This is a genomic window from Polynucleobacter sp. Nonnen-W13 (genome assembly GCF_018881735.1).
Lineage (GTDB): Bacteria > Pseudomonadota > Gammaproteobacteria > Burkholderiales > Burkholderiaceae > Polynucleobacter.
On sequence record NZ_JACVPU010000001.1, the window covers coordinates 170027 to 227697 of the forward strand.

A 57671-nucleotide genomic window follows, 5' to 3' on the forward strand; every position below is an offset into this window, starting at 1 on the left:
TTTTCTTCAAAACGCAATTCTGGGTGCGCATGAATATTGCGGCGAATCTCTTGAATAGCTGATGCGGAGTCGATAATTTCTGGAAGTAATCGCATAGAACGATCTTATCTGAATTTACGTAGGTAGTTTTATATGTTCTGCAGCAAACCCTAAGGCCTCAATGGAATAGGGGGCATTCTCTGATTTCTGAAGCTGCTGAGGAAGGGTCGGAACAAGACCTAAAAAAGGTGCAAAAATGCGGTCTTTCAAGGTTTGAATATTTTCAGATAATAGAGGCATTTCCTCTGCTAGCGTGTTGGCTACCCAGCCCGCAATCTTTAGCTGACGTGACGCAATGGCTTCGCAAGTGAGTAGGGCATGATTAATACAGCCCAAGCGCATTCCTACTACAAGAATGACTGGCAAGTCCATCGCCTGAGCTACATCCCCCAAATCCTCTTGCTCATTTAGCGGCACTAAAAACCCTCCCGCACCTTCCACTACAACCGAATCGAATACTGAGGTCAATGCATTGAACTCATCTAAGATCAGCGTAGCATCTAAATGCACCTTATTTTTCTGGGCAACCAGATGGGGTGCTGCCGCCACATCTAGAACAAATGGACAAAGACTTTGCTCGCCGGACTTTAATCCTGAAGCAATCCGTAATGTCTCTAAGTCTTCATTGAGTGTTTGGCCACTAGCATCAATATAAGTGCCTGCAACCACAGGTTTGAAGGCTATTGTACGAATACCAGCTTTTCTTAGTTTAAGAATGAGTGCACCGCTGACTAAAGTTTTGCCAACTTCAGTATCGGTGCCTGTGACAAAAAAACCACTAGATGTACTCAGTGTCATAAATTGCTTTTTACTTCTTGCTCAATCACTTGCAATGTCTTTATCAGTTCGCGCAAGTCATCAACACTATGGTTTGCAGAAAAAGTAATACGTAGACGAGAGCTACCAACTGGAACGGTAGGCGGTCTAATTGCTGGGATCCAATAACCTGCTTCATCTAAGAGCTTAGCGGCTAGCAATGCGCTAGCATTGCTTCCTAAGATCACAGGCTGTATTGGAGTGGATGAAGGTGTTTTCCCCCAGCCTTGGAAAGTCATTTCATCACGCCAAATTTGAATCAGTTGATTTAATTGTTTGCGACGCTCAATACCTTCCTTGCCCTCGATTAGTTCCAAACTGGTAAGCAGGGTATGCGCAATTGCAGGCGGCGTAGCGGTGCTATAAATATAGGGACGCCCTTTTTGGATGAGCCATTCAATAAAGGGCGAGGCTGCACAAATAAATGCACCACTAACGCCAGCTGCTTTACCAAGCGTGCCAACGTAAATAATTCTTTCTGAATAAACTCCCGATTGCTCCAAAATGCCATGGCCATGCTCGCCAAGCACGCCAAAACCATGCGCATCATCTACCATGAGTAGCGCATCATATTGTTCGGCAAGATTAAGCAGATCTCTAACGGGCGCGATATCCCCATCCATGCTGAAGACGCCATCGATCACAATCAATTTGAGTGGGTATGCATCTTGCTTTAATGCCTCTTTTAAAAAATCGAGATTTTGGTGATCAAACAAAGTCACTTTGGCTTTGGTTTGTGAGCTCGCTAGACGGACACCATCAATCAAAGAGGCATGATTAAGTTTGGCCGAATAAATGCTTACTTCACCTTGATTAGCAAGTCTACTGAGACCGGTAATTGCATTGATGTTGGCAAGATAGCCAGTACTGAAGAACAATGCTCTTGTATTAGGAATATATTTACTCTCACAGGCCGCTAATTTTTTTTCAAGCAAGTCATGCGCAACGCTATGGCCACTGATTAAGTGTGATGCTCCGCTACCAACCCCATATCGTTTTCCACCTTCCGCAAGCGCAAAAACTAATTCAGGGTGATTAGCTAGGCCTAAGTAGTCGTTACTACAAAACGCTTTGAGTTCTCGTTGGTCAACCCGAGCCTTGGTATCGCAGGGTGACGTGGTGGTACGCAATGCACGTCTGAGCAACTGCGTATCTAAATCGGCAATCTGATGTACTGCCATATCGCGAGCTTTAAAGTGGGCGCTCATAGAAGTACCTGATTTAGGGCACGCCGTACAGAAGCACCCATTTGCATCGTTTCTTCGGCAGATAGAATGTACGGCGGCATGACGTAAATCGTATTGCCAATGGGCCTAATGAGAATGCCTTCTGCCATCCCTGCTGAAAACATCTCTCGTGAAAAAGTATTTTTACGCTGGAGTGATTCAGGTTTGACATCAAATGCCAGGATCATGCCCTGATGTCGCCAATGTTCGATGCGAGGATCTACTTTTGCCCAAGCAAATGCACTAGCAAGATCTTTGCTACGTCCAATATTTTTTTCTAGAACAGATTCAGTTTTGAAGATTTCTAAGCAGGCGAGGGCAGCTGCGCATGCTAATGGGTTGCCCGTGTAGGAATGCGAGTGCAAGAATCCTTGTTGCAGTTGATCGCCATAGAAGGCCTGATAAATTTTGTCAGTTGTCATAGAGAGTGACAACGGCAGGTATCCACCACTGATACCCTTAGAGAGCGTCAAGAAGTCCGGCCAAATTTCTGCATACTCACAAGCAAAAAACTTTCCTGATCGACCACAGCCTACTGCGATCTCATCGGCGATGAGGTGAATGTTGTAGCGATCACAGAGTGATCTTACAAGGCGCAAATATTCAGGAGAGTACATTGCCATTTGCCCAGCGCACTGAACGAGTGGCTCAACAATGATCGCAGCAATATTCTGATGCTCTACCTTCAGTAACTCTTCTAATTTTTCTGCTGCTTGCATGGCGACATCGTCAGCACTTTCACCAGGCTGCGCTTTTCGTGCATCAGGTGAAGGCACGGTAAAGACATCTTGTAATAGCGATCCATATGCTTCTCGAAAGATCGCAACATCAGTGACTGCTAATGCACCCAAAGTTTCACCGTGGTAACCATTTTCTAGACAGATAAATTTTTTCTTTTGGGGCTGATTATTCAGTTGCCAAAAGTGGTGGCTCATCTTCAAAGCAATCTCTACTGCAGATGCACCATCGGATGCAAAAAACACGTGACCTAAATGGCCTTGAGTTAAAGCAGATAGTTTTTCGGATAGCTCCACAACAGGAGGGTGGGTAAATCCTGCAAGCATGACATGCTCAATTTTTTCAAGCTGACTCGTAATGGCTTGGTTGATGCGTGGATTGGAGTGGCCAAATAGATTAGTCCACCAAGAGCTAATGCAATCTAGGAGGCCATTGCCCTGGTCATCAAAGAGCCAAGCACCCTTACCTTTAGTAATGGCAATTAATGGCAATGACTCGTGATGCTTCATCTGAGTGCAGGGATGCCAAACGGCATCTAGGCTGCGATCAACCAGAGAGCTTTGATTTGGGTCGGAAATAAGCTTCATGTTTGGTATTTGACCACTAGTTTTTCCTAATTAAAGCCTGTATCTGTTATGTTTATGCCTTGAATTGATCTATTTTCTGGAATTCGACCATGCAGGCCACCCAAACTATTGAAAAACCCCTCACCCAAGTCAAGTCTCAAAAGGATTTGCATAAAGAGCTTGGCGCTTTGGGTGCTTGGTCGGTAGCCCAGGTTGAGGCTCTATTTGCCCTTCCATTTAGCGATTTGATGTTCAGGGCACAAGAGACTCATCGTGCCAACTTCCCTGATGGTGACGTGGAATTGGCTACGCTTCTGTCAATTAAGACTGGTGGCTGCCCGGAGGATTGTGGGTATTGTCCTCAGGCTGCCCGATATGACACTGACGTTAAGGCGAACAAGTTAATGGATTTAGACGAGGTACTTGAGGCTGCCAAAGCTGCCAAAGCTGCCGGATCTAACCGCTTTTGCATGGGTGCTGCTTGGCGGGAGCCTAAGGATCGCGATATTGAAAAAGTCGCCGCCATGATTAAGGGCGTAAAGGCCTTGGGCCTAGAAACCTGCGCTACGCTGGGTATGCTAGAAGCAAGTCAGGCACAAGCCCTCCAAGAGGCAGGTTTAGACTTCTACAACCACAACTTAGATACTAGCGAGGACTTTTATCGCTCAGTTATCTCTACTCGGGGCTATCAAGACCGCTTGGACACGATTTCTAATGTGCGTGCTGTCGGCATGTCAGTGTGTTGTGGCGGTATTGTAGGTATGGGTGAATCCCGCGAACAACGCGCAGCCTTCTTGACACGTTTGGCTAATTTAAGTCCGTATCCAGAGTCAGTTCCCATTAACCATTTGGTTCCTGTAGCAGGAACTCCTCTGGCAGATCAGAAGCCCTTGGATCCACTTGAATTTGTGAGAACTATTGCTGTAGCTCGCATTACTATGCCGCGTGCACGAGTGCGCCTCTCGGCTGGACGTCAGGAGCTGGGTAGGGCAGTTCAGGCCATGTGCTTCCAGGCTGGCGCCAATTCGATTTTCTATGGTGAGCAACTACTTACTACCGGCAATCCCGAGGCAGAACAAGACCGTGAGCTATTGGCTGAGTTAGGTTTGAAGACTAAGCAGAGCAGCAAAACAGAGGTTTTAGTCTAATTTCTAAAAGCCTATGGCCTTAATCGATCGCTTCATTATCGAGTTTGACTCAGCCCTACGTTCGGTAGTCGGGGGTGCTCATGCCCATCGTCCAATACCGGGTTCCAATACCTCGTCAAGCGGATTATTGGATGCCAAAGAGAGGGAGCACGCGGCTGGATTAATGCGTGTAAACCACGTAGGCGAGGTCTGCGCCCAAGCGCTTTACCAAGCTCAAAAATTAGTAGCCCGCAACCCTGAAATTCGGCAGATGTTAGATGACTCTGGCCAAGAAGAAATGGATCATTTGGCTTGGTGTGAAACACGCCTCCAAGAGTTGGGCTCGCATACCAGTTATCTCAATCCAATTTGGTATGCAGGATCCTTTGCAATCGGCTTGGCTGCTGGCTTAGCGGGCGATAAATGGAGTCTGGGATTTGTTGCCGAAACAGAAAAGCAGGTAGAAAATCACCTCGAAAGTCATCTCGAAAAATTACCTGCAGAAGATGAGCGTTCTCGCGCAATTGTTGACCAAATGCGCATCGATGAAATTGAGCATGGACAGGCGGCAATTTTGGCTGGTGGAGCGGTCTTGCCGAAGTCCATTCAGAGCCTCATGCAGGCAATGTCTAAAGTGATGACAAGCACTGCTTACAAAATCTAGTTCTAAATTAATTATTTCGTATATTTTCCTTTAGAGTACTGTTCATTAATACAGTATATTTACCTATTATTAGGCTAAATAGCTAAGACCTATTCTTAAGTATATTTTCCAAGCCATTGTTTCAAGTAGCATTTTTATAAGCACCATTTTATCAACATATCACGCTAAGTGTTTGTAATCACTAGGAAATTTCCTAAAAAATAAGCCAAAAACACTTGACCCCCTTATTACGATCCTCTAAAGTGGGAGGAAGTGTGAAAAAGTGGGGTAAATGGTGTTTCAAGGTGCGTCAGCTCTCAATTTAGATGCAAAAGGCCGCATGTCTGTGCCGGCAAAGCATCGTGACGCCTTGTTAGTTCAAGGTGAGGGCCGAATTACGCTCACAAAACACCCCGACGGATGCCTATTGCTGTTCCCTCGACCTGAGTGGGAAACCTTTCGCTCACGTGTAGCGCAATTACCGATGGATGCGCATTGGTGGCGCCGCATTTTTCTTGGCAATGCTGCGGAGATTGATTTGGACAGCGCCGGAAGAATATTGGTGAGCCCGGAGTTACGATCAGCCGCTGGTATTGAAAAAGAAGTGATGTTGCTCGGCATGGGTAGTCATCTAGAGTTGTGGGACGCCGCTACTTACGCTGCAAAAGAACAGGCTGCCATTGCACAAGGTATGCCTGAAGCCCTGAAGCAATTTAATTTTTGATGACAGGGTGCCATGAACATAACTCATCGCCCAGTATTGCTGGCCGAGGCGGTGACAGCTCTGGTCAATGGACCACTCATCACCTCTTCTGCAGCTTCAAAAAATCTACTCTTGATCGATGGAACCTTTGGGCGCGGTGGTCATACTCAAGCCCTGTTGGCGCAACTACCTGCAAATGCGCGAATGATTTCTTTCGACAAGGATCTGGATGCGATCGCAGTAGCGGAAAAAATCAAGGACTCGCGTTTACGCATCGTGCACGACAGTTTTGCGCAGATGGATCAGTACGCGGACCCAGAATCAGTCGATGGAATTCTGTTGGATCTCGGTATCAGCTCTCCACAGGTGGACGAAGCACACCGTGGGTTCTCCTTTCGCAAGGATGGTCCACTCGATATGCGCATGAACACAGACCAAGGCTTAACGGCAGCGGAGTGGTTGGAGCACGCATCACAAGAGGACATCACCAGCGTGATTAAGACTTACGGTGAGGAACGTTTTGCATTTCAGATTGCTAAAGCCATTGTGGCAAAGCGAGAAGAAGGCTTATCTCCAAAAACAACCTTGCAATTAGCAACTCTAGTAGCCAGCGTAGTTCGCACAAGAGAGCTTGGTCAAGATCCTGCGACTCGTACTTTCCAAGCACTCCGTATTTTTATTAATCGTGAGTTAGAAGATTTGGAAATCGGATTAAAGGCAGCACTCAATTTATTAAAGCCCGGCGCACGCTTAGCAGTGATTAGCTTTCATTCTCTCGAAGATCGGATTGTGAAGCAGTTTTTGCAGTCACACGCCAAGGTCGAAGTACCTCGAGGTTTGCCCGTCCGCGATCGAGATTTACCGCAAAGCGACTTAGAAATTATTGGGCGCGTGAAGCCAAGCGACGAGGAAGTTCGAGAGAACCCTCGCGCTCGTTCCGCCATTATGCGTATTGCTGAAAAACGCGCAGGAGTGACAGCTTGAATCGCGCTACGCTTACCTTGCTGGTATTGCTATTGGTTTGCGCACTATCTTTAGTAGCGGCGCAGCAGCGTGCGCGTAAATTATTTATTTCGCTAGACCGCGCACAAATCGAGGAGCGCAAACTCAATCAAGACTGGCTACGCTTAGAGTATGAGCAGCGCAATCTATCGAAGTCCGCACGAATTCGCGATGTTGCTCGTAATCAGTTGCACATGGCCCCTATATCTCCAGAGCGTACTTTGTATTTAAAGGAGGCTAGATGAGGACTGTAGGTTTCTCAACTACGCCTAATCTAGTATTGCGTCTGCCAATGTGGCGGTCACGCCTAATGCTGTTCATGTTGTTCTTCGTGTTCATGCTATTGCTAATCCGCGCTTTCTGGATTCAGGGTCCGGGAAATGCTTTTTATGAAGCAAAAGGTGTGCGTGGTACACAGCGTGAATTGGAATTACCTGCTTCCCGTGGAAAGATATTGGATCGAAATGGCCAGGTGATTGCTACGAGCTTAGAGGCAAAGTCAGTGATTGCCTATAACGATACTGTGCCCGATGATTTAGCTGCGGATAAGGTTCAGAAGTTAGCGAAATTATTGCAGTTAAGCGAATCTGAGCTGCGTAAAAAGTTAAAAGAGGATCGTAAGCAGATTTTTTTGAAGCGCCAAGTGGATCCAGTAGTTGCGCAACAGATTAAGGAATTAGAAATTCCGGGCATTGGTTTGAATAATGAATACCGTCGCTTTTACCCAGAAGGTGAAGCGATGGCGCACGTTGTTGGCTTTACAAATGTGGAAGATCGTGGCCAAGAGGGCATGGAACTTTCAAGAGAAAAAGAATTGGCTGGGCACCCAGGCGCTCGTCGTGTAGTAGTTGATCGCCTCGGTCGTGTTGTTGAAGATGTTGCAATTTTGCAGTTACCGCAAAATGGTAAAGATCTGCAACTTTCTATTGACAGCAAGATTCAGTTTCTAGCTTATAACGCTGTTAAAAATGCAGTTGAGCAGCACCGTGCGAGCGCTGGTGGTGCAGTCGTCTTGGACACTCAGACTGGCGAGATCTTGGCTTTAGCAAATTATCCAAGCTATAACCCAAATGATCGTAAAAAGCTAACGGGTGAGCAGTTACGTAATCGTGTTTTGACCGACACCTTTGAGCCTGGCTCAACAATCAAACCATTAACTGTGGCAATTGCTTTGGAGAAGGGTGTTATCACCCCCAATACCAATATGGTGATTGGGGCTAAATACCTGGTGGGTCCAAAACCGATCACGGATACCCACCCTTACAGCAACCTAACTATTTCTCAAATTATTCAAAAATCTAGCAACATTGGTACGGCCAAAATTGCGATGAATAATTTATCTGCCGAAGAAATGTGGAATTTCTATACATCCGTTGGTTTGGGTCAGGCGCCGAAGATTGGCTTCCCTGGTGCCGTAGCTGGTACGGTCCATCCTTATAAAAAATGGATGCCAACAGATCAGGCGCGAATCGCATTTGGTTATGGTATTTCAGGTTCACTCTTCCAAGTTGCTCGCGCATACACTATCTTTGCACGTGATGGCGAGTTAGTGCCCCTCACGATTGAGCGAAGTCCAGAATTTAAGCCTGGCACCCATATTATTTCTGCCAAGACAGCCATTGAGATGCGCAGCATGATGGAGTCTGTAACTGAGCCTGGGGGAACTGCCATTAAAGCGCAGGCCGAAGGTTATCGAGTTGGTGGAAAAACAGGAACAGCGCATAAATTAGTGGGTAAGGGTTATGGCAATAAATACCGTGCTTACTTTGCAGGTCTAGCGCCGATTAGTGCTCCTCGCATTGTGGTTGCTGTAATGATTGATGAGCCAACTGGTGGCAGTCATTATGGTGGTGATGTTGCTGCACCAGTCTTTTCCACTATTGTGAGTGAGACTCTGCGTACCTTGAATGTAGTACCAGATAGCAATATTAAGCAAATGACGCTGCAGGATAAAAATCCTACAGAAATTCAGATTGCTGCAGTCAAAACAAATGCAGCGGTTCTAAAAAGATGATGACAATGGTCTACATAGAACCCCATCTCTTAATCTCACATTTACGTGATCTCACTGCAGGTAATGCAAAAGTAACTGCAGATAGCCGTCAAATTCATTCTGGCGACATCTTTTTTGCATACGCTGTTGGTCATGGTAATGCCCTACGAGATGGTCGCGATTACATTGCGGCCGCCTTAGCAAATGGGGCTGCGGCAGTGGTATTCGATCCTGCTGATGGTATTGCGAATGAGTACTTAGACCACCCAGAATGTTTTGCTGTCGAGAATTTAGCGGCCTTGGCTGGAGAGCTCTGCTCGGAGTGGTACGGCTACCCAAGCAAAAATCTCAATGTCATCGGCGTCACAGGTACTAATGGAAAAACGAGTATTACTCAGTGGCTGGCGCAGGCAATGGATGAACCGAATCATCGCACTGCAGTATTAGGCACATTGGGGACTGGGTTTCAGGGTGCACTCGTTCAAACTGGTTACACCACGCCAGATGCACCGCAATTGCAAACCCAATTAAAAGAATTATCTGATGCAGGCGCTCAAAATCTTGCTATAGAGATTTCTTCTCATGCATTAGATCAAGGCCGTGTTACTGGCTTACATATACGAAGTGCGGTATTTACCAATTTGACGCAAGATCACTTGGATTACCACGGCACGATGGGAGAGTACGCCGCAGCAAAAGCAAAATTATTTAAGTTTCCACAACTTGAAAATGCCATCATTAATTTTGATGATGCATTCGGGCGAGAATTGGCAATGAAGCTCCTCGCTAGCGATGGTCCTCAGGTGTGGGGCTATGCATTGAGTAGCAAGGCGTTTGCTGGATTCGAAAAGTTTGATGATCGTTTGAAACGCGTTTACGCAGAAAACACCGTATTGACGACCTCGGGCTATGAGTCTCAATTCAGCTGTGATGCCTTAGGTTCGGGTACTACTCAGCTTGCAGTTTTAGGTGAATTTAATCTCAGCAATTGCCTTGCTGTTTGGACCGTCCTGCTAGCTCAAGGTATGAGTCCAAATCATGCCTCTAAAAATATGAACAAGCTAAGTGCTGTTCCAGGACGCATGGAACTGATTCACTTGAATAAAACACAAAGAACTGAGGGTCCATTGATTGTGGTGGATTACGCACACACACCTGATGCCCTCACTAAAGCGTTGAACGCATTACGCCCCATTGCAAATCAGCGTAATGGAAAAGTGTGGTGTGTCTTTGGTTGCGGTGGTAATCGAGACTTAGGTAAGCGCCCTCAAATGGGTCGTGCAGCACAAGTCTCGGCTGATCATATTGTGATTACAAGTGATAACCCTAGATCTGAAGATCCAGTCTCTATTATTACCATGATTCAAGCTGGTATGTCAGGTGACCTTTCGAATGTACAAGCGCTGCCTGATAGGGCGGCCGCTATTATGGCTGCGGTACGACATGCCGATATCCGGGATATTGTCTTGGTTGCTGGTAAAGGGCATGAGTCTAGTCAAGAAATCAATGGCAAGAAATTTGATTTTTCTGATCAAGAACACATTCGTTTGGCAGCAGGGGGCAGCGTATGAGTACGCCTATGACTAATCTTGCTCAAGTTCATGCGATGTTGCCGGGCAGTCAGTTGATTCACGCGGATAAAGAATCTGCGCAAGCAATCACTATTTCTCGTATTGGTAGTGATAGTCGTCAGATTGAGTCTGGTGAATTATTCATCGCTTTGGCGGGCGAACGTTTTGATGCGCATGATTTTTTGGATGATGTCATCAAGGCAGGCGCCAGTGCAGCACTCATTAGTCAAAAAGAAAAGTGCCCTACAAATTTAGCTGCAGTATGTGTCCAAGATGTTAAGCAAGGCTTGGGTGAATTAGCAAAGGCATGGCGTGCACAGTTTTCTATTCCAGTGGCTTTAGTAACTGGATCTAATGGCAAGACCACAGTAAAAGAGATGATTGCTTCGATCTTTAAGGTGGCTGCAGGTGAAGAACGCACTCTGGTCACTAAAGGCAATCTCAATAACGATATTGGTTTACCTTTAACCTTGCTACGGATGCGATCAACTGATCGCCTAGCAGTGATTGAGTTGGGTATGAATCATCCTGGTGAAACGGCAGAGTTAGCAGTCATTACTCAGGCCAATATAGCCCTCATTAATAATGCTCAACGTGAGCATCAAGAATTTATGGCGACTGTGGAAGCTGTTGCAAAAGAACATGCAGCTGCCTTGAGTTCACTTCCTAAAGATGGTGTCGCAGTATTTCCAGCAGATTCTGAATTCTCTGATGTTTGGTATCAAGCCGCTGCAGGACGCAAGGTCATTGATTTTGCTTTATCCACTAACTCTACTTTCGCTTCGGCTTCTGTTACTGGCAAGTTATTACTTAGCGGAAAAATTGAGATTACAACTGAACTCAGCAAGATTGAGATCCAGCTTAATACCTTGGGAAGTCACAATGTGCGCAATGCCCTAGCAGCTAGCGCAGTTGCTATAGGTGCTGGATTAAGTTTGGAGCAAATCAAAGCTGGTCTGGAATTATTTGTTCCGGTTAATGGACGCATGCAATCAAAACCTTTAAATACAGGCCGTACTTTGATTGACGATAGTTATAACGCCAATCCTGATTCTGTAAGGGCTGCTATTGATGTACTGAAACAGTCTGGCAATACCTCTTGGTTGGTATTGGGTGATATGGGTGAAGTGGGCGACCAAGGCCCTAGCTTCCATGAGGAAGTTGGCGCTTATGCTGCTGAGCAGGGTGTTAGCAAGTTATTCGCACTCGGAGAGCAGTGCAAATTTGCAGTGCAAGCATTTAATGAGTCAGAGAAGTTTTCGCCTGCTAGCAGCGCTACGCATTTTTCAACATTAGATCAGCTGCTTGAAGAGCTCAATGAGGCGCTAGCGGATCAAGAGTCAAGTCAGCAGCTGCATTTAGATATTTTGGTTAAGGGATCTCGTTTTATGCGTATGGAGCGTGTAGTGCAGGCCTTATTAGAGGAGGCTAAAACATGCTCTTAATGTTGGCGCAATGGTTGCAAGATGATTTTGGATTTTTCCGGGTCTTTAGCTACATCACATTTAGAGCGGTGATGGCAACAGTGACTGCTTTGCTGATTGGCTTAGCAGCTGGCCCCTGGGTTATTCGGAAGTTGACCGCATTAAAGATGGGTCAAGCGGTTCGTACAGACGGGCCACAAACCCATTTGGTGAAATCAGGCACCCCTACTATGGGTGGCGTATTGATTTTGTTAGGTATTTTTATCTCCTGCATGCTGTGGGCTGATCTGAGCAATCGTTTTATCTGGATTGTGATGATTGTGACTTTTGGATTTGGCTTGATTGGTTGGGTTGATGATTACCGCAAAGTGGCGCGGAAAGATCCTAAGGGAATGGCTTCAAGAGAAAAATTCTTTTGGCAAACTTTGATTGGCTTATTTGCCGCTATTTATTTAGCTTTCTCTGTGTCCGAAGTGAATAACCTCAAAGTTTTACAGTTGTTCTTTGATTGGCTTAAGAGTGGCTTCGCTTTGGACTTACCGGCTAAGTCAAACTTGCTCATTCCTTTTATGAAAGAGGTGAGTTACCCATTGGGTGTAATGGGCTTCATCATTTTGAGTTATTTAGTGATTGTTGGAAGTAGTAATGCCGTTAATCTAACGGACGGACTAGATGGTCTAGTGATCATGCCAGTAATATTGGTCGGTGCTGCTCTAGGCGCATTTGCTTATGTGATGGGTAATGCAATTTACGCAAAGTACTTATTGTTCCCTTACATTCCCGGTGCAGGTGAGCTCATGATTTTCTGTGGAGCTATGGGTGGTGCGGGATTAGCTTTTCTTTGGTACAACACGCATCCAGCTCAAGTATTTATGGGTGACGTTGGTGCACTTGCATTGGGTGGTGCACTCGGAACTATTGCCGTGATTGTTCGTCAGGAAATCGTACTCTTCGTCATGGGCGGTATTTTTGTCGCAGAGACACTGTCAGTGATGCTACAAGTTTTCTGGTTCAAATTCACTAAAAAGCGTTTCGGTGAGGGGCGTCGTATTTTTAGAATGGCTCCACTACATCATCATTTCGAATTGGGTGGCTGGCGCGAAACACAGGTTGTGGTTCGCTTCTGGATCATCACTATTTTATTAGTTCTCATTGGCCTCTCCAGCCTGAAATTAAGGTAAGCCAAAGAATATGCATAACTTAGACCAAGCCTTCGCTAACCCTGCTCTCATCGCAGATGAGAATTATCAAGCACCCCAACATTTCTTAATCTTAGGATTGGGTGAATCTGGCTATGCTATGGCTAAGTGGTGTTTAAGGAATGCTGCAAAGGTCAGACTGGCCGATACGCGTGATCGTGAAAAGTTGAATGAGCAACAAAAAGCTTGGTTAGCGGATCTTAAATTTGCAGGGCTTCAAGAGGCTTATTTCGGACCTTTGGATGGCCTTAATGTAAAGAGTGTTGAAGTCATTGGAATTAGTCCTGGTTTATCGCCACTTCAAGAGCCAGTAGCTTCTTTCTTAGTTAAAGCGCAAGAATCTAATATTGATATTTGGGGAGAATTAGAATTCTTTGCCAGAGCCATTGCTGTAATGGATCGCATGGCCCAAGTTCAGCAGTCTCAATACAAGCCTGCTGTATTGGCTATCACTGGAACAAATGGAAAGACAACCACAACGGCCTTAACAGGTCAGTTGTGTGAACGAGCTGGTAAAAAAGTTGCTGTAGCTGGCAATATCAGTCCAGCAGCTCTAGATAAGTTGATGTCTTGTTTAGATGAGTCTGACCAAGTTGCCGACATGCCTGAGATATGGGTACTCGAGTTATCTAGCTTCCAGCTGGTTTACACGAGTAACTTCAATGCAACAGCAGCGACCGTATTAAACATTACGCAAGATCACTTGGATTGGCATGGTGATATGCAGGCTTATGTTGATGCAAAAGCCAATATCTTTGGACGGGACAGTATCTGCATCTTGAATCGCGATGATGCGCAGGTCATGAATCTGCTTACTGACGAGCAGAAATCCAATAAATCAGTCATTACTTTTGGTGCCGGCCGCCCTGATGAGCAGGGTGATTTTGGAATTGAACATGATCTACGTGCTGGTGGAATTGATTGGTTGGTCTGGGCTGAAGTTGATGAAGATCTCGAGCCACAACCGAAGCGTCGCCGTAAAGCAGTTGTTGTAGAGGATGAACCATTAAGACTCAAGCGTTTAATTCCAGCTGATGCTTTACGGATTCGCGGACGCCACAATGCTTTGAATGCGCTAGCTGCTTTAGCCTTAGCACGATCAGCTGGTTTACCAATGAATGCGCTTTTACATGGTTTACGTGATTACCATGGCGAGCCTCATCGTGTTCAAACTGTTTCAATTGTGTCGAATATTGAATATGTGGACGATAGCAAGGGCACTAACGTAGGAGCAACAGTAGCTGCTTTAAATGGCTTAAGCGCTAATGAGTCTGGCAAGCGTATTTGGTTGATTGCTGGTGGTGAGGGTAAGGGCCAAGACTTTGGCCCCTTGCGTGATCCTGCATTACGTTTTGTAAAAGGTGTTTTCCTGATTGGCAAAGATGCCCCAATCATTGCTCAAGCTTTAGGTGATTCAGTGCCATCTGTCATGAGCGAGACTCTGCAAAACGCAGTAGCACAAGCCGCAAAAGTAGCTCAGTCAGGCGATATTGTTTTGTTATCACCGGCTTGCGCTAGCTTTGATCAGTTCAGTGATTACGTTGCACGTGCTGAGGCGTTTATTGCTGAAGTCCAAGAATTGGGCATGCAATTCGAAGGAGCTAATGCATGAGTTTGAAGGAAAAACTTTTTCCTGAGAATCGTTTAGGTCTTGACCGCTTCTGGAATTTTTCCAGAGGTGGGATAGATAATTTCCGCAGTGGCTTGAGAGATGCGGTTTCTGGCGTTGAGCAAACGCGCTCACGCATGATGGACTATGACCAGCTTCTAGTTTGGGCGGTACTTTCTTTAGCCCTCATTGGTTTAGTTATGGTGTATTCAGCGTCCATTACTTTGGCAGATGGCCCTAAGTACGCAAATTACAGCAGCAATTTTTTCTTAATTCGACATTGCATTTCATTGGCAATTGCGATTGGTGTTGCTATTTGGGTATTTAAGATCCCAACTCACGTGTGGGATCGCTATTCCCCAATCATTTTTGGATTTACCGTCTTGTTATTAATTGCCGTACTTATTCCGGGCATTGGAAAAGGCGTAAACGGCGCCAAACGTTGGATTCCATTGGGTCTCATGAACTTCCAGCCATCCGAATTAATGAAGTTTGCTGCGGTGATATTTGCTGCAAGCTATACAGTTCAACGCCAAGAATATCTCCACTCATTTGTTAAAGGCATGCTACCAATGGGTATTGCTGTTGCCTTAGTTGGTGGCTTGCTGATGGCTGAACCAGATATGGGTGCGCTTGTCGTGATATCGCTCATTGCATTTGGAATTTTATTTTTAGGTGGGATCAACGCTAAATTATTTGGTGGATTGTTAGCAGTTGGAATATTAAGTGCAGTGACAATTATTGCCTTCTCGCCATTTCGTCAAAAGCGAATCATGGCTTTTATTGATCCTTGGCAAGTCGACAATGCAGCTAATAAAGGCTACCAGTTAACTCACTCTCTGATGGCATTTGGTCGAGGCGAATGGTTTGGTCTAGGCCTGGGCGGTAGTGTTGAAAAATTACATTACCTACCTGAGGCACATACCGACTTCATCATGGCAGTAATTGGTGAAGAGCTAGGATTTGTTGGTGTTGTAGTGATGATCTTCTTGTTCTACTGGATCGTGCGTCGTGCATTCTTGATTGGCCGTACTGCATTGCAATTGGATCGTAGTTTTGCAGGCCTTGCCGCTAAAGGTGTGGCGATATGGATTGGTTGGCAAGCATTTATCAATATGGGTGTGAACTTAGGTTTGCTTCCTACTAAAGGCTTGACACTTCCGCTCGTTAGTTATGGTGGCTCAGGAATCTTGATGAATGCCGTAGCTATCGCAATGCTACTTCGGATTGATTATGAAAACCGCATCTTAATGCGGGGTGGCAAGCTATGACCAAGCCATCCATCTTGATTATGGCCGGCGGTACTGGGGGACATATTTTCCCGGGGCTCGCTGTTGCCCAATACCTACGCATTTGTGGTTGGAATGTATCTTGGCTAGGTAATCAAGGCGGGATGGAGTTTCGCTTAGTAAAAGCTTGCGACTTCCCATTTGAGGCAGTTAACTTTGGTGGCTTGCGTGGTAAAGGCATCAAAGCGACATTGATGTTGCCATTTAATCTTGCAAGAGCCTTTATGCAGAGCTGGAAGATTATGCGTCGCATCAAGCCAAATGTAGTTTTAGGTATGGGTGGTTACATTACTTTCCCCGGTGGTCTAGTGACAAAGTTTTTGAAGACGCCACTCGTTCTGCATGAAGCCAACTCCGTTGCAGGAAGTGCCAATCGCGCTTTAGTCAAAATTGCTATGCGTACCTTGACTGGATTTCCAGATACGATGGCTCACGCTGAGTGGGTAGGAAATCCAATCCGTGAAGAATTTGAAACTGTAGGTGCGCCAGTAAAACGTTATGAAGAGCGTATCGGCCCACTGTCGATTTTGGTTGTGGGAGGAAGTCTAGGTGCCGCCGCCTTAAATGAAGTCATTCCAGCAGCCTTGGCATTAATGGATAAAGAGGCACGACCCCATGTAATTCACCAGGCAGGTGATAAGCATCTTGTAGATCTACAGCAGCGCTATACCAACTTAGGTGTTGCTGCTGATATTCGCCCTTTTATTGACGATATGCCAAGCGCTTACGCCCAAGCAGATCTAGTGATCTGTCGCTCTGGTGCAATGACCGTATCTGAGATCGCAGCTTGTGGTGTTGCATCTTGTTTGATTCCATTTCCATATGCAATTGATGACCATCAGGCTGCAAATGCACGATTTTTATCGGATGCAGATGCTGCTATTTTATTGCCACAGCAAGATCTCAATCCGCAGGATCTGGCATCTATGATTCAAAATTTTAGCCGCCAAGATTTACAGGCGATGGCTAAGCGTGCTCATGCTTTAGCTAAGCCCCATGCAACTCAGCGTGTGGCTGAAGTATGTGCAGACTGTGCAGGAGTGGGTATATGAAACATATCGTTCAGCAAATCCATTTTGTTGGTATCGGCGGAGCAGGCATGAGTGGTATTGCCGAAGTTTTGCTGAATCTGGGATATCAGGTATCTGGATCTGACTTAGCTGAAGGTGCTGTAACGAAGCGCCTAAAAGATTTGGGTGCAGTGATTCATATTGGGCATGACCCTAAAAATATTGGTACTGCAGAAGCGGTAGTCATTTCGACTGCAGTTGCAGGCAATAACCCCGAAGTATTAGCTGCTCGCGCAGCCAAGGTTCCCGTTATTCAGCGGGCTGTCATGCTCGGCGAGCTTATGCGTTTAAAGCAGGGTATTGCGATTGCAGGTACTCATGGCAAAACAACGACCACTAGTTTAGTTGCCTCAGTCTTGGCTGAGGGTGGTTTAGATCCAACCTTCGTTATTGGAGGTAAGTTAAATTCTGCAGGTGCAAACGCACGCTTAGGTCAGGGCGACTTTATTGTGGTGGAAGCTGATGAGTCTGATGCCTCCTTCTTGCAATTATTTCCTGCGATGGAAGTTGTTACGAATATTGATGCTGATCATATGGATACCTATCAACATGATATGGCCAGATTGAAGCAGGCTTTTGTGCAGTTTATTCAACGTATGCCTTTTTACGGTGTTGCTGTTCTGTGCATTGATGATGCCAATGTTCGCGATATTGTTCCCTTTGTGTCACAGCCAGTATTGCGCTACGGCTTGTCTGATGATGCAGATATTCGTGCAAGCAATGTACGGGCCATAGGTACTCGTATGCACTTTACGGTTGATCGTAAAACTGTACGTCGTCATGGCAATAAGCCAGGTCGTCTTGAGGTGCAATTAAATTTACCCGGTCTACACAATGTTCAAAATGCTTTAGCAGCAATTGGTATTGCAACGGAATTGGGTGTTAGCGATGAGGCTATTGTGAAGGCTTTATCTGAATTTAGTGGCGTTGGTCGTCGCTTCCAAAGGTATGGAGAAATTCCTTTGGCCTCTGGTGGAAGCTTCACATTAATAGATGATTACGGACACCATCCCGTTGAAATGGCCGCTACATTATCCGCAGCCCGTGGTGCTTATCCAGGCCGTCGTTTGGTATTGGCATTCCAGCCCCATCGCTTTACAAGAACTCGTGATTGCTTTGGTGAATTTGTGCAAGTACTCAAAAATTTTGATGCACTCGTGTTAACCGAAGTATATCCAGCTGGTGAGGCAAAGATTCCGGGTGCTGATGGTCAAAGTCTTATTAAGGCAGCACTCACAACCGATAAGGGTGTGAACAGTTCCTTGGATAGCGCAGCCGTTGCGTTTGCTTTAAACATTGCGGAAATGCCAGAAAAACTCAGCGTCTTATTGCGTGATGGCGATGTCTTAATCACGATGGGTGCAGGCTCTATCTCCGGCTTACCTCATGTATTAGCGGAGGCGAAACATGTCTAAACAAAATACGCAAATGCATTCGTGGGGCGAGCGTGTAAAGAGTGATCTCGTTCACTTGGATGTCAAGTCATTAGGTCGAGTAGGCGTTTTATTGGGTGGTCGCTCCGGTGAGCGAGAGATTTCCCTAATGTCAGGTAAGGGCGTATTGGAAGCCTTGCTCTCTAAGGGGGTTGATGCGCACCCATTTGATCCGGGATTACGTTGTCCAACTGAGTTAGCCCAAGAAAAATTTGACCGTGTATTTATTTCCTTACATGGACGTTACGGTGAAGATGGCACTATTCAAGGATTGCTCGAGCTATTAGGCTTACCTTATACCGGTAGTGGTGTACTAGCTTCTGCACTGGCAATTGACAAAATTGCGACCAAGCTGGTTTGGCTTAGTAGTGGTCTTTCAACTCCTGAATTTGAAGAGCTGAAAGCCGACAGCGACTGGAATGCTGTAGTGAAGCATTTGGGCTTGCCATTAATTGTGAAGCCCGCACATGAAGGCTCTTCACTAGGCTTAACTAAAGTGAAATCCGCTGAAGAATTGCCCGCTGCCTATAAGTTAGCCGCCGGAATGGATAAGAAGGTGATTGCTGAGACTTGTATTGTTGGCGATGAGTTGACTTGCCCGTTGGTTGGGTTTGGAGTAAATGCAGAAGCATTGCCTGTGATCAAAATCATTCCGCCGGAAGCTAACTATGATTTTCATAATAAGTATTTCTCTGATGAGACCAAATACCTATGCCCAACTGGACTTGCGCCAGAAGTAAATAAAGCAGTTCAAGAATTAGCGTTAGCTGCTTATCGTGCGCTTGGATGCAAAACGTGGGGTCGAGCTGATGTGATGCTCGATAAAAAAACTGATAAACCCTATCTCTTGGAGATGAATACCTCTCCAGGTATGACCTCGCATTCTTTGGTTCCTATGGCGGCAAAAGCGGCTGGTATTGAGTATGCCGAACTAGTTCTCTGGGTCATTAGCCAAACCTTAAATGTTAAAGGGATTGCGCAAGCATGAGTCGGATCGGCGCCTTCTTAAATGGTTGTGGTGAAGTATTTACTTCACTGGCCTCTCCGCTTTGGAATTATCCAGGGAGGATGCAAAAGCTGAGCCGTTTTTTGATGCGTTGTTTTGTAGTGATGGTTTTAGTTGGAATGTTGATGTGGTTGAGTCAGCGCCCAGTATTTGCATTGCGCCAAATAGTGATAGAGCCAGTGGCTGGCCAAACGCTCAAACATATTAATAAACCTGTTGTTAAGCAGCAGGTTTTAGAGACGGTCCAAGGTAACTTCTTTAGTGTGAGATTAGAGGATGTCAAGCGTGGCTTTGAGTCGATGCCTTGGGTGCGTCATGCAAACGTTCGAAGAGTTTGGCCTAATGGATTAATAGTCAGTATTGAAGAACAAAAGCCTTTTGGCACATGGGGCGGTACTGATAGTCATACCCTCATGAATACGCATGGCGAGCTTTTTGCTGGGCGCGTCTCTGATGTGGGAGATGGTATTTCTTTGGTTGATTTCTCAGGACCAGAAGATGCCAGCAAAGAAGTGATGCGCTTGTATGAAAGAGCGAACGCTTGGTTTAAGCCTTGGAGTACAGAAGTGAAAAGCTTAACTCTTTCTGATCGTTACGCTTGGCATGTCAAGCTGTCCAATGGCATGAAGGTGGAGTTTGGTCGGGATGAAGAGAATTCTGACAAAACATTGACTGAAGATCGTGTCGCACGTCTTTTTAAGTATTGGCCGCAGGTTCAAGAGAAGTGGGCTAACCGAGTAGATGCAATTGATCTGCGCTATGCAAATGGTTTTGCAGTGCATCTTGCTTCGGTCAGTTTGAAAAAAATTGAAGCAGATGGCAAAAAAGCGAGCAGAAGCAATGAGGAATGAGAATGAGTAAAGACAACCGCGATTTATTAGTCGGATTAGATATTGGAACATCCAAGGTGGTTGCTTTGGTTGCTGAGTTAGCCGCTGACGGCCAATTTAATGTCGTCGGCGTTGGTCAAACTGCATCTAAAGGTTTGAAGAAGGGTGTAGTTGTCAATATTGAAGCTACTGTTCAGTCTATTCAGAAAGCGCTTGAAGAAGCTGAAGTCATGGCCGATCGCCAGATTGTGCAAGTATTTACTGGTATTGCTGGAAACCATATTGTGAGTTTTAACTCCAGCGGTATGGTGGCGATACGCGATAAAGAAGTTAGTGCTGGCGATGTTGAGCGTGTTTTGGAAACTGCAAAAGCAATCAATATTCCAACGGATCAACAAATCCTTCATATCCTTGTTCAAGAATTCATTATTGATGGGCAGGAGGATGTGCGAGAGCCAATTGGTATGAGTGGTTTGCGCCTAGAGGTGAAGGTGCATATTGTTACTGGTGCCGTTAGTGCTGCGCAAAATATTGTGAAGTGTGTGCGTCGCTGTGGATTAGAAGTAAATGATCTCATTTTGCAGCCGCTTGCATCTAGCTTAGCCGTGTTAACAGAAGATGAAAAAGAGCTGGGCGTTGTCTTGGTGGATATTGGTGGCGGCACAACTGACATTGCTATCTATTGCCAAGGCTCCATTCGACATACTGCTGTGATTCCAATTGCGGGCGATCAAATTACTAATGACATTGCAATGGCATTGCGTACCCCGACTATTGATGCGGAAGATCTCAAGATTCAATATGGCATTGCTCGCCAGGATATGGCAGATCCAAGCACCATGATTGATGTCCCAGGCGTTGGTGATCGTGAGTCACGACCAATGTCAAAGCAAGCATTAGCTGCTGTGATCGAACCACGTGTTGAGGAGTTATTTACTTTAGTAAGGGGTGTAGTTCGTGATTCTGGTTATGAAGATATGGTGTCCTCAGGAATCGTGTTGACTGGTGGTACCTCTTTAATGCCGGGCATGGTTGAGCTTGCTGAGCAAGTGTTCTTGCGCCCAGCGCGTATCGGAACTCCTGAATACCGTGGCCACTTACATGAGGTTTTGCGTAGCCCCCGTTTTGCTACCAGCATTGGTTTATTGATGGAAGGCCAGGCGCAGTTGTTGCGTGGTCGTCGAGTATCGCAGTCAGGCGCCTTGCAAAGTGTGGTTACGCGCATGAAGGAATGGTTCGCAGGAAATTTTTAAGTTTTTCGTCGTCGTCAATGTAGTACTTATTACCTAGGAGGGTATATGGAATTTGAAATGTTAGATCAAGAAACAGCCGGTAAAACCATTATTAAAGTGGTTGGAGTTGGTGGGGCAGGTGGTAATGCAGTTCAGCACATGATTCGTCGCGGTGTTAATGGCGTAGAGTTTATTTGCATGAACACCGATGCTGGCGCTTTACAGCGTTCTGAGGCATCTGTGAATTTGCAACTAGGCTCTAGCGGACTCGGTGCTGGTGCAAAACCTGAAATCGGTGCAGCTTCCGCTGAAGAAGCGCGAGCCCGTATAGCAGATACATTGCAAGGTGCACACATGGTCTTCATCACTGCCGGTATGGGTGGTGGCACAGGTACTGGTGCAGCGCCAATCGTTGCTCAAGTTGCCAAAGAGATGGGTATTTTGACTGTCGGTGTGATTAGCAAGCCATTTGATTTTGAGGGCGTTAAGCGTCTTAAAGTTGCGGAGAATGGCGCTACCGAACTTGAAGCATATGTTGATTCATTGATCGTAGTTCTCAATGAAAAACTCTTTGAAGTCATGGGTGAAGATGCGGAGTTTGATAAGGCATTTGCATGTGCTGATGATGTATTGCATAACGCTGTTTCAGGTATTGCAGAAATCATTAACGTGCAAGGTTTGATCAACGTCGACTTTGAGGATGTCAAAACAGTAATGGGCGAACAGGGTAAGGCAATGATGGGAACTGCAACAGTTTCGGGCATGGACCGTGCACGCTTAGCCGCTGAAGCTGCAGTTGCTTCGCCACTACTCGAGGGAGTCGATTTATCTGGTGCGCGTGGTGTATTGGTTAATATTACTGCTAGCCGTTCATTGAAATTGTCTGAAACTCGCGAAGTAATGGCAGCAATTCGTGGTTATGCTGCAGATGATGCTACTGTGATTTTTGGTACTGTGTATGACGAGAGCTTAGGGGATGCATTGCGTGTCACAGTTGTTGCTACTGGCTTGAATAATCCACAAGCACGCCAACATCATCAACCAGAAGTGGTTTGGAGACAAGCTACTGGTACGCATGATGCGATGCCAACAATGGCTGACTTAAACAGCTTTGCCCCAGCAAGTGCTTCAGCAGCAATCAGTAGAGTGAATTTAGATTCAGCTCTGAGTACTAGTGCTGGTTTGGCAATGACAGGTGCAGGGAATGCGCCTTCGATAGCTGCTCAACCTACCTCTAGTGGTGTTGATTACAGTCAATATGATTTGCCACGTGTATTCCGTAGTTCTCGTGAAGTGACACCTGCTCCTGCATTGGGTGCTGATAGCTCTCCGCAGGCAAAAACCATGTTGGATAAAGGGGCTGATTACTACGAAATCCCAGCTTTTTTACGTAAGCAAGCAGACTAAACCACTGCTCAATACAATAGATCTTGCAGAATGCCAGCGCGACGCCCCTCCGGACGACGAATCCCGCGCTAGCGTTGGCATACTCATGACAACTATTTCATTGGAGACTTTATGATCGCAGTCGGACAAAAATTACCAAACGCTACTCTTTATGAGTTTTTAGATGAAGCTAGCGAGGGTTGCGCTATTGGACCAAACGCATTTGAAGTTGAAAAACTCACTGCCGGCAAAAAGATAGTGATCTTTGCATTACCTGGTGCATTCACGCCAACTTGTTCAGCAAAGCACGTTCCTAGCTATGTTGAGCACTTTGATGCAATCAAAGCAAAAGGCGTTGATGAAATTTGGTGTGTTTCTGTAAACGACCCATTCGTTATGGGTGCTTGGGGCCGAGACCAAAAGGTTGGCAAAAAGATTCGCATGCTGGGTGATGGCAGTGCTGAATTTACTAAGAAACTTGGCCTAGAGTTGGATTTGGTTGCCCGTGGTTTGGGTGTTCGTTCAGATCGCTACGCCATGATTGTTGAGGATGGTGTTGTGACAACCTTGAATCGCGAAGCGCCTGGTAAATTTGAAGTAAGCGATGCCGCTTCTATCTTGAAAAAGCTTTAATAAATCATCCCTGAATTTAGACAAACCATGATGAAGCAACGCACAATCGCCACCCCGATTAAAACCGTGGGGATTGGCTTGCACTCTGGACGTAAGGTGACTTTGTCTATTAAGCCTGCACCGGTAAATTCTGGAATTGTATTTGTACGTGTAGATACCCCAGAGCAATCGCTTATACCGGCCACTGCTCTGGCGGTTTGCGATACTCGCCTGGCCTCAGTAATACAAAAGGATGGCGTGCGTGTCTCCACTGTGGAGCATTTACTTTCAGCTTGTGCAGGCCTAGGACTTGATAATTTATTAATTGAGCTTGATGGCGAAGAAGTGCCCATCATGGATGGCAGCGCAGCATCATTTTTGTTCCTAATGGAATCCGCTGGTATAGCTGAGCAAGAAGCTTCTAGACAGTTTGTGGTGATTAAAAAACCTGTAGAAGTGAAAGAGGGCGACAAGCTTGCACGTCTAGAGCCTTTTTTTGGATTTAAGTTGGATTTCACCATTGACTTTAAGCATCCCGCAGTAGATAAAACTGGTCAACGTTTTGTGGTGGATTTTGCTGAGCATGCTTATCGTAGTGAGATTGGCCGTGCCAGAACCTTTGGTTTTGCTCACGAGGTTGAGGCCTTGCGAGAGATGGGTTTAGCGCGTGGTGGAAGCTTGGATAACGCAATTGTGCTCGATGAGCACCGTATTCTCAATAACGAAGAGTTACGTTATGAAGATGAGTTCGTGCGCCATAAAATCTTGGATGCCATTGGCGATCTGTATTTAGTTGGGCACCCGATTGTGGGTTCCTATGTTGCTGAAAAATCAGGACATGCCTTAAATAACGCGCTCTTGCGTAAACTTTTGGAAGATCCTAGCACTTATGAAATCAGCAGTTTCCCAGAAAACAAGGCTCCAGCAGCCTATTCCAAAGAGAGTCAACCCCTCTTTTTCTAGGTTTATTTAGGCTTGCTCTGTAGTAGGCGTTCAACTGCCTTATGTAGATCCGAATCAGGCGCTAATTTATTCAACAATGATTCCCAAGAAGCCCTTGCAACAGCATTAAAGCCCCTTGGTTTTTGGCTAGCCTGGAGACCCTCGCGAGGCTTGATTTCCCAGGTGGATGGCGCTGGCTTTAGACGCACCTTAATACTAGTGCAGACTACCCCTTTTTTAGCTAACTCATTGATTAGGCTAGGTAAAACTTGTTGAAGGCGAGTAGCAACACTTGCCCCGTTCACTAACAAAAAGAGTTCATTCTGACCACCTGAACGCCACCCAGCCTCAATTTTGGGCGCTAAATTTTCTAAATCTAGCTCGAATAGAGCAGCTTTTAGGGCAATTTTGAGTTTGGCCAAATCTTCAGTTTTAGCCAGAATTCCGCCCAAGCCCTCAGACTCGCGCAAATACTCCAACCACTCATGGGCGGCTTTCGTACGAATAGGTTTAGGGGCAAAGTTCATATAAAAAGAGGGTGCGGGTGATAAACTCAAGGTCTTAATTTACTTCAATATCCCATGGTAATCGGTCTTCTTAAAACCCTGGTTGGCAGTCGTAACGACCGCCTCTTAAAACAGTATCGCAAAGTAGTTGCCAAAGTTAGTGCTTTCGAGCCTAGCCTGCAAGCTTTGGGTGATGCCGCACTGCAAGCAAAAACTGCTGAGTTCAAATCACGTTTGGCTGCGGGCGAGTCATTAGATGATATTGCTCCAGAAGCTTTTGCAGTAGTTCGTGAGGCAAGCACAAGGGTAATGAAGATGCGCCATTTTGATGCGCAGATGATGGGTGGCCTCGCACTTCATCAAGGCAAGATTGCTGAAATGGGAACTGGTGAAGGCAAGACCTTAACTGCTACGCTTCCCGTCTATTTAAATGCTCTCACAGGCAAGGGTGTTCACGTCATTACAGTAAACGATTACTTAGCTCAGCGCGATGCCGAGTGGATGTCAACGCTCTATAACTTTCTAGGAATGAAGGTTGGCGTGAATCTATCGCAAATGGATCACGCTACTAAGCAAGAGGCTTATGCAGCTGATATTACCTACGGGACCAATAACGAATTTGGTTTTGATTACCTTCGTGACAATATGGTCCAAGACTTGGGTCAGCGCGTTCAGCGTGGTCTAGCTTATGCAATTGTTGACGAAGTAGACTCTATTTTGATTGATGAGGCGCGCACCCCATTGATCATTTCGGGGCAGGCTGAAGACCACACTGATTTATACATCAAGATCAATGCATTACCTGCTCACTTGGAGCGCCAAATCGGTGAAGAGAAAGCAGATGGCACTGGTGTTGAAAAGCCGGGCGACTACTGGGTTGATGAAAAGTCCCATCAAGTCTATTTAACAGAGCGCGGCCATGATAAGGCTGAGACAGTCTTAGTTGAGATTGGCGCCTTGAATGATGGCGACTCCTTATACGCCCCACAAAATATTACATTGATGCACCACGTTTACGCAGCTTTGCGTGCGCATACTCTTTACAACCGCGACCAGCAATATGTTGTTCAAAATAATGAAGTCATCATTGTTGATGAGTTCACTGGACGCTTAATGCAGGGTCGTCGTTGGTCTGATGGTTTGCATCAAGCTGTAGAGGCAAAAGAAGGCGTGCAGATTCAGAATGAGAATCAGACGCTAGCGACGATCACTTTCCAAAACTACTTCCGTATGTATGGCAAGTTGGCCGGTATGACTGGTACTGCCGATACTGAAGCTTATGAGTTCAAGGAAATCTACAGTCTTGAGACTGTAGTCATCCCTCCAAATCGTATTAGCCAAAGAAAAGATCGCCAAGATCAGATCTATAAGACATCGCGCGAGCGTTATGACGCAGTGATTAAGGATATTGAGGACTGTTACCAGCGTGGTCAGCCTGTCTTGGTGGGTACAACTTCGATTGAGAACTCAGAACTCATTGCAGGCTTGCTAGATCAGCGTCAACTACCCCATCAAGTCTTGAATGCGAAACAGCATGCTCGTGAAGCAGAGATCATTGCTCAAGCCGGTCGGCCTAAGATGATCACCATTGCTACCAATATGGCGGGCCGTGGAACAGATATCGTTTTGGGCGGCAATGTTGGTAAGCAATCATCCTTGATTGAGGCTGATGCCGCTCTTTCAGATGTAGAAAAATCAGCCAAGATTAAGACTTTGCAGGACGAATGGCAAAGCCTGCATGACAAAGTGTTAGTTGCTGGTGGTTTGCACATTATCGGTACGGAGCGCCATGAGAGTCGTCGTATCGATAATCAGCTTCGTGGTCGTGCTGGTCGTCAGGGTGACCCAGGCTCTTCCCGCTTCTATCTCTCTTTAGATGATTCGCTTTTACGTATTTTTGCTGGAGATCGTCTACGTGCAGTCATGGACCGTCTCAAGATGCCAGATGGCGAGCCGATTGAGGCAGGTATGGTGACTCGCTCTATCGAGTCCGCACAGCGCAAGGTTGAAGGTCGCAACTTTGATATTCGTAAGCAATTATTGGAATACGACGACGTTGCTAATGATCAACGTAAAGAAACTTATCGCCTCAGAAATGAAGTATTGGAAAGTAGCGATGTTGGAGATATGATTGCGAACTTGCGCGAAGATGTATTGCGTGGCATTTGCGCCCTATATATTCCTTTGGAGTCTATGGAAGAGCAGTGGGACTTAGTTGGTCTAGAGAATGCATTGGCCGGCGACTGGGGTTTAACAGTCGATCTGAAAAATTGGGTTGAAAATGCTACTTCTATGGACGATGAGCAAATTGTTAATCGTGTATTAGCAGTTGCAAAAGAAACTTATGACGCAAAAGTAGAGCTTTCTGGACGCACATCTTTCGCTGGGTTTGAGCGCTCGGTTTTGCTATACAGTTTAGATACCCATTGGCGTGAACACTTAGCTGCCTTAGACCATTTACGTCAAGGCATTCATTTGCGTGGCTATGCTCAGAAAGATCCAAAGCAGGAGTACCGTCGCGAAGCATTTGAGCTTTACGGTGAGTTGCTCAATGTTATCAAGAATGACGTTGTGAAAAGCATCATGACGGTGCAGATTCGTAGTGCCAGTGAGTTAGATGAGGCCTCCGAGTCAATTAATGAAGATTTAGCCAAACTCTCAGATGTCCAATATCAGCATGCCGATGCAGATATTGAGCTGGCAGGGTCGACAGGTGATCGTGGCGCAGCCATCGAAATTGCTCCAGCACCATTACGTGCTGGTCCTAAGGTGGGTCGCAATGATCCTTGCACCTGCGGAAGTGGTAAGAAGTACAAGAACTGCTGCGGCGCATTAAGCTAAACCGATTAGGATGAAAAAGAGCTGCTAGACTCCGCAGCTCAGCAATGCCTCATCTACAATTGTCGGATCATGACAGTTAACTTACCACTCCCCCAAAAAGACCAACTAAAACCTGTTAAAGGTTTTCAGATGGGCATCGCTGAAGCTGGAATCAAAAAAGCCAATCGTAAGGATCTATTGGTGATGACCTTAGTCCCTGGCTCACAAGTTGCTGGTGTTTTTACCTTAAACCGGTTCTGCGCTGCACCAGTTCAGGTTTGCCGAGAGCATTTGGCTTTGGATGGCGCTAAGGGCGAGATTCGGGCGCTGGTGGTGAATACGGGTAATGCCAATGCAGGAACGGGTGAGCGGGGCATGAAAGATGCCCTGGGAACTTGTGCCGAGTTAGCAAAAGAGCTCAAGCTCAACCCAGAACAGATTCTGCCTTTTTCAACTGGCGTGATTCTAGAGCCACTGCCAATTGATAAATTGATTTCTGCTTTACCGAAAGCAGTTGCCAATCTAGACGAAGACCATTGGTTTGATGCGGCAGAAGCGATCATGACAACGGATACACAGCCTAAGGCAACATCGATGATGGTGCAGACTCCAGCTGGCACTGTGACTATTACTGGTATCTGCAAGGGTGCGGGAATGATTCACCCGAATATGGCCACTATGTTGGGATTCATCGCAACTGATGTTGGTTTTGCACCGGGTCTACTTGCCGCCTTGACTCAGGAGGTTGCTGATCAATCATTTAACGCAATTACGATTGATGGCGATACCTCGACCAATGACTCATTCATCATCATGGCAACTAATCAATCGGCTGTACAGATTAAATCAAAGGATGATGTTGCTTATGGTGTAGTTCGGACTGCATTAATTGATCTTGCACGCAAGCTTGCTCAAATGATTGTGAGAGATGGTGAGGGCGCAACAAAATTTATTACGATTCATGTACAAGGTGGCAAGACTGAAGAGGAGTGTCGCTTAGTGGCGGAGGCAATCGCCCACTCACCTTTAGTAAAGACAGCCTTCTTTGCGAGTGATCCTAATTTAGGTCGTATCCTTGCTGCGATTGGCTATGCTGGCATAACTGATCTTGACGTGAACCAAGTGCAAATGTGGCTTGGAGATGTATGGGTTGCCAAGAATGGTGGCCGCAATCCTGATTATCAAGAGCTTGATGGTCAGAGGGTAATGCAGGCTCCAGAAATTACGGTCAAGATTGATCTAGGTCGCGGATCAGCGCAGCAGACAATGTGGACTTGTGATCTATCGCATGACTACGTTTCTATAAATGCTGATTACCGGTCATAGGAACTCGTTATATGAATGAAAAATTAGAGCAACTCTTAAGCCATCTTGAAACATTTTTGCCTAAGGCGCTGACCGAAGAGCAGTGGAAATCTTCAACTGCTTTTAGATGGCGTCGTCGCGATAGCATATTTGGCAGCATTGGATTTTTGCAGTCAGTAAAGCATGTCGCTGATATCTCTTTTGAAGATCTAAAAAATATCGATCGTCAACGTGATGCGATTCGTGACAATACGAAAAATTTTATTCAGAAGAAGCCTGCTAATAATATTTTGTTAACGGGCGCACGTGGTACAGGAAAGTCATCGCTTATTAAAGCCAGCTTACATGAGTTTGCTAGCCAGGGCTTGCGCTTAGTTGAGGTTGAAAAAGAGCATTTAGCAGACTTAGCTGATATCACGGATTTATTGGCCGATCGTCCAGAGCGCTTTATTGTTTTTTGTGATGATCTCTCATTTGAGGATGGCGAATCTGGTTATAAGGCGATGAAGTCTGCCTTGGATGGCTCTGTGTCAGCTCAAGTGGACAATATTTTAATTTATGCCACTTCTAACCGACGCCATCTTTTACCTGAATATATGAAGGACAACGAGGGTTATGTTCATGGCGATGACGGAGAAATTCATCCGGGTGAAGTCGTGGAAGAAAAAATTTCTCTATCAGAGCGTTTTGGCTTATGGCTCTCTTTCTATCCACCAAAACAAGACGAGTATTTAGAAATTGTCGCCCATTGGCTAGGCCATTTTGGTTTAAGTGATGCGCAAATTGAGGGCGCTAGAGCTGAGGCATTGGTTTGGGCCCTAGAGCGCGGTTCGCGTTCTGGTCGTGTAGCTTGGCAGTTTGCTAAGCACTGGGCTGGTTCACATACCGCTTAATCATTGATAATTCATGAGTGACGCTAATCGCCCTGTGACGGAAGTTGCCGCTGGAATTCTGTTGGATGCGGAAGGACGCTATCTTTTAGGTCAGCGCCCTGAGGGCAAGCCATATGCGGGTTACTGGGAAGTGCCGGGTGGAAAAATTGAAGCCGGTGAATCCGTTTTTACAGCCCTGAAACGTGAATTACAAGAAGAGCTTGGGATTGATATTGAGTCTAGCGAAGAGTTGCTTATCTTAGAGCATGACTATCCACATGCTTATGTACGTTTGCATGTCAACATCATTCGAAACTGGTCTGGTATACCCACAGGTTGTGAGGGTCAGGCGCTCTCTTGGCAGTTGCTTGGGGATGCGCATCCGACGGTAGAGCCTTTATTACCGGCTGCATGGCCCATGCTAGAAAAGCTCAAACAGCTCAAGATTTAGAGCTGGCAGAGGGTGATCCTAAAAGGTACATTCTCATTCATCGTCTGCGGCTTTTTATCTTGATCAATTTTCAGAAAACGAATTGAGAGCAGATATTTATTGGCGCTGATTTCTGAATAGAGAGAGTCATCTTCAACAGCAATGCGCATTAATTGATACACCTTGCCTGACGGCGCCTGTTGATAGGCACCTTGATGCGCTACAACATCTTTCGCCTCGCCAGATTGGCGAAGTAGTCTTAAGAAAATTTGACAAGCTTCATGCCATGGCAAAAGTGGTGCAACGTATTTTTCTAACAACTCCCTACGTTGAGTCGAAGAAGTATTTTTCCAAGCATGATAGCTAGGTAAATCAATCGGACTTGTTCCGCCTGGAATATTTAGCCTGGTCCGAATAGCATTAAGCCACTCACTCTCGGTAATTGCAGCATTAGGCTTACCCACAGACTGATTAATATTTTGCGCAGCTTTGTCAATTTCAGACAGCGTTTGTGTGAGCGCTTCTTGATCTACCTTTTGGGAGGACTTCAAGCCATTTAAGGCATATCTTTGGCGCTCAAATTCTTTAAGCAATAGGGACTTAATATCGCCTCTAGAACCAATATCTCCCAGGTCAAACAACATTGCAATCGCATTGTGGTGCAGCTCGGGGTCATCTGATCGGAGAAAGTGATTAAAACGGGCGAACAAATACTCAAGTCGAAGCATGCTTCGAACTAATTCATTGAAAGGGTATTCGTAGACAATCACAAGCCTATATTCTATGACGAACTTAAAGGTTCTTCTAAAATTTTGAGCAATTGTTGGTGCAGTTTTAAAACCGCTGGCTTGAGCTCATCTAAGCTACCGTGATTTTCAATAACAGCATTGGCTGTTGTGAGACGAGCATTTCGGCTAGTTTGTGCTTTGAGAATATTTTCTACTTCTGAGCGTGCCATATTGTTGCGGTGCATCACCCGTTGAATTTGGCTCTCTTCTGTGCAATCCACCACTACAAGATAGTCAATGAGCTTGATCCAAAATCCAGACTCAATTAGTAGGGGAACTACAAAAACAAGGTAGGGCACTCCGGACTTGGCTAGCTCCAGGGCTTGCTTAGCAGTTTCTGCCTGAATCAATGGGTGGGTGATTTGCTCTAAAACCTGACGGGCACTAGGATCTTCGAAGACTACAGCCCGCATTTTGGGTCGATTAAGAGCGCCTTGGGGATCAATAAAGTCAGCCCCGAAGGCCTTGGTAATTAATGGAATAGCTTTTCCGCCAGGGGCGGTGATTTGATGTGAAATCTTGTCTGTATCAATAATGCCGGCGCCGTACCCACCTAGCAAGTCACTAACTACAGTTTTTCCAGACCCAATGCCACCAGTTAAGCCAACGAGAGGAATTTTCCCTTTTAAGGCTTTTAGATCAGCTTGGGCAGAATCAAAGTTTGAATGAGTTGAGGCCATAACAACTCAATGATGCCAGCAATAGCTAAAAAGGGGCCAAAAGGAAATGCTTCCTGCAAATGATGCCTACGTAATTTAAGCCAAATGATGCCACCCAGTATCCCTGTAAGGGAGGCCATCAGTAGGATGCTAGGTAGGGCACTCCAGCCTAAGCAAGCACCCAGCGCCGCTAGGAGCTTGGCATCACCCATGCCAATACCATCTCGGTTTTTCAGGAGGCGATAGCCAGTATTTAATGCCCACAACAAACCATAGCCTAGAAATGCGCCAACAAATGCCGAGCTTGGACTGGTAAAGCGCAGGTCTGAGAATGCGTTAAAGGCAATGCCCAGAATGATCAAGGGGAAGGTGATTGCATTCGGTAGACGGAAAGTGCGCCAATCGATATAAGCTAAATACAGTAAAACCAGTATCAGCAGAGATTGAATTATCCAGATGCTCGCTTTGGGATCCACTAAACGATTTGTCCTAAATTAAAGATGGGTAGATATAAGATTATGACTAAGCCGCCAATGATGGCACCAACAAACAGAATCAATGCGGGCTCCAAGCTTTGACTGAGTGCATTGAGTCGGCCACTCAGTTGGGAGCCTAGAGTTGTGGCGCGCTTATTTAACATTTCAGCCAATGCGCCACTTTCAGCACCAATGTGAAGTAGTAGTAGCGTCTCTACATCAAGAATTCTTGACTTGGGATCGGCTCGCTTGAGTGATTCCCCCAAGGGCCAGCCACGAGTGAGGTGTTTAAATACCTCGGCACTGAAGTCATGGCTGACCCAGTGATTGGAGGACTCTGCGGTAACTCTGAGCGCATCTGGGAGTGGTAAGCCAGTTTCTAAAAGATGTCCTAAAGTTCGACACCAATGACTTAGTGTCGCTAGCCTAAACAAGCCGCCAAAAAATGGAATGCGCAACAAGAGGGCATCACAATATTTTTGGAGTGAGCTTGATTTGAGCCAGACGTATACAAAGCCTGTGGCGATAAAGAAAATACTCAGCAATAGTTCTACAAAGTAATTTTGAATACCTGTGGAAATGAAGATGAGGATTCTGGTTGGCGCTGGTAGCTCAGCCTGAAAATGCCCAAAGACCTCTTTAAATACAGGTACAACCCAAATCATCATCACCAGGACAAGTAGAAAAGATGTTACTAAAGTAATGATGGGATACGTTAGTGACTGTTGTACTTTTCTTCGCAACTCAATCTGAGCTTCCAGTTGTTGTGAAATTGTGCGTAGCGCTAGGCCTAGATCACCTGTTCTCTCGCTGACTCTGATGAGGTTAGAAAACTCTGGGGAAAATTTTCCATCTTGGGTACTCAGGCAAAAAGAAAAACTATTCCCCTTTTGAAGAAGGGTACGAACATCTTCTAGCCAAGCCTGCCAGGATTTTGGTGCAGACTGAATTAATAGCTCGATAGCATTGAGCAAGGGAAGTCCAGCCTGAAGAAGGGCGAGCATCTGCTCTGCAAAATGGAGTTGCTCAGACTTGCTGAGTTTGCTCTTGAAAAGCATTTAGACTAATGCCAAGTGCCAAGTTCGGCATCTAGCGATATCTGATCTATTAAGCCGGACTTTATTAATTGCATTCCTGCTGAGTGGATATCTAGAGCTTTAGCTGACTCAAACAACTGTTTTTCTCCTAAGACCTCATGAATGCCAATACGACCAAAGTAGCCAGATCCCTTACAAAGCTTACAAGGCAACTCATTTTGAATGAGATTGCAATGATTGCAGCGTTTACGAATTAATCTTTGAGAGCTGACGCAAACAAGGCAAGATTCAATAGATTCTTGATCTATACCGAGGGTTTTGAGTCGGGTTAAAGCGCCAATGGCATTGCGTGTATGAAGTGTACTTAAAACCAAATGCCCTGTTTGTGCCGCTTGAATAGCAAGCTGTGCGCTGGCTGCATCCCGTATTTCACCAATCATGATGACATCCGGATCTTGGCGCAAGAGTGCGCGAATAATAGTTGGAAAATCAAGCCCTGCTTTTGGGTGATAGGCCACTTGATTTATTCCGGGTAGCCTGATTTCAATAGGATCTTCAACCGAGCAAATATTGCGTTGCACGTGATTCAATGAGCTCAAACAGCTGTACAAGGTTCGTGTCTTACCGCTTCCAGTAGGTCCCGTTACCAGAATCAATCCATTAGTTTGGCTAATCGCCTCTTGGACTATTCCTAGCTGCTCCGGGAGTAAGCCGATTTGATCTAAGGCTAAATCTTCTAAGCAGCTAGGCAAAATACGTACTACTGCTTTTTCACCATGCAAGGTGGGAAGAATAGATACTCGGCAATCAATATTGGGTTTGCTAAAGTTATAGCCAATCACAAGACGCCCATCTTGAGGTAGACGTTTTTCTGCAATATCAAGACGCGCCAATATTTTGATGCGCGTAATTAGACGTTCATGAAAATCAATAGGGTATTGGTTTTGTAGGGTGAGAAGGCCATCTATTCTCATACGTACTACAGTTTCTTGAGATCTCGCCTCAATATGAATATCCGTAGCACGATTATTTAATGCATCAACAGCGATGTCATGCCAGGTTCGAATGATGTGGGAGTCATGCAGTAGGTCACTCAATCTTGGTTCGGCTGAGCAAGGGGTTGGTATAGCTTCACTGTTTTCACGCCATGCTCATCAAACTGTACGATTTCCATCACCACGCCAGCAATTCGAATGCTGACATCGTAATCAGGAATGGCTTCGAGCTTTTCTAGGATAAGCCCATTTAGGGTGCGCGGCCCATCGAGCGGGAGATCCAATTTCAGAAGACGATTTAAATCTCGTAATGAGGCAGTGCCGCTAGCAAGGTAAGTGCCATCGGTAAGCCAATGAGGATCATGAGAAAGATTAGAAAAAGAGGTGGTGAACTCACCAATAAGTTCTTCAACAATATCTTCAAAAGTGACTAGACCTAGGACTTCGCCATATTCATTTACTACTAAGCTTAAGCGTTGTTGGTTATCTTGAAAAAATTGCATCTGCTGTAGAACGGGCGTACCACTAGGAATGAAATAGGGCTCATTGAGTAGGGATCTGAAGTCTTCATGATGAAGTTCTGCATTACCTAGTAATGAGAGTGCTTTTTTCACAGATAGAATTCCAACGATGCGCTCAGAGTCACTATCGCATACTGGAAGTTTGTTGTGATAGCAGGTTTCTAATTGCTCGATCACCTCCTCAATAGGGCGAGAAAGATCAAGTACTTCGATTTTGGAGCGCGGCGTCATCACATCATCAACCAAAATATTTTCAAGATTGAAAAGATTTAACAAAATATTGCGATGATGTGCAGAAACAAATCGATTGGATTCTAGAACTAAGCTACGTAATTCTTCTTTACTCATGACCCCGTTATCAGTCGATGCTTGTAATCCTGAAACCTTCATCAATCCCGATACAAAGCTATTAATGAACCAGAGTAGTGGCTTGAGTACAAAAGTGAGGGGCAGAATGAACCAGCCAACATTACTTGCAATTTTTTCTGGAAAAGCAGCACCTATTACTTTCGGAGTGATTTCGCTAAAAATAATGATGAGTAGTGCAACAACCAATGTAGCAATAGATAACACTAGGCCGCTATCACCAAAAATATGTAAAGCAATACCAGTGACTAAAATTGGTAGGATGGTATTGATGAGGTTATTGGATATCAGTAATACTGAAAGCAGTGAATCCATCCGCTTTAATAGTCGTTCGGCAAGCGCAGCTCCAGCATTACCACCCTGAGCCATAGCCCGCAGGCGATGACGATTGGATGAAAGCATGCTGGTTTCGGCCATAGAAAAGAAACCAGATAGTGCGAGTAAGAATAGGACTAATGCGACTTGGCCAATAAAAGGCCAATCATCAAAAAAAGTGTCCATCAGTTATGCCTGCAAAGAATAAGGAACAACCAATATAGCAAAGTGCTATTTCACTAGCTATAGCTATATCGGAATCCCGTATGAATTTATCCGTCAATCTGTGTCAGAATCTTCTGCATGTCTACCCTTGGATCAGTCGAGTATTGCGTTATATCCGCCCCTTTTGGGCGTTTAGGCGTGCAAACAGAGTTAGTGGATGGGAGTTTGATGATCTCAAAAATCGATTACCTCCCTCCAGAAGCTGCCTTGATTCCGCCGGGAAATGCGTTGGCGAGAGCTTTCTCAAAGCAGTGCGCTCAGTACTTTAATAATGCTTTATCCATATTTGATGTTCCGCTCAAGCCTGCCGGAACTGCTCATCAGCAAAAAGTTTGGAATGCCACTCTAGGTATTGGGGTGGGAAAGACAATCACCTATGGTGAGATTGCAAAACAGATTAAAAGTGGGCCTCGTGCAGTTGGGACTGCTTGCGGCGCCAATCCTTACCCTTTAGTTACCCCATGCCATAGAGTAGTTTCTGCGCAAGGTCTTGGGGGTTTTATGAAAGAAGATAGCCCAGGTTTTTATCGCCAGATCAAAATTTGGCTCTTAAAGCATGAGGGCGCGCTCTAACAATTCTTTGCCGAGAGTTTTCTGAGTTGCTGAGATGCTGCGTAAAAGAATGATTTCATCAGGAGTGCATTCCCGGCTGCAATCTTTGTGAAGGTATAGAAAATCCAAACGGAATTTCTAGAAAGTTTTACCTCAGACTGATTGCTAAATTCTTTTCCACGCGCAATTTTTTCTAGCGTCATGACCGCAAGCCCAAAGGCTAGGAAGCAGAAGCGTCTCATGCCAATTTCATTCTCTGGAAGCAAAATAATGTAGCTCATGGAGTTTTGAAGTTTTTCGTAGGCAAGCTTTAGGAGCTCTAATTGGCTCATCTGCGCTGGTTTCCAAGAGACGCCACGTGCATGATCTGCTGGTGAGTCTTTCAGAATATTGGTCATTTGCAAGGCTTGACCAAAAGCGATGGCTAACTGCTCATGACCTTGAATACGTTTTGCAAACTCCGGGGAATAATGACTAAAGATGTCTGTCAGCAACTCTCCCACTACGCCAGCTACTACATAGCAATACTCTTCAAATTCTGCGAGGTCTTTTAGTCCTGCTTGCGTTTGTCGATTATGAAAATGGGACATACCATCAGACATAATCGAAACACAACGGTTAATGGCCGCCTGATCCTTATCTGGGAAAGTATGCAGAATGCGCAGAACAGTAGGGGTGTGCCTAATTAAATCTAGCTCATCAACATTGGAGTAGTCCTTTAGAGCATCCAGACAAGGACCTAGAAATGACGCTACTGGAATAGTCCCTAGCGTTGCCTCCAAAAATAGCTTAGATAAGCGCTGCTTTTCTGCTGGAACGAGCTCAGCGGCATCTTCGATCGTGTCAACAATGCGGCACAGTAAGTAGGTGTTGCCAACTACTGCTTCAATCGCTGGCGGCAAGAGAGGGATTGTGAGCGCAAAAGTGCGTGATACAGAACCCAAAATCGCTTTTTGATAGGCTAAATCACTATCGGGGTTCTCTTTAGGGTGCATGGCGGAATTCACCCCTGAATTATGTCAGACCAGCATGCCCAAATTTAGCCCCAGTTGGTTAAATGGCATAAGTAACAAAGCCATATAATTTGTGCAAATTCCAGGAGGAGAAATTAGGCGATGTTGATTTGGTTTGTCATCATCTATTGGGTGGTTTCTGTAGGTATTGGCCTATGGGCTGCGCTACGAGTCAAAAACACTGCTGACTTTGCTGCAGCGGGTCATAGCCTTCCTTTACCTATTGTTACCGCCACCGTATTTGCTACTTGGTTTGGCTCCGAGGCAGTTTTAGGTATTCCTGCAACCTTCTTAAAAGAGGGTTTAGGGGGAATCGTATCTGACCCCTTTGGCTCATCTTTATGCCTCATATTAGTGGGCCTGTTTTTTGCTCGTCACCTCTATAACCGTCGCATGCTCACTATTGGTGATTTCTTTAGAGAGAAATACGGTCGTACCGTTGAAGTACTGGTTACGCTTTGCATTGTAATTTCATATTTAGGGTGGGTTTCAGCTCAAATTAAAGCTCTCGGACTAGTTTTTAATGTAGTTTCCGACGGCAGTGTTACGCAAACTGCTGGCATGTTAATTGGTGCTGGAAGTGTGCTGATTTATACATTGTTTGGTGGTATGTGGTCGGTAGCTATAACCGATTTCATTCAAATGATCATTATTGTGGTGGGCATGCTCTACATTGGTGGGGAGATGACAACCCAAGCGGGTGGGGTGGGTATAGTTTTTGATCATGCGCTTGCAGCGGGCCAATTTTCTAATTTTTGGCCTGATATGAACCTAGCCTCCATTCTGGGTTTTACTGCTGCTTTGTGCACCATGATGCTAGGTTCCATTCCGCAGCAAGATGTCTTTCAGCGGATTACCTCATCTAAGAACGTCAATATTGCCGTTCAGGCTGCCTTGTTAGGTGGGGTCTTGTATTTCGTATTTGCCTTTGTGCCGCTATACCTAGCTTATTCAGCAACCATTATTAGCCCTGATTTGGTAAAGCAGTACATAGATGCTGATCCACAAATGATTTTGCCTAAACTCATTCTGAATCATGCTCCACTGATTGCGCAGGTGATGTTTTTTGGCGCCTTGCTATCGGCAATTAAGAGTTGTGCCAGTGCGACTTTGTTAGCACCCTCTGTCACTTTCGCTGAAAATATCATGCGGGGTTTTTATAAGCACTTATCTGATCGAGACTTGCTGAAGATTATGCGAATCACCGTTCTATGCTTCACAGTGGCGGTAACCTTTTTTGCAATTAATTCAGAGCTATCTATTTTTAAGATGGTTGAAAATGCCTACAAGATCACGCTAGTAGCGGCTTTTGTGCCCTTGGCATTTGGTGTGCATTGGTCAAGAGCAAATTCTTTGGGCGGATTGTTGGCTGTTTTAGGGGGTTTAGCGACTTGGATTAGTTGTGAAATCATGGCCCCGACAGCAATCCTGCCCCCTCAATTGGCTGGTCTTTTAGTCAGTATTGCCGGCATGCTATTGGGCGGATTGATAGCAAGGCCGGGGCCAATAGTAAGCTCAGGCGCATTGGATAAGTAGGACCTCAATATTTTATTGCACCCCTAAATGTTCTCCTCTAATATGAGATTAATTCAAAATTTCTTATCTTTGTGGGGTTCCTATGAAAATCTGTGTGATCGGTGGAGGGGGTGCGATTGGCGGCTATCTTGCTGTCATGTTGGCGCGGGCCGGAAATGAAGTTACGGTAGTTGCGCGTGGCGCCACCTTGGCGGCAATCAAAGAGCGTGGGCTTGCATTAATTATGGATGACCAACCTGAGCCTTTAGTAGCGCAGGTAAAAGCAGTTGAAAAAATCCGGGATGTAGAAACACCTGACGTAGTGATCTTGGCGGTAAAAGCCCATCAGGTTGAGCCAGTCATTCAAGATCTTGCCGCAATCATGGGCCCGGAAACCATTTTAATTCCAATGCAAAACGGAATTCCTTGGTGGTACTTCCAGAAATTAGGCGGCGATTATCAGGATCATTCTGTTGAAACGGTTGATGCGGGTGGCCTTGCTAAAAATGCAATCAATCCCAATAATATTATTGGTTGCGTAGTGTATCCAGCAACCTTTACTCAAGCTCCTGGCGTGATTCGTCACGTTGAAGGTAACCGTTTCCCATTGGGCGAGTTGGACGGTAAGCAAACTGAGCGTATTCAGAAGATATCTGAAATGATGACAACTGCTGGATTTAAGTCACCCATCTTAGAAGATATTCGCTCTGAGATTTGGTTGAAATTATGGGGCAATATGACTTTCAATCCGATTAGTTCTCTAACGCATGGAACATTGGAGGGCATTTGCCAATATCCGCTCACTAAAGAACTGGCTCGCAATATGATGGCTGAAGCACAAACCATTGCCGAGAAGTTGGGTGTCACTTTCCGCGTGGATATTGAACGTCGTATTGCTGGCGCAGAAAAAGTTGGCAAACACAAGACCTCGATGTTGCAGGATTTGGAAGCCGGCCGTAGCTTGGAAATTGATGCCTTATTAGGCTCTGTAATTGAGCTTGGCCAGATTACTAAAATACCAACACCATGCCTCAATACGGTCTTTGCTTTAACAAAGTACCTTGATGAAAATGTTCAAGCCTCTAAAGGTAGCTTGGCATTGCCTTCTGTTTCTGGCTATTAAGAATCTGCTGCATAGGTAGATTCAATACCTAGAGTAATTGAGCATTAAAAAACCCTCGCCGCTAAACACGGTGAGGGTTTTTGTTTTGAGGCTTTAGTTTTAAATCAACAGCCTTGATGATTTACTCGAAGCGATTATCTAGGCGTCCAACACCCTCAATAATGATGCTGACATTGCTTCCGGGTTTCATCGAGCCAACACCAATAGAGGTACCACAGGCGATGATGTCGCCAGCCTGCAGTGGGACATCTTGAGAAATCAAGCTGACCAATTTTGCGGGTGCAAAAATCATGTCTGCAACGGGGTAGTTCTGGCGCTCTTGGGCATTCAAGATGGTTTTAATTGTTAACTTGCTTGGATCTACATCAGTAGTGATGTATGGACCGAAGACGCCAAAGGTATTGAAACTCTTAGAGCGAGTCCACTGCGCGTAGCCGGGATCGCGATTCAAAATCTCGATTGCAGTGACATCATTAATACAGGTGTAACCAAAAATAGCATTGGCTGCTTGGGCCTCATCTGCTTCATGACAGGCTTTGCCGATAACAATGCCAAGTTCACCCTCATAAACTACTTTTCCAGAGTAGGACTTGGGAGTACGAATGAGTTGATTGGCTGCCAAGAAAGAATTATTGCCTTTCAGAAAATACAAAGGCTCTACTGGCACCGCATGCTCAAGCTTGGTAACTAGTGCATGAAAGTTGTCCACCATAGCAACCATCTTGGATGGGATACATGGGATATCGATAGTGACATCAGATAGCTTTAATGTTTCGCCAGTAGCTTGCGGATGATTAAATAGATCACCGGTGTACACAGCGACCTGATCACCCTGTACTTGTCCTAAGCCAGTCTTGCCTTGATGTTGAAACCTGAGCCATTGAGCCATAATGAATCCTCCTGATGGTTAATATTTATAAGCAATATCTTACAGGGATGAATTGATGGTTAAGCATTCTGAATTACTATTTGCGCCTGAATTCGATCAGCCAGTTCGCTATATTGAGCGTACCCGTAATTACTATCTTGGCTTGGGGTATGAAACGCCGTATGTTTGGGCTCATTACACTAATGTGCCTTTTACTCCGTTGCAAAAACCTCTTAGTCAATCAACCCTCGGTTTAGTGACTACTGCCGTACCCTTTGATGCCAGCAAGGGCCCACAAGGACCTGGTGCGCCTTATAACGCTGCCGCTAAGTTTTATGACCCCTATGTATGCTCGATTGATGAGAATGTGGATCTACGTATTGCCCATGTGGGTGTTGATAGGCTCAATGCCAATATGCAGGACAGTAACTGTTGGTTTCCAATGAGTGCGGCGAAACGGGCTGTTGCAAAGAGACGTATCCAATCTCTATCTCAGCATTTTTACGGCCTGCCAACCAATCGCAGCCAACGCCATACTCTGGAAATTGATGCGCCCTTGATTCTGAGCAAGATGCGCGCAGATCACGTGGATGTTGCTGTATTAATTCCAAATTGCCCGATTTGTCACCAAAGTCAAAGTTTATTAGCGCGTTATTTGGAAGAGGCTGCTATCCCCACAGTCATCATGGGCGCAGCGAAAGATATTGTGGAATATTGCGGTGTGCCACGCTTGCTCTTTAGCGACTTTCCGCTGGGTAATGCTGCAGCACTCCCTGATCATGAGCAATCACAAGACTCTAATTTTGAATTGGCTCTGCGTTTGCTGGAAAGCGCTCCAAGCGCACGTACAACGGTGCAGTCACCCTTGGTCTGGGATTCTGACCCCTCTTGGAAATTAGACTATTCCAATCTAGAGCGTCTGAGTACTGAGGAAATTGCGCGTTTGCGAGATGAAGCTGAAAAGGCACGTATTACAGCGCGTGATATCAGAATGAAAAGCGTTGGCGCTTAGGTCTGTCTAGATAGCGAGTATCTGCTCAGGGCATGTAGCGCTGTTGTCGCCTCATTTTGAGGAAATTCTTTTAGGCATTCAAGTGCGAGATCAACCTCTCGCTTTGCGGCAGCTTGGGTGTAATCCAATGCACCAGAATTTTGAACCGCACTCAGAATCTGTTGGAAGACATCATCCGGCAAATCTTGATTTTGTTCAATTGCCGCGCGAACCAGTAAGCGTTCTTCGGTGCTGCCATTTTCTAGAAGATAAATGAGCGGTAGAGTGGGCTTACCTTCTCTTAAATCATCACCAGCATTTTTTCCCATTTGGGAAGCATCGGCGGTGTAATCCAGCAGGTCATCCATTAATTGGAAGGCAGTACCAATATGGCGACCAAAAGCAGCAGATTGCTCTCTTTGATTGGCGTCAGCGCCAGCCAAGATTGCTCCAAGCTCGGTGGATGCTTCAAATAACTTAGCGGTTTTATAGCGAATCACCCGTAGATAGCTCTCTTCATCCACCTCAGGATCGTTCATATTGAGGAGCTGCAAAACCTCCCCTTCAGCTATCGTATTGGTGGCATCGGAGAGGATTTCCATGACTCGGAGGTCGTTGGGCCCCACCATCATCTGAAAGGCTCTCGAATACAGAAAATCGCCTACCAGCACGCTTGCTGCATTGCCGAAAGCAGCATTGGCGGTTTCTCGACCTCTTCTGAGGGTGGATTCATCGACAACATCATCATGCAGTAGGGTGGCTGTGTGGATAAATTCCACTACTGCTGCCAGCTCTAGTGCATGTGGACTTGTTTTGTTATTGGCTAAAGCCTTACTGACTAAGAGCAAAAGAGCGGGCCTAACCCGTTTTCCACCCGCTTGAATGATGTAAGTCGAGATTTGATCAATTAAGGCAACTTTTGAGGCCAATCGCAGGCGAATAACCTCATCTAAGGCCTTGAAATCTAAGGCAATTGGGGCCAAAATTTGGCTTAATTCGTTGGTTTTGACAGTGCTCGTCATGCAAGATATAATAATCGGCTTAGCTCATCCAGGGTGGATTAGCTTAAATGTAGATATTAATTGAGGTTTCACACCATGTACGCGGTCATAAAAACCGGTGGCAAACAGTATAAAGTTGCTGCAGGCGAAAAATTGAAAATAGAACAGATACCAGCGGAAATCGGCAGCGAAATCACTCTTGACCAAGTCTTAGCCGTAGGCGAAGGCGCTTCACTCAAATTGGGTGATCCATTGGTTAATGGTGCAGCTGTGATGGCCACTGTCGTCTCCCAAGGACGTCACGATAAAGTGACAATCTTTAAGATGCGCCGTCGCAAGCATTACCAAAAGCACCAAGGCCATCGTCAGAATTACACAGAAATTCTGATTAACACGATTAAAGCCTAATTTAGGCTAACGGCTCAATAGCAGGAGAAAAGATATGGCACAGAAAAAAGGCGGCGGCTCGACACGAAATGGCCGCGACTCAGAATCGAAACGTTTAGGCGTTAAAGTTTTCGGCGGCGAGCAAATCAATGCTGGCAGCATCATCATTCGTCAACGTGGTACACGAGTTCATCCGGGTATGAACGTTGGTATTGGTAAGGACCACACTTTGTTTGCCTTGGTTGACGGACAAGTGGAATTTGGCGTTAAGGGTGCTTTGAAGAAGGCCCAGGTTTCAGTTCTCCCGCGTTCATAAGACGCCTGACTGAGACACGTTTGATTCAGATTTATTCCGAATTTAACTCTTAGGAACAGGCCTCGCTAAGCGAGGCCTTTTTTATTCATGAAATTTATAGACGAAGCTCGTATTGAAGTCATAGCTGGCCAAGGTGGCGCCGGGAGTGCCTCCATGCGCCGGGAAAAGTTTATCGAATTTGGTGGTCCTGATGGTGGTGACGGTGGCAAAGGCGGAAGCGTTTGGGCTACTGCAGATCGCAACATCAACACCTTAATTGACTATCGCTACGCTAAAACGCACACCGCAAAAAATGGTGAGCCTGGTCGTGGCGCTGATTGCTATGGTCGCGCGGGCGACGATATTGAATTACGTATGCCAGTTGGTACGATTATTTCTGATTATGAAACTGGTGAGCCAATTGCTGACTTAACTACCCACGGGGAGCGCCTTTGCTTAGCGCAAGGCGGTGTGGGTGGCTGGGGAAATATCCACTTTAAGAGTAGTACGAACCGTGCTCCTCGGCAGAAAACAAATGGTAAAGAAGGTGAGCGTCGTAAGCTCAAGCTGGAATTAAAGGTATTGGCTGATGTAGGTTTGTTAGGCATGCCTAATGCTGGTAAATCGACCCTGATTACTGCTGTATCTAATGCACGTCCAAAGATTGCGGACTATCCGTTTACAACACTACACCCGAATTTAGGGGTGGTGCGCGTAGGTGCTGAGCGTAGCTTTGTGATTGCAGATATTCCGGGATTGATTGAAGGCGCTGCTGAAGGTGCCGGTCTGGGGCATCGTTTCTTAAGGCACTTACAACGTACTGGTGTGCTGTTGCATTTAGTAGATATTGCACCATTTGATGACAATATTGATCCAGTGGCAGATGCTGTTGCTATCGTGAATGAATTGCGTAAGTATGATGAAGCCCTGGTTGAAAAGCCACGTTGGTTGGTGCTTAACAAAGTCGATATGATTCCTGAAGAAGATCGCAAGAAGGTAGTTGCGGACTTTATTAAACGGTTTAAGTGGAAGGGTCCGGTATTTGAGATCTCTGCTTTGACAGGCCTCGGTTGCGATAAGCTGTGCTACGCATTGCAGGATTATTTAGATTCTATTCGTAAGGATAGGGATGATGAGGATGAGCGTGCTTCTGATCCGCGTTACCAAGAGCAAGTTCAGCCAGAAGATAAAAGTCCAGATTAAACAGTAGTCATTTGAGATCCGCATTTGTTATGAACACTCAGAAAGCTAAACGAATCGTAGTAAAAGTTGGCTCAAGCCTAGTTACCAACAATGGTGAGGGCTTAGATCATGCTGCAATCGGCATGTGGGCTGAGCAAATGGCTGCCTTATTAGCTGATGGCCATGAGGTATTGATGGTCAGTTCTGGCGCTATTGCGGAAGGTATGCAACGTCTTGGTTGGACTAAGCGTCCAACAGAAATTCATCAGTTGCAAGCTGCGGCTGCCGTTGGTCAGATGGGATTAGTTCAGGTTTATGAAAGTTGTTTTGCACGTTTTAATTTACATAGCGCACAGGTCTTGTTAACTAATGCTGATTTGGCAGATGCTGAGCGTAACGCCAATGCCAAAGCAACTTTAGATACCTTGCTCAAGCTAGGTGTTGTTCCCATCATCAATGAAAACGATACTGTGGTTACTGATGAAATTAAATTTGGCGATAACGATAGCTTAGCTGCTTTGGTAACGAATCTTATTCATGCGGATTTATTAGTAATCCTGACGGATCAGGGCGGCTTATATACCGCTGACCCTCGTCAAGATGCTTCCGCGACTCTTTTAAGTGATGCTATTGCAGGTGACCCTGCTTTAGAAAAAATGGCTGGTGGTGCTGCAAGCGAGTTAAGTAAGGGTGGCATGCTGACGAAAGTATTGGCTGCGAAAGTCGCTGCTCTGACAGGCGCAGATACTGTCATTGCTTCTGGGCACGAACCTCAGGTTCTCACTCGTTTGATGCGTGGTGAAAAAATTGGTACTTGCTTGGCTGCTACCTCAGCAACAAAAACTATTTAATTCCAGATTTAATTGAACACGCCATATGAATTAGTGGGTTTGGTCTGCCCTGTAAATCCATTAGGATTGAGGGCGTTAATAATAGTCTTGATATTTTTTTCTTGAGACGCAAAGTTACAAAAAGCGCCCTGAGCTAATGCTGCTTGATATCGATTTGGTACATTGCTCTGGATGGTGCGCCAAGTAGATAAAGGATTTTCTTTCCATACTCCGCTTTCAAATGTGCCATAAACGCGCCATTGGAACGAGTCACAGCGAATGCCTTCATATTGAACTTGGCTATTGCCATTAGGGCTGGTCAGAGTCACGATGTATCTGGTGATGCCATCGTTACCAATCAAAATAGAGTTGGTATCGACCGCAAACTTAAAAACGGTTTGTTGTGATACATAAAAAGGCTGAATAGTTGCTTGATTAGGCGGGTTTAGTGGCATCGCTGTTGCACCCTCTTTAAAAACCATCGGAGCAAATGGATCAACACCACTTTCTAATGGATCTCCCGCACATCCTGCTATAGCTAAGCTGATAGCTAAGCCAAGGATTGAAAGTCGAAGATTGCAAATGGAGAGTTTCATCATGGCTTATCGGTAGGTTTTATTTCTGTAGGCTCGTCTTCCTCGCCCCCGTAAAGGGATTGAAACAAATCGAGCGGGGATCCCCAGGCCAGTTGTTGCATACGCATGCCACGGGATAAATAGCGCGCAAGCTCAGAAAGGGCTAATTGATAGACTTCGCGTTTGAAATCAATGACTGAGTCGAGTTGGATCCAAAAAGGAACCCAGCGCCAAGCATCGAATTCAGGGTGCTCCGAAGCGCGTAAGTGAATATCGCTGTCTAAGCCCACTAAACGCAGTAAAAACCAGATTTGCTTTTGGCCGCGATAGCTTGCACGATGATTTTTTGAGGTTTGCTGGCGGCGTAAGAACTCCTCCGGGACGTCATAACGAAGCCAGTCCCTGGTTCGTCCAATAATTTGGACATGTTCTGGCAGCAAGCCAACTTCCTCATGCAATTCGCGGTACATGGCCTGCTCCGGGCTTTCTCCATGTTGAATGCCACCCTGCGGGAACTGCCACGAATGCTGCCCAACGCGTTTTCCCCAGAAAACCTCGTTATGGCTGTTGAGGATGACTATGCCGACATTGGGTCGATACCCTTCACGGTCAAGCATGAGATCGCGCCTCAAATCCTTTAAAATCAATGATTTGATTATATCCATACATGAAAGCTTCACAATCATTTCTCGCCACGCTTAAAGAAGCCCCTTCAGACGCTGAGGTGGTATCGCACAAACTCATGGTGCGCGCCGGTTTAATTCGTAAGCTCAGTGCAGGCATTTATAACTATCTGCCATTGGGCTTGAAGTCCATACGCAAGGTTGAAAATATTATTCGCGAAGAAATGAATCGCGCTGGTGCCATTGAGCTACTCATGCCAATGATTCAACCTGCAGAGTTATGGCAAGAGACCGGTCGCTGGGAAAAGATGGGGCCAGAATTGCTCCGCATCAAAGATCGCCATGATCGCGATTTTTTAATTCAGCCAACCTCTGAAGAGGTGGTAACAGATTTAGCGCGCAACGAAATTAAGAGTTACAAACAGCTCCCAGTGAATTTTTATCAAATTCAGACCAAGTTCCGAGATGAGCGCCGTCCACGTTTTGGAATTATGCGTGGACGTGAGTTCAGCATGAAAGATGCTTATTCCTTTGATCGTGATGCTGAGGGTTTGAAGAAATCCTATCAAATCATGTTTGATGCTTACACTCGTATTTTCAAACGCATGGGATTGAAGTTCCGTGCAGTCACGGCGGATAACGGCGCTATTGGTGGTTCTGGTAGTCAAGAGTTCCATGTGATTGCCGATACTGGTGAAGACGCCATTGTGTATTGTCCGAATTCGGACTACGCCGCTAATCTTGAGGCTGCTGAGTCGGTCTCATTGATTGATACGCGTGTTGCTGCAGCTCATGCTCTGACTAAAGTTGCGACACCAAATCAAACAAACTGTGCAGAGGTAGCCCAATTTTTAAAGTTGCCACTTGAGCAAACTGTGAAGTCCTTGCTGTTTGCTGCCGATCAAGAAGAAGGTCCAGCAAAATTATTTATGGTGCTAGTGCGCGGTGATCATGAGCTTAATGAAATCAAGGCGAGCAAGATTCCTGGTATGGCTGAATCACGTTTTGCTAGTGAAGCTGAGATCAAGCAAGCCTGTAATGTGCCAGCAGGATATTTGGGTCCGGTTGGAGTTGCTGCTGATGTAACCGTAGTCGCAGATCGTACCGTAGCTAATATGTCTGATTTTGTTTGCGGTGCTAATGATGTTGGGCATCATTTGACCGGTGTGAACTGGGGCCGTGATTTACCAGAGCCTTTGGTGATGGATTTGCGTAATGCTGTAGCGGGAGATCCTTCCCCTGATGGTAAGGGGGTTGTCGATATTTGCCGCGGCATTGAAGTGGGCCATGTATTCCAATTGGGTACGCGTTACTCTGAAGCGATGGGCTGCACTTACTTAGATCAGCAAGGCAAAGCTCAGCCAATGGTGATGGGTTGTTATGGCATTGGTGTAACTCGCTTATTAGGCGCTGCAATTGAGCAGGGCAATGATGAGCGTGGAATCATTTGGCCGATTTCGATGGCACCATTTGAAGTGGTGATTTGTCCAATGGGTTACGATAAATCAGAGGCTGTGAAAGCTGCTGCCGATCAATTACATGATGAATTAATTGCTGCCGGGGTAGATGTAGTACTCGATGATCGCGGCGAGAGGCCCGGTGCGATGTTTGCTGATTGGGAGTTAATCGGCATTCCGTTCCGAGTTGTGATTGGTGATCGCGGCCTTGCAGATGCTCAAGTGGAATTAAAAGGTCGCACTGATGCTGAATCAGCAAATATCCCACTAGCAGAAATTAAAGCAAAAGTGATTGCTGAAGTTGATGCAGCCAAAAAACTCGTTTCTTAAATTAAAAATTTTTTGACTATTACTTCTTAAAGAGTCCACCAATACCCTTGGCGGCTCCTTTGGCTGCCATGGAGGCCATGGTGCGGGCCATCTTGCCACCCTTAAACTGCTTCATCATGGTTTGCATTTGCTCAAACTGCGCTAATAGGCGGTTGACTTCTTGAACCTCAACGCCTGCACCAGCTGCAATACGACGCTTGCGAGTCGCTTTTAGCAATTCAGGTTTTGCGCGCTCTTGAGGTGTCATGCTATCGATAATGCCGCGCATGCGCCTGGTCTGTTTGTCAGCAGCGCTCATATTCGTTTTGGAAGCCGCTTGTGCCATATGACTTGGTAGCTTATCCATCAAGCTAGCCATGCCACCCATCTGTTGCATCTGTGCAAGTTGATCTCTGAAGTCACCTAGATCAAATCCACCTTTAGAAATCTTACTTGCCAGCTTTTCTGCTTTGGCAACATCCACGTTCTGTTGGGCTTGCTCAACTAGGGCAAGAATATCGCCCATGCCCAAAATACGGCTTGCCATTCTCTCGGCATCAAATGCTTCGAGACCGTCCATTTTTTCGGCAACACCAATGAACTTGAGTGGCACGCCGGTAACCTGACGCACTGAAAGTGCTGCACCACCTCGTGAATCACCATCTAGCTTGGTGAGGATCACACCCGTAAGTGGGAGTGCCTCATGGAAAGCTTTAGCTGTATTGACGGCATCTTGACCCAGCATGGCATCAACCACAAACAGGGTTTCAATCGGCTTGAGATTGGTATGCAAGGTTTTGATTTCTTGCATAAGCGCTTCATCAATACCGAGACGACCAGCTGTATCTACTAGCAGCACATCAAAATAATGGCGGCGCGCCCAATCTAGAGCAGCAGCAGCGATTTCACTCGGCTTTTGATTGATATTGCTTGGGAAAAATTCAGCGCCAACTTGTTTGCTGACAGTTTCTAGTTGCTCGATAGCTGCAGGACGATAGACGTCACAAGAGACGGTGAGTACTTTCTTTTTCTTTTTTTCTTGCAGAAATTTGGCTAATTTACCAACTGATGTGGTTTTTCCTGCGCCCTGCAAGCCAGCCATGAGGATGACTGCTGGTGGTTGGGTTGCTAGATTCAGCTCACCGTTTTGGGTAGCGTCACCTCGCATGACCTGGGCCAGTTCGCGCTGAACAACACCAACCAGCGCTTGTCCTGGACTGAGGCTTCCAACCACTTCCTCGCCAAGGGCTTTAAATTTAATTTGCTCGAGTAAGGATTTAACGACTGGAAGGGCAACGTCCGCCTCCAGCAAGGCCAGGCGGATCTCCCGGAGCATTTCTGTAGTGTTCTCTTCGGTCAGGCGAGCTTGTCCCCGCATTGTTTTAACAACACGAGATAGGCGATCGGTGAGATTCTCTAGCATTTATCGATTAGACTTTCTAGATGGATATTTTAGGTTACTCAAGCTTGAATTGGCTCCCTTCGGCGCTTTATTTGCTTCTTTTGGTCTTTTTGGGTTCACGGCCCAAGGGAAAGATTGAATCCCCGGCTTTTACAGGCCTAGTTCAGGCATTGATTCTATTGATTTTGCTGGTGCATGGAATTGAGCTACACGACTCGGTTTTTACACCCCAAGGATTTGTATTTGGTTTTGCTCAGGATCTTTCTCTGATTGCTTGGGTGGGTCTCGCGTTTTACTGGTTTCAGTCATGGTTCCTGCCGATTTCCAGTTTACGTTGGCTTGTCTTATGTTTTGCCCTGTTTTGCTCTGTATTGCCAGTGATGTTTTCCGGTACCTTGATTTCGCCAAAGGCGGTATCCGATCCTTGGTTTAAGGGGCATTTTATTGTTGCCACTATTTCAGTTGGATTATTGAGTTTGGCAGCGTTGCATGCCATGTTGATGAGTATTCAAGATCGAGCACTACACCGTCAGTTAGCCGTCACCCCTAATAGCCGCATCTCCCATTGGTTGGAAGATTTGCCACCACTGATGGCAATGGAAAGCCTTCTCTTTAACTTGCTCTACGTGGGTGTTGCACTACTGAGCTTGACAGTCTTTTCTGGACTCCTCTTTTCGCAAACATTATTTGGTAAACCACTTGTTTTTGATCACAAGACCATCTTTGCTTTGATTTCCTGGTTCTTATTTTCTGGTCTTCTAATAGCCCGTTGGCGTGTTGGTTTACGTGGGCGCGTAGCTGTTCGTTGGGTCTTGAGTGCTTATACCGCCTTGCTTCTGGCCTATGTTGGCAGTCGATTTGTTTTGGAAGTGATTCTTCAGAGAGCATGACGTTTTGATTAAGTGGCTTCTATTATTTGCTGGCGTAGGCGTTTTGTACCTTTGGATAAAAGGCAAAAAACAAGTAAAGCTCAATACGGATGAGGCCGCCAAGATAAAGGCAGAGCAAAGCAAAGTTGTTGAGCCGGAGGTGATTGTCCAGTGCCACCATTGCTCTGTTCACCTTCCAAAATCTGAAGCAGTCATGCAAGAGTCGCGCTTCTATTGCTCTCAAGAGCATCTTGATAGCTTGGATGCCCAAGGTTGGCTTGGTTCAGCTACTTGGCGTATCTCACCCAACCAAGATATGCGACCAGAGGGTCTTGTTCCGGATTTGCTAGTGATTCATCACATTAGCCTTCCCCCTGGTGGATTTGTCGATCACAACTCCACCCGCTTTATTGTGGATTTTTTTCAAAACAAACTGGATTCTTCTTTGCACCCCTATTTTGAAGAAATTGCTGATCAAAAAGTATCTAGCCATTTTTTGATTTCTCGTCGTGGCGAGGTCCTTCAGTTTGTATCCACTCAAAGCAAAGCCTGGCATGCCGGCGCATCATCGTTTTTGGGGCGAGAAAAATGCAATGATTTTTCGATTGGTATTGAGCTAGAGGGGGATGGCGACCATCCCTTTGAGGATATTCAGTATTCTGCCCTGGCTAAATTAAGCGCCCAAATACACTCTGTTTACCCTAATCTTCAAATTGCTGGACATAGTGATATTGCCCCGGGCAGAAAAGTCGATCCAGGAGTGCAATTTGATTGGAAAAAGTTTCAGGGTAAAAGCAACACTCCTGTCGAAAAATTCCCCTTTGGTTTAGGCCCGCGTTAGGGCTCTGAGTTAGTATGTGAGCACACGCTCACTTTCTTGCCCTTTAGCTAAAAAGGGCTGCAAAAACTGCACCAAAATGAACCCTAATTTATTGAAAATATAGGGAAAAATACTTATAAATATTCGTCAGAAATGACTTACTAATTTCTGAATATTTCCCTATACTTAGTGTCAAATGCACTTCGAAACACTAGATGTAGTGTTTGAATACAGCAATACCCTATTGTTTTTTAACGATTTTTGTCCAAATAACTATATATAAGCAGGAAAAATATGACATACGCCAACCCCCAAGCAACGGGACAAACTACCGGCACAAATAATCCAGGGATAAGCTCCTCCGAATCGATGAATCAAGCCCCATCAGCCGGCTTTGTAGCTGGCGGAATAGGTGGTGGCCAAGCTACTCAATTATCAGATTACAAGATTATTCGCCGAAATGGCTCAGTGGTGGCATTCGAGCCATCCAAAATCGCCATTGCAGTTACAAAAGCATTTTTAGCGGTTAACGGTGGTCAGGGTGCGGCTTCTGCGCGTGTACGTGAGCAGGTTGAGCAACTAACCCATGCAGTAGTTCGTGCCTTATTGCGCAGCCGTCCAAATGGCGGCACTTTCCACATTGAGGATATTCAAGATCAAGTGGAATTGGCGTTGATGCGCAGTGGTGAGCATAACGTTGCACGTGCATATGTTCTTTATCGTGAAAAGCGTAATCAAGAGCGTGCTGCACAACAAACTACTGCACAAGAAACTCAAGCATCAACTCAGACTACTGAGCCTGGTTTGAAGGTAACTGATAACGGTGTTGAGAAGTTATTAGATATGGCGGCCTTGCGCACCATTATCGAAGCTGCCTGTGAAGGCCTTGGCAACCACATTGACGCAAGCCCAATCATTACTGAAACCATCAAGAATTTGTACGATGGCGTACCGATGGCTCAAGTGTATGACTCCGCAATTTTGGCATCACGCACTTTGATTGAAAAAGATCCTGCATACAGTCAAGTGACTGCACGCATTTTGATGCACGTGATTCGTAAGGAGATCCTTGGGCGCGAAGTGTTGCAAGGCGATATGCAAGCTGAGTATGGTAGCTACTTTGCCAAGTACATCAATGAAGGTATCTCTGCTGAGCTCTTAGACCCACGTATGCGTGAGTTTGATTTACCAAGATTGGCTGCCGCTTTGAATGCAAGCCGTGACTTACAGTTCAACTACCTCGGTTTGCAAACCTTGTATGACCGTTATTTCTTGCACATTGAAGACCGCCGTATTGAAATGCCGCAGGCATTCTTCATGCGCGTTGCCATGGGCTTGTCTTTGAATGAGTTAGATCGTGAGCGTCGTGCAATCGAGTTCTATGAAATCCTTTCTACATTTGATTTCATGTCTAGCACACCAACCTTATTTAACTCAGCGACGACACGTCCGCAGTTATCTAGCTGCTACCTAACAACTGTAGATGATGATCTTGACGGGATCTATGAGGCTTTGAAAGAGAATGCACTCTTGTCGAAGTTTGCTGGCGGTTTAGGTAATGACTGGACAAACGTACGCGCCTTAGGAAGTCATATCAAGGGCACTAACGGTAAGTCACAAGGTGTTGTGCCATTCTTAAAAGTGGTAAACGATACAGCGGTGGCAGTAAACCAAGGTGGTAAGCGGAAGGGTGCAGTTTGCGCCTACTTAGAGACATGGCACTTAGATATTGAAGAGTTCCTTGAGTTGCGTAAGAACACCGGCGATGATCGTCGCCGTACGCATGATATGAATACTTCAAATTGGATTCCTGACTTGTTCATGAAGCGCGTGATGGAAGGCGGTGAGTGGACACTATTCTCACCTTCAAATACACCTGACTTGCATGACAAATTCGGTAAGACCTTTGAAGAGGCTTATGTTGCTTACGAGAAAAAAGCAGACGCTGGCGAATTAAAGCCATTCCGTCGCATTCCTGCGCAGCAATTGTGGCGCAAGATGTTAGGCATGTTGTTTGAAACTGGCCACCCATGGATCACATTTAAAGATCCTTGCAACATTCGTAGCCCGCAACAGCATATCGGCGTAGTTCACTCTTCTAACTTGTGTACTGAGATCACTTTGAACACAAATGAGAGCGAGATTGCAGTTTGTAACCTAGGCTCTGTGAATTTGACAGCCCACATGACTACAGATGCATCTGGCAAGATGATTTTGGATCATGAGAAACTCCAAAAAACAATCCGTACTGCAATGCGGATGTTGGATAACGTGATTGACATCAACTATTACGCTGTTGCTAAAGCGCGTAACTCCAACTTGAAGCATCGTCCAGTCGGTATGGGCATCATGGGCTTCCAGGATTGCCTGCACATGCAACGGATTCCGTATGCTAGTGACGAGGCAGTGAAGTTTGCCGATTCTTCAATGGAAGCAGTTTGCTATTACGCCTATCAAGCTTCCAATGAGTTAGCCGAAGAGCGTGGCGTTTACAGCACCTATAAAGGTTCATTATGGGATCGTGGCATTCTTCCACAAGACTCGGTGGCATTGTTGGCGGCAGAGCGTGGTGGGTACCTTGAAGTAGATAGCTCTTCCACTATGAATTGGGACGGCTTGCGTGCCCGCATTAAGCAGCATGGTATGCGCAACTCAAACTGTGTTGCGATCGCACCGACTGCAACCATTTCCAATATCATTGGCGTATCAGCTTGTATTGAGCCGACATTCCAGAACTTGTTTGTGAAATCTAACCTCTCAGGTGAGTTCACTGTAGTAAACGAGTATTTGGTCCGTGATTTGAAAGATCGTGGTCTCTGGGATGAAGTGATGATTGCGGATTTGAAGTATTTTGACGGTACCTTGTCCAAGATTGATCGTGTGCCACAAGATTTGCGTGACTTATATGCCACCGCATTCGAAGTGGAGCCCAGTTGGTTGGTTGAAGCCGCTTCACGTCGTCAGAAGTGGATTGACCAGGCGCAGTCTCTCAATATTTACATGGGTGGGGCATCTGGCAAGAAATTGGATGACACGTACAAATTGGCATGGTTGCGTGGTTTGAAGACCACCTATTACCTCCGCACAATGGCCGCAACGCACGTGGAGAAGTCTACGGTTGCAAGTGGCCAGTTAAATGCGGTATCTAGTGGCGGTGGTGTGAATGGTACTGATGCATCAGCAGCCCAAGAGTTAGATGGCCCTGCTTGCACAATGCGCCCAGGCGATGCTGGATTTGAGGAATGTGAAGCATGTCAGTAAGCTATTTGCTAACTGATTTAGAAAAATAAGAATTTGGAGAAAGTTATGTTGAATTGGGAAGAAGAAGTAGCCCCTGCGATAGCCAAGGTTGGTTTGGTGCCACAACCTGTATTTGCAGAGCCACAACGTCCACAAGCAGATCAGGTTGCCATTGCCGCCCCTCAGAATGTGGAGTCTGCACCTGTGCAAGCCGCTGCATTGACTGGTGGTGCTGCTTTGCGTGTCAATGCTGCTGATAAGCGCGTGATTAATGCCAAGACTGACGTGAATCAACTGGTTCCATTTAAATATAAGTGGGCTTGGGAGAAATATCTGGCTGGTTGCGCAAACCATTGGATGCCACAAGAGATCAATATGAACCGCGATATCGCGCTTTGGAAGGATCCTAATGGCTTAACTGAGGATGAGCGTCGCATCATTAAGCGTAATCTTGGTTTCTTCACAACCGCGGACTCTTTAGCGGCAAACAATATTGTTCTGGGTACTTATCGCCACATTACTGCCCCAGAATGCCGTCAATATCTATTACGTCAGGCTTTTGAGGAAGCAATTCATACTCACGCCTATCAATATATTGTGGAATCTTTGGGTTTAGACCAGAGCGAAATCTTTAATGCGTATAACGAAATCGAGTCAATTCGTGCCAAAGATCAGTTCTTAATTCCGTTTATTGATGTATTGACTGACCCTAATTTCAAAACCGGGACATTAGAAACTGATCAAATGTTGCTCAAATCATTGATCGTTTTTGCCTGCGTAATGGAAGGATTATTCTTTTATGTTGGTTTTACGCAAATACTTGCAATGGGTCGTCAAAACAAAATGACGGGTGCTGCTGAGCAGTATCAATACATCCTTCGTGACGAGTCTATGCACTGTAATTTTGGTATTGATTTAATTAATCAAATCAAGCTGGAGAACCCGCAGTTATGGACTTCTGCGTTCAAAGACGAGATCAAATCTATCTTCGAAAAAGCAGTGGAATTAGAGTACCGTTATGCAGAGGATACGATGCCTCGCGGAGTGCTTGGATTGAACGCGCCGATGTTCAAAGGCTACCTAAGATACATCTGTAATCGCAGATGTTTGCAAATAGGACTTGACGCGATGTTCCCAAATGAAGAGAATCCATTCCCATGGATGTCAGAAATGATTGATCTGAAAAAAGAGAGAAACTTTTTTGAGACACGCGTTATTGAGTATCAAACTGGCGGTGCGCTAAGTTGGGAATAAGTAGTTAATTAAAAAGCGCATAGCCGGCTAAATAGGAGATTAGACGGTTGGATAGTTTTAAAAGTCAGCAAAACCAGACTCAAATCCGAAAACCCTTGTCCAAGGGTGTCTGGTCTACTCTCTCTATTTTTTCCAGCAAATTCAAGAAGCCGTTGCCCTTTGGGGCCGCGGCTTTTTTTCCAAGATTCATTAGCGTGCAGCACTTAGTAACAAGCCGCGCGCCGATGAATGGCTCGCTCGTCGGCTCCAATCGGTTGCAAAACCAGGCGGAAATGAATGGTCGGGTCTTCTTAATCGGTAGTTTGTACTAATCCTCACGTGAAGGAGCATTACTATGGCAATCGCCAAGAAAAAAGTTGCTGCAAAGAAACCAGCTGCAAAGAAAAAAGTAGCTGCTAAGAAGCCTGCTGCTAAAAAAGCTGCTGCTAAGAAGCCTGCTGCTAAGAAGAAGCCTGCCGCTAAAAAGCGTCCTGCTGCTAAAAAAGCTGCTGCTAAGAAGCCTGCTGCTAAGAAGAAGCCTGCCGCTAAAAAGCGTCCTGCTGCTAAAAAAGCTGCTGCTAAGAAGCCTGCCGCTAAAAAGCGTCCTGCTGCTAAGAAGCGCGTAGCTGCAAAAAAAAAGTAAGTAAGCCTGCTGCGAAGAAAGCGGGCAAAGCCGTAAAAAAGCCCGTGGCTAAAAAAGCTGCTACTTCAACAACGTTGAATCCTGCCGCTGCTTGGCCCTTCCCAACTGGCACGCGCCCATAAGCTCTGTTTGTAGGCGTGTGAAGTTCAAAGGGATCTCTCACGAGATCCCTTTTTTATTACTTCTCTAGGTAATTATTAGCTTTAGAGGGCAAATCCAAATGCGGATTTGAATTGAGCGGCGATTTCATCTTTGCTTATTTGGTGATTTTGTGGTCCCTGATGGGTGATTTTGATCGAACCCATTAAGCTAGCCAATCGCCCAGTAGTTTCCCAATCCATGCCGTTTTCTAATCCAAATAGCAAGCCGCCCCGGAACGCATCACCGCAACCAGTTGGATCAACTACTTTCGCTGCTGGTACCGGCGGAATTGAGATACATTGACCTTCAAAGTAGATGTCTGCACCTTCAGCACCCTTGGTAACGATGAGGGCTTTGACTCTCTCAGCTACTTTTGCCAGGTTCAAGCCAGTTCTTTGCGATAGCATTTCACCTTCATAGTCATTCACGGCCAGATAGCTTGCAATATCTACAAGCTCAAGGAGCTCTGGGCCATTGAACATCGGCAAACCTTGCCCCGGATCAAATACAAATGGAACATCTGCTGCTGCTAACTGATGACAGTGTTCCCACATGCCTTGGCGACCATCTGGGGCAACGATTCCGAATTTGGCAGCACCCTTCATGTTCTTGCTGCGCTCCGCAATAACGGTGGAAACTTGATTTAAGTGAGACTCATTCATGGCACCAGGATGAAAGGCAGTGATTTGATTATTAGTTTGATCGGTAGTAATCATCGCTTGAGCAGTGAATGCTTGCTCAATCTGACCAATATGCGTTGTATCAATCTGGAGCTGCTTCAGGTGATCCAAATATGGAGCTGCATCACCCCCGACGGTTGCCATGATGATC

Annotated in this window: 54 protein-coding genes and 1 pseudogene (2 of these 55 running past the window's edge); 37 read left to right on the forward strand and 18 right to left on the reverse strand. The window is 45.8% G+C overall.

Annotated features, from left to right (window positions below):
• The 4 genes in view from ICN27_RS00925 to bioA are tightly spaced (at most 19 nt apart) and all read right to left on the reverse strand, a layout consistent with a single transcriptional unit that may run on beyond the window.
• Nucleotides 1–95: the start of a M20 aminoacylase family protein gene (locus ICN27_RS00925; protein WP_216268618.1), read on the reverse strand. The gene continues 1099 nt to the left of window position 1, outside the view; only the first 95 of its 1194 coding nucleotides appear in the window; it begins with the start codon at nt 93–95; the stop codon falls past the left edge of the window.
• Nucleotides 96–114: 19 nt separating this feature from the next.
• A complete protein-coding gene (gene bioD / locus ICN27_RS00930; RefSeq protein WP_216268619.1) occupies nt 115–837 on the reverse strand; it encodes a dethiobiotin synthase in 723 nt (240 codons plus the stop codon).
• Nucleotides 834–2063 (reverse strand): 8-amino-7-oxononanoate synthase, encoded by a 1230-nt coding sequence (locus tag ICN27_RS00935; RefSeq protein WP_216268620.1) that lies wholly within the window; start codon nt 2061–2063, stop codon nt 834–836. The genes bioD and ICN27_RS00935 overlap by 4 nt, the downstream gene beginning before the upstream one ends.
• Nucleotides 2060–3406, reverse strand: coding sequence for an adenosylmethionine--8-amino-7-oxononanoate transaminase (gene bioA / locus ICN27_RS00940; protein WP_216268621.1), 1347 nt, complete (start codon nt 3404–3406; stop codon nt 2060–2062). Before bioA ends, ICN27_RS00935 begins: the two co-directional genes overlap by 4 nt.
• Nucleotides 3407–3495: 89 nt before the next feature.
• Here bioA and bioB point away from each other — a divergent pair, with 89 nt between their 5' ends.
• The 19 genes from bioB (at nt 3496) to lpxC (ending at nt 24477) form a co-directional block, all read left to right on the forward strand.
• Complete coding sequence (bioB, locus tag ICN27_RS00945) at nt 3496–4533, forward strand: biotin synthase BioB (protein WP_215308831.1); 1038 nt, start codon at nt 3496–3498, stop codon at nt 4531–4533.
• 13 nt (nt 4534–4546) lie between these two features.
• The gene (coq7, locus tag ICN27_RS00950) at nt 4547–5176 is read left to right on the forward strand and encodes a 2-polyprenyl-3-methyl-6-methoxy-1,4-benzoquinone monooxygenase (protein WP_216268622.1); all 630 of its coding nucleotides are present in this window, start codon (nt 4547–4549) and stop codon (nt 5174–5176) included.
• Nucleotides 5177–5450: 274 nt separating this feature from the next.
• Complete coding sequence (gene mraZ / locus ICN27_RS00955; RefSeq protein WP_215310265.1) at nt 5451–5879, forward strand: division/cell wall cluster transcriptional repressor MraZ; 429 nt, start codon at nt 5451–5453, stop codon at nt 5877–5879.
• 12 nt (nt 5880–5891) lie between these two features.
• The gene (gene rsmH, locus ICN27_RS00960) at nt 5892–6842 is read left to right on the forward strand and encodes a 16S rRNA (cytosine(1402)-N(4))-methyltransferase RsmH (protein ID WP_216268623.1); all 951 of its coding nucleotides are present in this window, start codon (nt 5892–5894) and stop codon (nt 6840–6842) included.
• Nucleotides 6839–7105, forward strand: coding sequence for a cell division protein FtsL (gene ftsL / locus ICN27_RS00965; RefSeq protein WP_046329456.1), 267 nt, complete (start codon nt 6839–6841; stop codon nt 7103–7105). Before rsmH ends, ftsL begins: the two co-directional genes overlap by 4 nt.
• Nucleotides 7102–8874, forward strand: coding sequence for a penicillin-binding protein 2 (locus tag ICN27_RS00970; protein WP_216268624.1), 1773 nt, complete (start codon nt 7102–7104; stop codon nt 8872–8874). Before ftsL ends, ICN27_RS00970 begins: the two co-directional genes overlap by 4 nt.
• Before the next feature lie 5 nt (nt 8875–8879).
• A complete protein-coding gene (locus ICN27_RS00975; protein WP_255534916.1) occupies nt 8880–10424 on the forward strand; it encodes a UDP-N-acetylmuramoyl-L-alanyl-D-glutamate--2,6-diaminopimelate ligase in 1545 nt (514 codons plus the stop codon).
• The gene (gene murF, locus ICN27_RS00980; RefSeq protein WP_255534917.1) at nt 10421–11869 is read left to right on the forward strand and encodes a UDP-N-acetylmuramoyl-tripeptide--D-alanyl-D-alanine ligase; all 1449 of its coding nucleotides are present in this window, start codon (nt 10421–10423) and stop codon (nt 11867–11869) included. Before ICN27_RS00975 ends, murF begins: the two co-directional genes overlap by 4 nt.
• Nucleotides 11860–13029 carry a phospho-N-acetylmuramoyl-pentapeptide-transferase gene (gene mraY / locus ICN27_RS00985; RefSeq protein ID WP_216268626.1) on the forward strand — a complete coding sequence of 390 codons (1170 nt, stop codon included), beginning with the start codon at nt 11860–11862 and terminating at the stop codon, nt 13027–13029. Before murF ends, mraY begins: the two co-directional genes overlap by 10 nt.
• 10 nt (nt 13030–13039) lie before the next feature.
• Nucleotides 13040–14659 carry a UDP-N-acetylmuramoyl-L-alanine--D-glutamate ligase gene (murD, locus tag ICN27_RS00990; RefSeq protein ID WP_216268627.1) on the forward strand — a complete coding sequence of 540 codons (1620 nt, stop codon included), beginning with the start codon at nt 13040–13042 and terminating at the stop codon, nt 14657–14659.
• Entirely contained in the window at nt 14656–15927 is a 1272-nt protein-coding gene (gene ftsW / locus ICN27_RS00995) for a putative lipid II flippase FtsW (protein ID WP_215328533.1), read from the forward strand. Before murD ends, ftsW begins: the two co-directional genes overlap by 4 nt.
• Entirely contained in the window at nt 15924–16997 is a 1074-nt protein-coding gene (gene murG, locus ICN27_RS01000; protein WP_216268628.1) for an undecaprenyldiphospho-muramoylpentapeptide beta-N-acetylglucosaminyltransferase, read from the forward strand. The genes ftsW and murG overlap by 4 nt, the downstream gene beginning before the upstream one ends.
• The gene (gene murC / locus ICN27_RS01005; protein ID WP_216268629.1) at nt 16994–18430 is read left to right on the forward strand and encodes a UDP-N-acetylmuramate--L-alanine ligase; all 1437 of its coding nucleotides are present in this window, start codon (nt 16994–16996) and stop codon (nt 18428–18430) included. The genes murG and murC overlap by 4 nt, the downstream gene beginning before the upstream one ends.
• Before the next feature lie 13 nt (nt 18431–18443).
• The gene (locus ICN27_RS01010) at nt 18444–19436 is read left to right on the forward strand and encodes a D-alanine--D-alanine ligase (RefSeq protein WP_255534989.1); all 993 of its coding nucleotides are present in this window, start codon (nt 18444–18446) and stop codon (nt 19434–19436) included.
• Nucleotides 19433–20305 (forward strand): cell division protein FtsQ/DivIB, encoded by an 873-nt coding sequence (locus tag ICN27_RS01015; RefSeq protein ID WP_216861212.1) that lies wholly within the window; start codon nt 19433–19435, stop codon nt 20303–20305. The genes ICN27_RS01010 and ICN27_RS01015 overlap by 4 nt, the downstream gene beginning before the upstream one ends.
• Nucleotides 20306–20307: 2 nt before the next feature.
• Entirely contained in the window at nt 20308–21537 is a 1230-nt protein-coding gene (ftsA, locus tag ICN27_RS01020) for a cell division protein FtsA (protein ID WP_215308851.1), read from the forward strand.
• A gap of 45 nt (nt 21538–21582) precedes the next feature.
• The gene (gene ftsZ / locus ICN27_RS01025; protein WP_216268631.1) at nt 21583–22923 is read left to right on the forward strand and encodes a cell division protein FtsZ; all 1341 of its coding nucleotides are present in this window, start codon (nt 21583–21585) and stop codon (nt 22921–22923) included.
• 111 nt (nt 22924–23034) lie between these two features.
• A complete protein-coding gene (locus ICN27_RS01030; RefSeq protein ID WP_215308853.1) occupies nt 23035–23535 on the forward strand; it encodes a peroxiredoxin in 501 nt (166 codons plus the stop codon).
• 27 nt (nt 23536–23562) lie between these two features.
• Nucleotides 23563–24477 carry a UDP-3-O-acyl-N-acetylglucosamine deacetylase gene (lpxC, locus tag ICN27_RS01035; RefSeq protein ID WP_215308854.1) on the forward strand — a complete coding sequence of 305 codons (915 nt, stop codon included), beginning with the start codon at nt 23563–23565 and terminating at the stop codon, nt 24475–24477.
• Between the two features lie 2 nt (nt 24478–24479).
• On the opposite strand, the gene ICN27_RS01040 is transcribed toward lpxC, so the two are convergent.
• Nucleotides 24480–25013, reverse strand: coding sequence for a hypothetical protein (locus ICN27_RS01040; protein WP_255534918.1), 534 nt, complete (start codon nt 25011–25013; stop codon nt 24480–24482).
• Between the two features lie 24 nt (nt 25014–25037).
• On the opposite strand from ICN27_RS01040, the gene secA reads away from it, so the two are divergent.
• The 4 genes from secA to ICN27_RS01060 all read left to right on the forward strand — a co-directional run bounded on the left by secA (nt 25038) and on the right by ICN27_RS01060 (nt 30410).
• A complete protein-coding gene (gene secA, locus ICN27_RS01045; RefSeq protein WP_216268632.1) occupies nt 25038–27803 on the forward strand; it encodes a preprotein translocase subunit SecA in 2766 nt (921 codons plus the stop codon).
• A gap of 69 nt (nt 27804–27872) precedes the next feature.
• A complete protein-coding gene (argJ, locus tag ICN27_RS01050; protein WP_216268633.1) occupies nt 27873–29108 on the forward strand; it encodes a bifunctional glutamate N-acetyltransferase/amino-acid acetyltransferase ArgJ in 1236 nt (411 codons plus the stop codon).
• Between the two features lie 11 nt (nt 29109–29119).
• A complete protein-coding gene (locus tag ICN27_RS01055) occupies nt 29120–29980 on the forward strand; it encodes an ATP-binding protein (protein WP_215308857.1) in 861 nt (286 codons plus the stop codon).
• A gap of 13 nt (nt 29981–29993) precedes the next feature.
• The gene (locus ICN27_RS01060; protein WP_215308858.1) at nt 29994–30410 is read left to right on the forward strand and encodes an NUDIX domain-containing protein; all 417 of its coding nucleotides are present in this window, start codon (nt 29994–29996) and stop codon (nt 30408–30410) included.
• On the opposite strand, the gene zapD is transcribed toward ICN27_RS01060, so the two are convergent.
• Genes zapD through ICN27_RS01090 form a run of 6 tightly spaced genes read right to left on the reverse strand, consistent with a single transcriptional unit; the run spans nt 30407 to nt 35732 of the window.
• Entirely contained in the window at nt 30407–31159 is a 753-nt protein-coding gene (gene zapD, locus ICN27_RS01065; RefSeq protein ID WP_215308859.1) for a cell division protein ZapD, read from the reverse strand. The two genes, ICN27_RS01060 and zapD, sit on opposite strands and share 4 nt — an antisense overlap.
• An 11-nt stretch (nt 31160–31170) precedes the next feature.
• Nucleotides 31171–31857 (reverse strand): dephospho-CoA kinase, encoded by a 687-nt coding sequence (gene coaE, locus ICN27_RS01070; protein WP_216861213.1) that lies wholly within the window; start codon nt 31855–31857, stop codon nt 31171–31173.
• Nucleotides 31812–32312: a prepilin peptidase gene (locus tag ICN27_RS01075; RefSeq protein WP_216268634.1), complete on the reverse strand. Its 501-nt coding sequence runs from the start codon at nt 32310–32312 to the stop codon at nt 31812–31814. The genes coaE and ICN27_RS01075 overlap by 46 nt, the downstream gene beginning before the upstream one ends.
• Nucleotides 32312–33370, reverse strand: coding sequence for a type II secretion system F family protein (locus ICN27_RS01080; protein ID WP_216268635.1), 1059 nt, complete (start codon nt 33368–33370; stop codon nt 32312–32314). Before ICN27_RS01080 ends, ICN27_RS01075 begins: the two co-directional genes overlap by 1 nt.
• Nucleotides 33371–33375: 5 nt before the next feature.
• Nucleotides 33376–34446, reverse strand: coding sequence for a GspE/PulE family protein (locus ICN27_RS01085; RefSeq protein ID WP_216268636.1), 1071 nt, complete (start codon nt 34444–34446; stop codon nt 33376–33378).
• Complete coding sequence (locus ICN27_RS01090) at nt 34443–35732, reverse strand: HlyC/CorC family transporter (RefSeq protein ID WP_216268637.1); 1290 nt, start codon at nt 35730–35732, stop codon at nt 34443–34445. Before ICN27_RS01090 ends, ICN27_RS01085 begins: the two co-directional genes overlap by 4 nt.
• Nucleotides 35733–35849: 117 nt before the next feature.
• Here ICN27_RS01090 and ICN27_RS01095 point away from each other — a divergent pair, with 117 nt between their 5' ends.
• A complete protein-coding gene (locus tag ICN27_RS01095; protein WP_215308872.1) occupies nt 35850–36344 on the forward strand; it encodes a methylated-DNA--[protein]-cysteine S-methyltransferase in 495 nt (164 codons plus the stop codon).
• Here ICN27_RS01095 and ICN27_RS01100 read toward each other — a convergent pair.
• The gene (locus ICN27_RS01100; protein ID WP_370624460.1) at nt 36341–37330 is read right to left on the reverse strand and encodes a phytoene/squalene synthase family protein; all 990 of its coding nucleotides are present in this window, start codon (nt 37328–37330) and stop codon (nt 36341–36343) included. The two genes, ICN27_RS01095 and ICN27_RS01100, sit on opposite strands and share 4 nt — an antisense overlap.
• 108 nt (nt 37331–37438) lie before the next feature.
• Here ICN27_RS01100 and ICN27_RS01105 point away from each other — a divergent pair, with 108 nt between their 5' ends.
• Nucleotides 37439–38872: a sodium:solute symporter family protein gene (locus ICN27_RS01105; RefSeq protein WP_216268638.1), complete on the forward strand. Its 1434-nt coding sequence runs from the start codon at nt 37439–37441 to the stop codon at nt 38870–38872.
• An 82-nt stretch (nt 38873–38954) separates the two neighbouring features.
• The gene (locus ICN27_RS01110; RefSeq protein WP_216268639.1) at nt 38955–39974 is read left to right on the forward strand and encodes a 2-dehydropantoate 2-reductase; all 1020 of its coding nucleotides are present in this window, start codon (nt 38955–38957) and stop codon (nt 39972–39974) included.
• 121 nt (nt 39975–40095) lie between these two features.
• Here the strand turns inward: ICN27_RS01110 and ICN27_RS01115 are convergent, their stop codons facing one another.
• A complete protein-coding gene (locus tag ICN27_RS01115) occupies nt 40096–40863 on the reverse strand; it encodes a fumarylacetoacetate hydrolase family protein (RefSeq protein WP_216268640.1) in 768 nt (255 codons plus the stop codon).
• 55 nt (nt 40864–40918) lie between these two features.
• Between ICN27_RS01115 and ICN27_RS01120 the strand changes: the two genes are divergently transcribed.
• Nucleotides 40919–41854: a hypothetical protein gene (locus ICN27_RS01120; RefSeq protein ID WP_216268641.1), complete on the forward strand. Its 936-nt coding sequence runs from the start codon at nt 40919–40921 to the stop codon at nt 41852–41854.
• Here ICN27_RS01120 and ICN27_RS01125 read toward each other — a convergent pair.
• Nucleotides 41851–42855 carry a polyprenyl synthetase family protein gene (locus ICN27_RS01125; protein ID WP_216268642.1) on the reverse strand — a complete coding sequence of 335 codons (1005 nt, stop codon included), beginning with the start codon at nt 42853–42855 and terminating at the stop codon, nt 41851–41853. The genes ICN27_RS01120 and ICN27_RS01125 overlap by 4 nt on opposite strands.
• Before the next feature lie 75 nt (nt 42856–42930).
• On the opposite strand from ICN27_RS01125, the gene rplU reads away from it, so the two are divergent.
• The 4 genes and pseudogenes from rplU to proB form a co-directional block, all read left to right on the forward strand.
• Nucleotides 42931–43242 (forward strand): 50S ribosomal protein L21, encoded by a 312-nt coding sequence (gene rplU, locus ICN27_RS01130; protein ID WP_041484800.1) that lies wholly within the window; start codon nt 42931–42933, stop codon nt 43240–43242.
• Nucleotides 43243–43276: 34 nt separating this feature from the next.
• Entirely contained in the window at nt 43277–43537 is a 261-nt protein-coding gene (gene rpmA / locus ICN27_RS01135) for a 50S ribosomal protein L27 (RefSeq protein WP_015420374.1), read from the forward strand.
• 87 nt (nt 43538–43624) lie between these two features.
• Entirely contained in the window at nt 43625–44719 is a 1095-nt protein-coding gene (gene obgE, locus ICN27_RS01140; RefSeq protein WP_215308885.1) for a GTPase ObgE, read from the forward strand.
• Between the two features lie 29 nt (nt 44720–44748).
• A pseudogene (proB, locus tag ICN27_RS01145) lies at nt 44749–45534 on the forward strand (glutamate 5-kinase); the annotation flags it as partial.
• 23 nt (nt 45535–45557) lie between these two features.
• On the opposite strand, the gene ICN27_RS01150 reads toward proB, so the two are convergent.
• Both ICN27_RS01150 and ICN27_RS01155 read right to left on the reverse strand, forming a co-directional pair.
• A complete protein-coding gene (locus tag ICN27_RS01150) occupies nt 45558–46127 on the reverse strand; it encodes a CNP1-like family protein (RefSeq protein ID WP_255534919.1) in 570 nt (189 codons plus the stop codon).
• Nucleotides 46124–46720, reverse strand: a complete 597-nt coding sequence (locus ICN27_RS01155; RefSeq protein ID WP_215308889.1) for an RNA pyrophosphohydrolase — start codon at nt 46718–46720, stop codon at nt 46124–46126. The genes ICN27_RS01150 and ICN27_RS01155 overlap by 4 nt, the downstream gene beginning before the upstream one ends.
• 50 nt (nt 46721–46770) lie before the next feature.
• Here ICN27_RS01155 and ICN27_RS01160 point away from each other — a divergent pair, with 50 nt between their 5' ends.
• Complete coding sequence (locus ICN27_RS01160) at nt 46771–48513, forward strand: proline--tRNA ligase (RefSeq protein WP_216268644.1); 1743 nt, start codon at nt 46771–46773, stop codon at nt 48511–48513.
• Nucleotides 48514–48532: 19 nt separating this feature from the next.
• On the opposite strand, the gene ffh is transcribed toward ICN27_RS01160, so the two are convergent.
• Complete coding sequence (gene ffh / locus ICN27_RS01165; protein ID WP_216268645.1) at nt 48533–49915, reverse strand: signal recognition particle protein; 1383 nt, start codon at nt 49913–49915, stop codon at nt 48533–48535.
• A gap of 20 nt (nt 49916–49935) precedes the next feature.
• On the opposite strand from ffh, the gene ICN27_RS01170 reads away from it, so the two are divergent.
• From ICN27_RS01170 to ICN27_RS01190, 5 genes are all read left to right on the forward strand, one after another.
• Nucleotides 49936–50784: an inner membrane protein YpjD gene (locus ICN27_RS01170; protein ID WP_215308904.1), complete on the forward strand. Its 849-nt coding sequence runs from the start codon at nt 49936–49938 to the stop codon at nt 50782–50784.
• A 4-nt stretch (nt 50785–50788) separates the two neighbouring features.
• Nucleotides 50789–51604 carry a 1,6-anhydro-N-acetylmuramyl-L-alanine amidase AmpD gene (gene ampD / locus ICN27_RS01175; protein WP_255534920.1) on the forward strand — a complete coding sequence of 272 codons (816 nt, stop codon included), beginning with the start codon at nt 50789–50791 and terminating at the stop codon, nt 51602–51604.
• A gap of 273 nt (nt 51605–51877) precedes the next feature.
• On the forward strand, nt 51878–54844 hold the full coding sequence (locus ICN27_RS01180) for a ribonucleoside-diphosphate reductase subunit alpha (RefSeq protein WP_216268646.1): 2967 nt from the start codon (nt 51878–51880) through the stop codon (nt 54842–54844).
• A gap of 45 nt (nt 54845–54889) precedes the next feature.
• Nucleotides 54890–56077, forward strand: a complete 1188-nt coding sequence (locus ICN27_RS01185; RefSeq protein WP_215308917.1) for a ribonucleotide-diphosphate reductase subunit beta — start codon at nt 54890–54892, stop codon at nt 56075–56077.
• A 334-nt stretch (nt 56078–56411) separates the two neighbouring features.
• Entirely contained in the window at nt 56412–56699 is a 288-nt protein-coding gene (locus ICN27_RS01190; protein ID WP_370624461.1) for a hypothetical protein, read from the forward strand.
• A gap of 203 nt (nt 56700–56902) precedes the next feature.
• On the opposite strand, the gene ICN27_RS01195 is transcribed toward ICN27_RS01190, so the two are convergent.
• Nucleotides 56903–57671 carry the 3' portion of a carbohydrate kinase family protein gene (locus tag ICN27_RS01195; RefSeq protein ID WP_216268647.1) on the reverse strand. 191 nt of this gene lie beyond the right edge of the window, so 769 of the gene's 960 nt are visible here — the last part of the coding sequence; its start codon lies off the right edge, out of view; the stop codon is at nt 56903–56905.

Coding starts and splice junctions, on each gene's coding strand:
- obgE (WP_215308885.1), top strand. CDS start 43,625: ATGAAATTTATAGACGAAGCTCGTATTGAAGTCATAGCTGGCCAAGGT.
- ICN27_RS01080 (WP_216268635.1), bottom strand. CDS start 33,370: ATGCTTTTCAAGAGCAAACTCAGCAAGTCTGAGCAACTCCATTTTGCA.
- bioA (WP_216268621.1), bottom strand. CDS start 3,406: ATGAAGCTTATTTCCGACCCAAATCAAAGCTCTCTGGTTGATCGCAGC.
- ICN27_RS01155 (WP_215308889.1), bottom strand. CDS start 46,720: ATGCTTGACCGTGAAGGGTATCGACCCAATGTCGGCATAGTCATCCTC.
- murF (WP_255534917.1), top strand. CDS start 10,421: ATGAGTACGCCTATGACTAATCTTGCTCAAGTTCATGCGATGTTGCCG.
- ICN27_RS01120 (WP_216268641.1), top strand. CDS start 40,919: ATGGTTAAGCATTCTGAATTACTATTTGCGCCTGAATTCGATCAGCCA.
- rplU (WP_041484800.1), top strand. CDS start 42,931: ATGTACGCGGTCATAAAAACCGGTGGCAAACAGTATAAAGTTGCTGCA.
- rpmA (WP_015420374.1), top strand. CDS start 43,277: ATGGCACAGAAAAAAGGCGGCGGCTCGACACGAAATGGCCGCGACTCA.
- ftsW (WP_215328533.1), top strand. CDS start 14,656: ATGAGTTTGAAGGAAAAACTTTTTCCTGAGAATCGTTTAGGTCTTGAC.
- ICN27_RS01150 (WP_255534919.1), bottom strand. CDS start 46,127: ATGATGAAACTCTCCATTTGCAATCTTCGACTTTCAATCCTTGGCTTA.
- ICN27_RS01090 (WP_216268637.1), bottom strand. CDS start 35,732: ATGGACACTTTTTTTGATGATTGGCCTTTTATTGGCCAAGTCGCATTA.
- ICN27_RS00970 (WP_216268624.1), top strand. CDS start 7,102: ATGAGGACTGTAGGTTTCTCAACTACGCCTAATCTAGTATTGCGTCTG.
- ftsA (WP_215308851.1), top strand. CDS start 20,308: ATGAGTAAAGACAACCGCGATTTATTAGTCGGATTAGATATTGGAACA.
- murC (WP_216268629.1), top strand. CDS start 16,994: ATGAAACATATCGTTCAGCAAATCCATTTTGTTGGTATCGGCGGAGCA.
- coq7 (WP_216268622.1), top strand. CDS start 4,547: ATGGCCTTAATCGATCGCTTCATTATCGAGTTTGACTCAGCCCTACGT.
- ICN27_RS01160 (WP_216268644.1), top strand. CDS start 46,771: ATGAAAGCTTCACAATCATTTCTCGCCACGCTTAAAGAAGCCCCTTCA.
- ICN27_RS01030 (WP_215308853.1), top strand. CDS start 23,035: ATGATCGCAGTCGGACAAAAATTACCAAACGCTACTCTTTATGAGTTT.
- ICN27_RS01170 (WP_215308904.1), top strand. CDS start 49,936: ATGGATATTTTAGGTTACTCAAGCTTGAATTGGCTCCCTTCGGCGCTT.
- ICN27_RS01105 (WP_216268638.1), top strand. CDS start 37,439: ATGTTGATTTGGTTTGTCATCATCTATTGGGTGGTTTCTGTAGGTATT.
- ICN27_RS01190 (WP_370624461.1), top strand. CDS start 56,412: ATGGCAATCGCCAAGAAAAAAGTTGCTGCAAAGAAACCAGCTGCAAAG.
- argJ (WP_216268633.1), top strand. CDS start 27,873: ATGACAGTTAACTTACCACTCCCCCAAAAAGACCAACTAAAACCTGTT.
- ICN27_RS01010 (WP_255534989.1), top strand. CDS start 18,444: ATGCATTCGTGGGGCGAGCGTGTAAAGAGTGATCTCGTTCACTTGGAT.
- ICN27_RS01110 (WP_216268639.1), top strand. CDS start 38,955: ATGAAAATCTGTGTGATCGGTGGAGGGGGTGCGATTGGCGGCTATCTT.
- ICN27_RS01185 (WP_215308917.1), top strand. CDS start 54,890: ATGTTGAATTGGGAAGAAGAAGTAGCCCCTGCGATAGCCAAGGTTGGT.
- ICN27_RS00935 (WP_216268620.1), bottom strand. CDS start 2,063: ATGAGCGCCCACTTTAAAGCTCGCGATATGGCAGTACATCAGATTGCC.
- murG (WP_216268628.1), top strand. CDS start 15,924: ATGACCAAGCCATCCATCTTGATTATGGCCGGCGGTACTGGGGGACAT.
- bioB (WP_215308831.1), top strand. CDS start 3,496: ATGCAGGCCACCCAAACTATTGAAAAACCCCTCACCCAAGTCAAGTCT.
- ICN27_RS01115 (WP_216268640.1), bottom strand. CDS start 40,863: ATGGCTCAATGGCTCAGGTTTCAACATCAAGGCAAGACTGGCTTAGGA.
- ICN27_RS01060 (WP_215308858.1), top strand. CDS start 29,994: ATGAGTGACGCTAATCGCCCTGTGACGGAAGTTGCCGCTGGAATTCTG.
- mraY (WP_216268626.1), top strand. CDS start 11,860: ATGCTCTTAATGTTGGCGCAATGGTTGCAAGATGATTTTGGATTTTTC.
- secA (WP_216268632.1), top strand. CDS start 25,038: ATGGTAATCGGTCTTCTTAAAACCCTGGTTGGCAGTCGTAACGACCGC.
- ftsZ (WP_216268631.1), top strand. CDS start 21,583: ATGGAATTTGAAATGTTAGATCAAGAAACAGCCGGTAAAACCATTATT.
- ffh (WP_216268645.1), bottom strand. CDS start 49,915: ATGCTAGAGAATCTCACCGATCGCCTATCTCGTGTTGTTAAAACAATG.
- bioD (WP_216268619.1), bottom strand. CDS start 837: ATGACACTGAGTACATCTAGTGGTTTTTTTGTCACAGGCACCGATACT.
- murD (WP_216268627.1), top strand. CDS start 13,040: ATGCATAACTTAGACCAAGCCTTCGCTAACCCTGCTCTCATCGCAGAT.
- ICN27_RS01180 (WP_216268646.1), top strand. CDS start 51,878: ATGACATACGCCAACCCCCAAGCAACGGGACAAACTACCGGCACAAAT.
- ICN27_RS01055 (WP_215308857.1), top strand. CDS start 29,120: ATGAATGAAAAATTAGAGCAACTCTTAAGCCATCTTGAAACATTTTTG.
- lpxC (WP_215308854.1), top strand. CDS start 23,563: ATGATGAAGCAACGCACAATCGCCACCCCGATTAAAACCGTGGGGATT.
- coaE (WP_216861213.1), bottom strand. CDS start 31,857: ATGGCCTCAACTCATTCAAACTTTGATTCTGCCCAAGCTGATCTAAAA.
- ICN27_RS01015 (WP_216861212.1), top strand. CDS start 19,433: ATGAGTCGGATCGGCGCCTTCTTAAATGGTTGTGGTGAAGTATTTACT.
- ICN27_RS00975 (WP_255534916.1), top strand. CDS start 8,880: ATGGTCTACATAGAACCCCATCTCTTAATCTCACATTTACGTGATCTC.
- ICN27_RS01095 (WP_215308872.1), top strand. CDS start 35,850: ATGTCTACCCTTGGATCAGTCGAGTATTGCGTTATATCCGCCCCTTTT.
- ICN27_RS01125 (WP_216268642.1), bottom strand. CDS start 42,855: ATGACGAGCACTGTCAAAACCAACGAATTAAGCCAAATTTTGGCCCCA.
- rsmH (WP_216268623.1), top strand. CDS start 5,892: ATGAACATAACTCATCGCCCAGTATTGCTGGCCGAGGCGGTGACAGCT.